This is a genomic window from Brevibacillus borstelensis (assembly GCF_037834415.1).
GTDB lineage: Bacteria > Bacillota > Bacilli > Brevibacillales > Brevibacillaceae > Brevibacillus > Brevibacillus borstelensis_A.
In genome coordinates, this window is sequence record NZ_JAUMSJ010000031.1 from 1 (window position 1) to 57,671 (window position 57,671).

Genomic DNA, 57,671 nt, shown 5'->3' on the forward strand with positions numbered 1-57,671 from the left:
GGCACATCCTGAAACACTCAGGACGTGCCTTTGCTGCTATCTGTCGGTATACGGCTTATCGGGTTAACGGTTCGTCGATGCTGACGTGCCCCATCAGAGAGTCCGTCGGTTTGCCGTCAACCAGTATCACGATTTTCTGTACCTCATCAAACTGGAATAGCGTATCTTTCAAAGCGTCAATCGCCATTCCCTCTCCACTGGAACCCAGATTGTAGACATTTTTGCTGTCTGCATCAATGGTCAGCGTACCTTTGTCAAAGGTGACCGAGTGGTAGTGAAAGTCTTTCCACAAGGGCGCGTGCGCTGCATCCTTCGGCTTTTCCAACAGGGCAATAGCCTGTTTGTACTTGTCCAGATCGTCTACGTATTCAATCTCTTGCTCTTCTTTCTTGATCTCCATCAGATTGTCATCCGTGTAATAAAGAGCAATCGTCTGCTTCGTTTTTTGCTGCTCTGTTTCCGGCTGAGCAGAGGAGCCAGGCGTCTCCGTTTGTTGTGCGGGCGGCTGCGCTTGCGGTGCCTTTCCCTGGCCGCAACCAGTGACCAGAAGGATGGCTGCAGCTGCTGTCACCCAAAACGTCATGCGTCTTTTCATCGGAAACCTCCCTTTCCCATCCATACCATTTGGAAACTCCGTCAGTGGTAGGACTGATAGTATTCACGGATGGCTGCCGCCAGTGCTTCCGCCACCTTTTGCTGGAACTCCGGAGAAGTCAACTTGGCATTTTCCGCCGGATTTGAGAGAAACCCTGTCTCCGTCAAAACAGCAGGCATCGTCGTATGCTTGATGACATAAAAGCCTGTCTTTTTCACGCCGCGATTCTGGAACTGTGTAGCTGCTTGCAGGTGACGGTGAACCACTTCGGCCAGCGACTTGCTGTTGGCATTATAATAGTAGGTTTCCGTCCCTCCGGTGGTCGTTTTCGTAAATGAATTGGCGTGGATCGACAGGAACAGGTCGGCGTTGCGTTCATTGGCAAACGCCACGCGCTCATCGAGTGTCAAATACACATCTGTAGAGCGGGTTGCCTCTACCTGAAACTCCGGATACTGCTTCAAAAGCGGTACCAGCTTGTTGGCGACGGCCAGCGTGAAGTCTTTTTCGATGTTTCCTTTCACGCCCTTGGCGCCTTGATCCTTGCCGCCGTGGCCGGCATCCACCACGATGAGGAATCCCGTCTTTTTCGGAACCGGCGAGAGCTTTACCTCAATGCCGTCTTCCGTATACTCCAGATTATACTTGCTTTTGTTGTTGAGCTCAATGACGACGCGTACAGTTTGCGGCGACGCGCTGTACTGGCTGTAGCGAACGTCCGCTACCAGAGAATCCTGCTTATTTTTCTCCGGATCCTCGCGTTCAGCGGCTGCCGATTGATCGTCTGCATCATCTGAATCTTGGGAAGCATCTGTATGGCGGTTTGCTTTGTCGTCGTCAGCCTGATCGTCATCTGTCTGTTTCTCGTCGACGTCAGCCTCTTGCTCTTCGTCATCGACGCTTGTCTCCCCGCCTTCGTAGATGTCTGACCTGGTTCCTTTCTCCAGCTTGTCCAGCAAGTCCTGATCTACCTCGGTTTGGGGCAGGTCCAGGACAATCCGATGCGGTCCCGTGAGGACAAACGCGTTGGCCGTTACGGGAAGGCTTGTTTGAATGCGGACTACCTGATCGTCATAGTCAACTCCGGTAAAGTGCGCGAGGCGGTCGATCTCGACCCGGTTTTTTTCGGAATTCCAGGTGAAACGGCCTCCCAGTTCAGCTTCCAGCTCTTCCAGCGGCAGAGTCAATTCTCCGTCAATGGTGATTCCCCGGTCCGGATGCTTCCATGCCTGCCCCTTCTTCCCTACCTGTTCGGCAACGGCCTGGGCGGATATGTACAGCTTGTCCCCGCTCTGAAAGGCTTTGAGCGATTGGGCAGGCTTATTGCCGTTGTAGCGTATGTCGGGCGTCTCATTGGCGATGACCGTACGCGAGGCGCTGTCCCAGCCCACCGTCACGCCGAGCGATTCCCCGACGAACCGAAGCGGCAGCAGCATTCGTTGGTTTCGCATGACAGGCGGGGTATCCAGCTGCACCTTTTTCCCGTTCACCAGCGCATTTTTGGATCCGACCGTCAGCTGCAATGCTTGCTGACCTCTTGTTATCTCGGCGGTCCGCGTGTCCGGATTCCAGTCCACCTTGGCTCCGAGCCCTTCCGCAATAACTCTGACCGGCACCAATGCGCGCCCTTTTTCAATCATCGGCGGTACATCGGGCTGGACGGCTTGTCCCCCAATCATCAGGTGAACCGACGGGTCCGCTGAGCTCCCTGCAGCAGACGCCCATCCGGGGATGATGAGCAGGAACAACAATACAAACAGCGGTAACAAACGTGTCTTCATTCTGACCTCCTTCATGTTGTGCTTTCGTTTGGCAAAAGAAGCCGTGCGAATGAATTGCCCCGTAAAGTTAGACGCAGCACTCTCTGCAAAGTTTGTAGTCTTTTGGTACCAAATTCGGTCGAAAACAGAAAAAAAGTGCCGAATTTCGGCACTCGGATACCCGTTTCGCCCTTGAAAATGCTTTTTAGCGGACACACGGAAATAATTTCATGTCGCATCTTCGGTACTTACCAACAGTGTGTTGTCCGCTGTTTACTGTAAAGGGTGCGCTGACGTTTTTGGTCGACCAAGAGATTCGTTCAACTTAATCCAAATTGCGCTTTCAACAGCTCCTTGAATCTCGCGTCGTCAACCTTCTCCTTCGTGACGACTCCATCCACCCATTGTGTAAATGTGGCATCGGTTAAGGTCATGTTTCCGCTGCTTGTCATTCTCGTGATCAACGGACTCTTGTTAAATGGAGATTCCGGGTGTTCGGCGATGATCGACTGGATTTCATTACATTCCGATACGTCGGTGATCGGCTTCCGGGAATCGAAGGCATACCCGATTCTCCACGCGGTATCCTTGTATTTCAATTTCATTTCCAGAATGTAGTCGCCGTGTTCGCTATCCACTTTTTTGACCCGAAATTCTCCATTATCAGAGGTTACGGTTTCTCCGGTCAAAGGCACGGGCTTCAACGGCAAATTTCCTCCGAAGCCCGTATCCATCAAATACGTTTGTTCCTCGTGAACGACAAGAATCGTTACATGCGTCCTTCCGATCGTCTGGTACACTTGTGTCTCATTATTGTAAACAACCCCGCGGGCCAGGACTGCATCAAAACCATTTTCAATCAAGAAGTAGTACAGGATCGAATTCAATTCATAACAAAGGCCGCCTTCTTTTTTTACGAGCATTTTGTTTACCAGATTTTCTTTCGTGATCTCACTTGTTTTATTTTCAATGATACATAAATTTTCAAAGGGAATGCTTTTTGCTGTTTTTTCAAGAACGATCTCCAACCGCTCAAATGTAATCTGTTCGTCTGCCGGTATACCGATTCTTTTACGAAAGAAAGCATTTAGCTTACTCATTGCGTATTCCCCCAATTGTAGTTGTTCCTTGATTACTTTTGCAAGCGAAGAGGATATGCCTGCTTTATTTTGAAATATCCTGCAGTATTCCTTATCATGGGAAAAGAAAAAGAAGGAGATCCGGAGAACACCGGTAGCGACAGATGAACATTTGACCTACGAAATGGACGACCTCGGCTATTCCTAGTAGGTTGCGGAGAAAAACCAATCGGCGACATAACTTTGCAAACTGTTGTTCAAGCTTTCGACTCGAATCATTTGCAATTGGTGCAGTCTGACGATATTGATTATTTTCTTCTTCACAAACAATCGCCAACAAAATATCTCGTAAACAAAAATCTCCTCTATATTTATGTGTTTCCATCAGAGGAAGACGCCAAAAAGGGACTGGAGGATTTTTTTGTCCAAACCCAAAAATTCAACATGGCAGTGCCGCAAATATTTGAAGCAAAAAATGTGTTGCTCTTCTATCTTACTCCCGAGACGAGAACAGATCCTTTTTCGGAAAGGGACGAACAAATCCTCTCCATCGTCAATTCCATCGCTGAACGGTAAAACAAGCTCATTTCGATTCGATGAAACAAGGCTGCCGAAAGATTCCGGCAGCCTGAAGCGACGAGCCATTTCCCTGTTTTCCAAGGCGCGGGGCCTGTTTTGGCAGCGCCTGTTATTCCAGCTCCCTTTCCTCGAAATCATACTCTACCTTTTTCGGAGCAACCCTGGCATTTTTAAGGGCCGGTGTATCAGGGCGGGCGATCTGATAAACGGCCGCACCCACGATTTCCGCCACTTCCTGAAGCTTCTCCTTGCTGATTTTGTCTATGCTGTCCTCTGGCGTATGGTACCACGGCTCAACAGGGGCATGGATGAAGAGCGCCGCAGGGATGCCTGCCTCCGCGAACGGAACATGGTCGCTGCGGCCTTCCCGCCCGTAGTTTACGGTTTCCGACAGTCGCGAGCCGGCGGCCGCCCCCAAGTCGGTGACGATGTTCTTCTCGCCGTCTACTGTGTACATGATCAGCTTGCCGGCGTCGCGGCTGCCGACCATATCCATCTGGAACATGCCCACCGTGCTTTCGATTTCCTCTTCTGACAGAGACTCTACGTAGGCATATGAGCCGAGCAGCCCATTCTCCTCCGCTCCAAATGTGACAAAGCGCAGCTCCGTATCGATCGGCATGTTGGCCATTACTCTGGCAAGCTCCAGCGTAGTCGCTGCGCCGGAGGCGTCGTCATTGGCTCCGGGTGCGCCCTCAACGGAGTCGTGATGAGCCCCGACCACAACGATTTGCCCCGTGGATTTCTTCCTGTCCGGCTTCTTCGTCGCAATCACATTGTAGGAGGTGCTTTCCTTTATATCCGCTCCCTCTACCTCCACTGTGGCGGTCAAGGACTCGCCCGCTTCCAATTTAGCCAGCAGTTCTTCTCCCTGATCCTTGGTCAGAGCCAATACGGGAATGAGATCTTCATTTGGGCCTCCGAGCGTGCCATTGATTGCCCCCGGGCTGTTGTTAAACAGGAGAACGGCCTCTGCTCCCGCGCGGGCTGCATTCAATACTTTGTCTGCGAAACTGATCTCACCGCGCTTGATCAGAGCGATTTTCCCGGTCAAGTCCACTCCTTCCAGATCGCTCTCCCGGCCAGGGCCTGCGTAGGCCAGGTCTCCTGTGGCTTGTCCGCTGACGCCGTACGTCAAGCTGCCCAGCTCCCATTCGGTATCCTCGAAGCCGCTGACCGACAAGGAAATTCTGTCCGGGTGTTTGTAGCTGGTGAACTCGAATGGCTGAAGCTTCGTATCGTAGCCATGCGACTTGAACTGTTTTTCAATGTATCTTGCGGCATCATGCTCCGCTTTGCTACCGGCTACCCGAGGCTGCTTTGCGAGATAGTCGATGGTGTTATAAATGTTGTCGACCTTGATCCGCTTTACAATTTTGTTGTCAAAAGCGCTGTCAGACGGATGCGGCTCTGCGTAAACAGGAAGACTACATGCCAAACTTGCAAGCAAAACAATGGGGATCACCTTGTGTTTCAGCATAATTCTCCTCCTTGCGATATGGAATTCACGAACTATGTCTATTATCTTGGCCTGTACGGAAATTTTGTAGTCTGAATCATCAGACAATTTCACCCAATATCCGACAGATAAAATTCACTTCCTGCCCCAAAAAAAAAGACGTTCTTAGTTCGAACGCCTCATTTGCTATCCCCGTATTCTTCTTTCCCTGCGACTTACGTTCGAAACTGTCCGGCCTTTCAAGCCGCCGTTTGTCAAAAATTGTTGAATCATGGCGATTACAGCCGGATTGGACAGCACCTTGATTGATTCGGTCACCTTCGGATTCTTCAGTTGGGGAATCACGCCCCCCAATTGGGGCAGCAGCGGCAGCAGTTCATCCAAAGGCAGCGGGGATTTTGGCTTTGGCGGTTCCACCTCAACGGGAATGGAACGCCTCCTTCCGAAAAGGACCCCTCTGCGCCTTTGGGAGGGCTGCCGTACTTTTAAACGATCCAGCGTTTCCCTCATTTCCTGAAGGTCCTGACGCACTTGCTGCATTTCACGCATCACTTGTTCGTTGTTCGTGGATTGAATTTCAGCGATGCGATGAATTGCTTCTGCCATTTTGGCTTGAGACGCGCTGTTTTTTGATTTTTGTTTGGCTTTCGTTTTTGCGGCGATTGCACCCACCTCCCCCTACCGTTTCCACCATCGCTACTTCTTAAATCTCTTTTTGATGGCGTTCAGGTCGTTTGGATTGACTCCTTTTTGCGCCAGCTTGTTCATCAGGCTGCCAACGTTCTCCGTTTTGGACATTTTCCTGAATTGGGATACATAGCTGTTCAGCTCCTGCTCAGTAAAACTCTTACCCGATTTTTTCCCCAATTCGCGGATGACTTCCTTTAAACCGGCATCCGTCTTGAGCTTATCTTTTGGAATCGATCTGACAATGCCCAGCAATTTCCCGATATCCACATGCTTTCCCTCCCAAAGTGGCGGTACTCCTTTTTACTCTATGTTCGGGGAACGCTTGGGGTTTGGTCATTTGTCCATAGTTGCAAAAAAAAGAAGAGAGCACGATTGTGCCCTCTTTTTCTTTTTCCGTTTTATTCAATATCTGCCCATTTCCAGTCGACATCGCCGAGACCGCCGATGACTACGCCCTTGACGTTGTCCTTTTGTACCCAGGACTGCGTGTAAAAATAGATCGGCATGATCGGCATTTCGTCCATCAGGATTTTCTCGGCCTCGCCCAGAACTTTCAGACGTTCGTCGCGATTTTTAATCGTAGCTGATTTATTCAGTAGTTCCTTGTAATTCTCATTTTCCCAACGGGTATCGTTGTTGCCGCCATTTTTCTCCTTGTACAGCTCGAGGAAGTTGATCGGGTCGTTGAAGTCGCCATTCCAGCCCATGCGGCCTACCTGGTAGTTTCCTTGGTGCAGGTCTTCAAGGTATACTTTCCACTCTTTGTTTTCCAGTTTTACCTCGATGCCGAGGTGCTTTTTCCATTGATCCTGGATTGCCTCTGCGATCTTTTTGTGGCCTTCAGACGTATTGTACGACAGCGTGATTGGCGGCAGCTTGCTCATGCCAAGCTCTTTCAAGCCTTCCTCAATCAGCTTTTTCGCAGTATCTACATCATTGTCTTTGAAGTAGCCGTCTTTGTTGATAGCCATGGACAACGGCAGAGCGCCCATCGCCGGGAGCTGGCCGGCTTGCAGGATGTTGTCGATCAAGGACTGGCGATCAATCGCGTAAGCAAACGCTTTACGGATTTTTACGTTGTTAAACGGAGGCTTCTCCGTATTGAACTTGTACCAGTACGTACCTGCGATCGGTTGTACTTTCATCTTACCGGACTCTTTCAATGCAGGGATTGCATCTGTTGGCAAGGAACTGAGTGGATGACCTGCCCAATCGATTTCGCCGTTGTCAAACATGGACAGCTCTGTATTCTCGTCCTCTACCATCGCGAATTCGATTTTGTCCAGCTTAACGTTGTCTTTATCCCAGTAGTTTTCGTTTTTCACGAGAACCAGCTTGTTCTTGTGCTCCCATGTTTCCATTTTGAACGGACCGTTGCCCACATGGGTTTTGGCATCTCCAGCCCATTTCGCATCCGCTTCGATTACTTTCTGGTTAACCGGGAAGTAAGTCGGGAATGCAGTCAGCTCCAGGAAGAACGGAGTCGGGTTCTCCAGCTTTACTTCCAGCGTCTTGTCGTCCAGCGCCTTTACGCCTACTTGATCGGCGCCAACTTTGCTTTTGTTGTACGCTTCCCCATTTTTCACATAGTAAAGCTGATATGCGTAGTTGGAAGCGGTCTTCGGATCGAGCGCTCGTTTCCAGGCGTATTCAAAATCCTTCGCGGTCAGCGAGTCGCCATTGCTCCACTTGGAATCGCGAAGCTTGAATGTATAGGTTAATCCATCTTCAGATATTTCAATCTTTTCTGCTACTGATTCATGAGGCTGTCCGTCTGCCCCAACGCGAGTCAGACCGTCAAAGGTCGCGCGGATGATCGCCGCGGAAGTCGTGTCCTCTGAGATGCCAGGGTCAGCTGTAGGCGGTTCGGAATGAAGGTTCAATTTCAGAACTTTCGGACCAGTTTTCTCCGGAGCTGCCGCTTGCGGGTTATCTGCCGGCTTCTGTCCTTCTGCCGGTTGAGTATTTCCGCCGCCGCAGCCTGCAAGTGCAGCGCCAAGCACGAGAATAGAACTCATTGCTACAAAAATATTCTTTTTCATGCCACTTGTCCCCCTTGTCTAAATCTTTACTCAATATACATCCTTTTATATTCTTTTTAAATAAGCTTTAGATTGATTTAATAAAATTTTATTTATTTATAAAGAAATTTATAAATTAATAAAAAAATGTTTACTGATAAAAACGAGTGGGAAGAAAAACGATAATGGAGTGTAGGGAAATTAATGCTTTTCATCCGGAAGCGGACAGACAAAGAAAAAGCAGACTCCCTGTGTTGCGGTCGGTACGCCACAAGAGAGTCTGCTGTCTTTACGCTAGGTCCGTCTTGCCCTGACAAAGCTATCTAAGCAGGGCATTTCCGATAAAAGCGTAGATTTGTTTACTGTCCTTCCCTTCTACTTTGCGAATTTCCAGCTCCAGCGCTTTGACGCCCGCTACATTTACATTGATTAACTGGCTCTGTCCAGCCTTCATTCTCTGGCTGTCGAAAAGCACTTTCCCGTCTCCCTTGATCCTCCAGATGATCAAGTCCGTTTTATTCGGCGAGTTGTCGTCGGCCGCTACGACACCGGACAGCTCTTTGTATTTTCCATTCAACTCGATTTTAAATACTTGCCTGGTCGTGCTGCTGTACTTGTCATTTGCGATCTTATCGACGTCCGAATAACCCAATCCGTGATCGTAAACCGTTCCCCCTGCTGAAAAAACTCCCTTGTCCCAGTTGTCGACATAGGATTTTGTGGTCATGTATCCATACGGCATCGAGTACTTCAGCGAGGACAATCTCGTCTCGCTTCCGACTGCTTCCGTGGGGCCGCCGATCGTCACTGTGCTTGCATTCGCATTCCATGCGACACTCTTCCCAGCCGCTGCTCCTACAAATGCGACCGGCGCGTAGGGAACTCCCTTGTACAAAAACGCGTCATTGGTCTCACGCAGCTTTCCGTCAACCATGAACTTAATCGGCTTGAAATCGACCGGAATGGATTGCGTAGCCGCATAGGTAAGGCTGGAAAAGAAGATAGACCCCAACAGAAATCCCGACAAAAATCCCAACTTCGACTTTTTCTTCACGATGATTCTCCCCCTATATGTTGCCAAATCTCTCCAGATCATATCATTACTCCCTCATTTTGGTGGTGCGCCGATAGATGGATTTTTTCGACATTTTTTTGCATTTTTCCGAGACTATCCTCCTAAATCAGCGGATCGCTACGTTTGGGGAGAGGTGCTGCAGGGGGAAATGCTCAAGGCACAAGCCATCCCGAAATCGCGGATGCTCGCCATTTCGACAATGAAAAAAGAAGGGCGCGCGGCCCTCCTTTTTGCTCCAGACAAACTGTGCTCTGTCGGAGTGATTATTCGATTGTAGCCCACTTGTAGTCGACAAAACCGAGACTGTCGAGGACGACGCCTTTTACCTTGTCGTTTTTCACGTAGGAGTGGGTGTAGTAGTAGATCGGCGCTGCCGGCATTTCGTCCATGAAGAGTTTCTCGGCGTCTGCAAGGATTTGCTTGCGTTTCGCTTCGTCCTTCTCCAGTGCGGATTGGTTCAGCAGCTCCTGGAATTTCGGGTTTTCCCATTTTGTTTGGTTGTTGCCGCCGTTTTTAAACTTGAACAGCTCCAGGAAGTTGACCGGATCGTTGAAGTCTCCGCTCCAGCTGGAACGTCCGATCATGAATTTGCCTTGCTTCAGATCGTCGAGGTATACTTTCCACTCTTTGTTTTCCAGTTTGACGTCGATGTCGAACGCTTTTTTCCATTGGTCCTGGATAGCTTCCGCGATCTTTTTGTGACCTTCGGACGTGTTGTAGGAAAGCGTGATCGGCGGCAGCTTGGTGAGGCCCTCTTCCTTCATGCCTTCTTCCAGCAGTTTTTTCGCGGTTTCGACGTCGTTGTCCTTGAAGTAAGGCTCGGACGATACAGCCATGGTCGGCGGCACGAGGCTCATTGCCGGCGGTTGGCCCGCCTGTGTTACGTTGTCGACGATGGACTGACGGTCGATCGCATAGGCAAACGCCTTACGGATTTTTGCGTTGTTGAACGGAGGCTGCTCCGTATTGAATTTATACAGATAGGTACCGGCGATGGCATGTACCTGCATTTTGCCGGATTCTTTCAGCGCAGGGATCGCGTCTGTCGGAAGCGCGCTCAGCGGTGCGCCGGCCCAGTCGAGATCGCCGTGGTCAAACATGGACAGCTCGGTATTTTCGTCCTCTACCATGGAGAAGTCGATCTTGTCCAGTTTTACGCTGTCTTTATCCCAGTAGTTGTCGTTTTTCGCGAGAACCAGCTTGCTCTTGTGTTCCCATGTTTCCATTTTGAACGGACCGTTGCCCACATGAGTCTTCGCTTCGGTCGCCCATTTCGGATCTGCCTCGGCTACCTTCTTGTTAACCGGGAAGTAGGTGTAGAAAGCGGTCAGCTCGAGGAAGAACGGCGTTGGGTTCTCCAGCTTTACTTCCAGCGTTTTGTCATCCAGAGCTTTTACGCCGACATCATCGGCTTTCGCTTTATTCGTGTTAAATGCTTGTGCATTTTTGACGTAGTACAGTTGGTATGCGTAGTTTGCCGCTACGGAAGGCTCCAGCGCGTGCTTCCAAGCGTATTCGAAGTCGTGAGCGGTAACCGGGTCGCCATTGCTCCACTTGGTGTCCTTTAGGTGGAATGTATAGGTAAGTCCATCTTCGGAAATGTCGATTTTTTCCGCTACGGATTCATGCGGCTTTCCGTCTTCGCCGATACGGGTCAGACCGTCGAAGGTAGCGCGCAGCAGTGCACCGGAGGTAGAATCTTCAGCCAATGCAGGGTCTGCTGTAGGCGGCTCGGAATGCAAGTTCAGACGCAGAACTTTCGGGCCTGTGCTCTCTTCTTTTTTTGCTGTATTTCCTTGCGCACTGTCAGCAGGCTTGTCGCCGCCGCCGCAACCGGCCAGCGCCGCGCTCAGTACGAGAACGGAACTCATTGCTGCAAATACACTTTTCTTCATACTCTTTGTTACCCCCTTATAACCTATAACTCACCTCCATTAATATACCGTACTTTTAGTAATATTGAAGCGATTTTCAGTAAAATTAATTTTACTTTATTTAAACATTTATTTGCGTAAACAAAAATAAAAAACGCCCCATTTTTGGGACGTTTCAGATATTTCACTTAACGATCTCAGCCCATTTCAGATCGATAAAGCCAAGCGGATCAACCTGTACGCCTTTTACCTTATCGTTTTGCACCCAGACATCCACATCCGTAAACATCGGTATGACCGGCATCTCATCCATCATGATTTGTTCAGCCTCAGCAAACATTCGCTTCCGCTTCTCCGGGTCCAGCTCCGCCGCGGCCTTGTTGATCAGCTCTTTATATCTGGCGTTTTCCCAGCCCGTATCGTTGTTCCCGCCGTCCCTGTCGCGGTACATTTCCATGTAGTTGATCGGGTCATTGAAGTCGGCGCTCCAGCCGATCCGCCCGATCTCAAAGTTAAGCTCGTGCAAGTCTTGCTGGTGGACTTTAAACTCCTTGTTCTGCAGCCTGACCTCGATCCCCAGCCCTTTTTTCCACTGATCCTGAAGCGCCTCTGCGATTTTCTTGTGCCGGTCTGCCGTATTGGAGGACAGCGTCAGGACAGGGAGCTTGCTCAGCCCCAGCTCCTGCAGTCCTTCTGCCAACAGCCTTTTGGCCCCTTCCACATCATTGTCCTTGAAGTATCCTTCCGGCTTTAAAACCATCGTCTGGGGCAGTATTCCCATCGTCGGCACCTGTCCTACCTGTGTGACGTTGTCCACGATATCCTGCCGATTCACGGCATAGGCGAGCGCTTTGCGGATTTTGGCGTTGTTCAGCGGCGGCTTGGTCGTATTCAGTTTGTACCAGTACATCGAGGCCTGCGGGTGAATGACCAGCTTTCCGGAAGCCTTCAATGCGGGGATCGCGTCTGTCGGAAGACCGCCGAGCGGCTGCCCCGCCCAATCGAGCTCGCCCTTTTCAAACATCGCCAGCTCCGTATTGTCATCCTCGATCATCGCAAACTCGATGCGGTCCAGCCTCACCGCTTCCCTGTCCCAGTAGTTTTCGTTCTTTTCCAGCACCAGCTTGCTCTTGTGCTCCCAAGCCGTCATTTTAAAAGGCCCGTTTCCAACGTGCGTAGCTGCTTCCAGCGCCCAATTCGGATCGGCTTCTACCACCTTTTGATTGACCGGATAATAGGTATAAAACGCGGTCAGCTCCAGGAAAAAGGGGGTCGGGTTTTCCAGGGTGACCTGCAGCGTCTTGTCGTCCAAAGCTTTGGCCCCCAGCTCATCCGGCGATGCCTGCCCGGCATTTATCCTTTGCGCATTCTTGATGTAATACAACTGATAGGCGTACTCGGAAGCCAGCTTGGGATCGAGCGCCCGCTTCCAGGCAAAGACAAAGTCGCTCGCCTTGACGGGGTCGCCGTTGCTCCATTTGGCATCGCGCAGCGTAAAGGTGTACGTCAGGCCATCCTCCGAGGTCTTCACCTCTTTGGCCATGGAATTCATCGGCTTGGCGTTCTGATCCAGACGGGTCAACCCGTCGAATGTCGCTCGTACCACCGTACCCGATGTTGTATCCTTTGCCAGCCCCGGGTCTGCGGTCGACGGTTCACTGTGCAAATTGGCGCGAAAAACGCTTGGTGAAGCTGATGTGGGTGTACTCTCGTTCGTTTGACCTGCAGACGGATGCTGCTGAGTGCCTGAAGATTGTCCCCCTCCGCCGGAGCAGCCTGCGAGCGCTGTCGTCAAAACAAGGACCATGCCGGCCACAAGAGCGCTTATCCTTTTTTTCATTTTGGATTTCCCCCTTATCGTTATCTGTTGGTTAACGATACGCATGCAATGGCGGAATCGGAACCAGCATCGCATATATTTAATGAATGTTTAGAATAGTTTATATAAAATGGAAGTACAAAGGGACTTCCCCTACTATTTGGAGGTTGATGGACATGCTGGAGAAAGAAGAGCTGCTCTCCCATTTTGAAGGGGTGCGTAAGCGGACGTTGAAGTACCTGGGGCAACTGCCTGAAGGTGTAATCGACTGGCGTCCCGGTGAAGGCAAGTTTTCGATCGGCGACATCATTCGGCATTTGGGCTCAACCGAGCTCATGTTTTACCGTGCGATCACCCAAAACGAATGGAAGTACGATGGGCATGGGCCAGAGAAAGGCAAAACATTGGAGGAGGCCATCCATTATTTGGAGCAGTGTCATGCTACCGCCCTTGCCGGCCTTCGCCAGTCAGACCCTGCACAGCTGAAGGCGAAAGTGAAAAACATACTCGGCTATGAAGTTAGCGCATGGCGAATCATCATGGCCATGACAGAGCACGAGATCCATCACCGGGGCCAGCTTTCCGCCTACATGCAAGCCAATCGTATTGACCCTCCGCAAATCTTCGGCTTGAAAATTGAGCAAATCCCGAGCGACTAGAGCTACCGGCTCAGGGAAAATCCGGAGAATGCAGCCATCGATCCGGGGGACTCCTATCAGGAAAGTTTGTGATCGGTGGTGAGAATGGCAGTCTGGAACGCGCTTTTCCTGTCCCGGACTGCCATCCTGCATTTGCTGGTCACGCTAGTTTGGCAAGCAAGACGCCCTTGCTCTATTCGCGAATCTCAGCCCACTTCAGGTCGACAAACCCGAGACCATCCACCTGCACGCCCTTCACCTTGTCTTTTTGCACCCAGACGTCTACGTCCGTGAACAGCGGAATGATGGGCATTTCGTCCATAAAGATCTGCTCTGCTTCGGCGAACATTTTGTTGCGGGTCTCCGCGTCCTTCGCCGCAGCCGACTGGATCAGCAGCTCCTTGTAGCGGCTGTTTTCCCAGCCTGTGTCGTTGTTTCCGGTATCTTTCTCGCGGAACATCTCCAGGTAGTTGATCGGATCGTTGAAGTCGGCGTTCCAGCCCATGCGGCCGATCTCGTAATTGAGCTCATGCAAGTCTTGCAGATAGACCTTGAACTCCTTGTTCAACAGCTTCACATCGATGCCCAGTGCCTGTTTCCACTGATCCTGGATGGCCTCGGCGATTTTTTTGTGGCGGTCAGACGTGTTGTAAGAAAGCGTGATCGCGGGCAGCTTCGTCACACCCAGCTCCTTCATGCCTTCTTCCAGCAGCTTTTTCGCGGTTTCCACATCGTTGTCTTTGAAATAGCCATCCGGCTTCAAAATCATCGACTGCGGCAGCATGCCCATGGTCGGCACCTGGCCAACCTGTGTCACGTTGTCCACGATGGCCTGCCTGTTGACGGCGAGGGCCAGGGCTTTGCGGATCTTCGCGTTGTTAAGCGGCGGTTTCGTGGTGTTGATCTTGTACCAGTACATGGTCGCTTTCGGATGGACGACCAGCTTGCCCGCTTCCTTCAGTGCCGGTATGGCATCTGTCGGCAGTCCGTTGAACGGCTGGCCCGCCCAATCCAGTTCACCGTTGTCGAACATGGAGAGCGCCGTATTGTCGTCTTCGATCATGAAAAACTCGATTTTATCCAGCTTGACGACGTCCTTCTCCCAGTAGTTTTCGTTCTTCTCCAGCACAATTTTGGCCTTGTGCTCCCAGGCGGTCATTTTGAACGGTCCGTTCCCCACATGCGTCGCCGCTTCCATCGCCCATTTCGGATTCGCTTCCACCACCTTTTTATTGACCGGGTAGTAGGTGTAAAAAGCGGTCAGCTCCAGGAAGTACGGAGTCGGGTTCTCCAGCGTCACTTCGAGCGTTTTGTCATCCAGGGCTTTTACACCCAATTGGTCAGGGCTTACTTTGTTGCTGTGTACTTTTTCCGCATTTTTGATGTAGTAGAGCTGGTAGGCATACTCCGCTGCCAGCTTGGGGTCGAGAACGCGCTTCCAGGCGAACTCAAAGTCGTGGGCGGTGACCGGGTCGCCATTGCTCCATTTGGCCTCGCGCAGAGTAAACGTATACGTCAGCCTGTCGTCGGAGATTTTTACATCCGCTGCCATCGAATTCATCGGCTTGGAGTCTTTGTCCAGGCGGGTCAAGCCGTCAAAGGTAGCGCGAACAATCGCCCCGGAAGTAGCGTCCTTGGCCAGGCCAGGATCGGCAGTGGACGGCTCGCTGGTCAAATTTGCCCGAAACAGTTGCGGTCCTGCTTTGGGCGCTGGGGCCGCCCCCTGGGAGGCATCGGACGCCGGCTCAGTCCCTGCTGCTGACGGACCGCCGCCTGTCGCGCATCCGGCAAGAGCCGCGCTGATTGCAAGCGACAGCCCGAGCGCCAATATGGAAATTTGCTTTTTCATCTGAAAATTCCCCCTTTTCTATCAATGACAGTGCAACCAAAATATACCTGTAAAACGACAGGTTGGGAATGGGCTTTGTTTAGATTTAATTAAATTTTAGAAATATTTTATCTATTTGTGAAAAAGTATAAAAACCGCTTGGAAGACAGAAAAGCAGGAAATCTTGCATCTATGTAAAGAGACATGCAAACGAAAAATACCGGTTACCCTTGAGCGAAGCAAGGATACCGGTATCGCTAGCACGGAACATTTGGCCATTGCCGGATCATCGCCCCGCTGGCAGCGTATCGCTCTCGTCAAAGAATTCCGCGGCAGCGCCAGTCGGCTCCTAAACAGGAATGGCTTGTTCAAACGAAAGGCAGGTGTACGCTCGTGTCCGTTTTTACCAGTGCGGCGGGCGTGTGACTGTCAGCGGCAGCTTGGTGTCGGCATCGCCCTTCGCCGCGTTGACCTGGGCTTGGGTGAGAAAAATGCTTTCCGTAAGGTTGGCTCCCCTGATGTCCGCGTCTCGAAAATCAGCCCCGATGAGATCGGCTCCTCTCAGGTCGGCTCCCCTCAGATCAGCGGCGATCAGGTAGGAGCCCCGCAAGTTGGCGGCTCTCAGGTCAGCTCCTCTCAGTTTTGCACCGATCAGATCCGCCCCTCGGCTAAACGTCTTGCGCTTTCCTGCGGGCACCTTGTGCGAGCGCAGGAAAGCGGCACGCACAAGCTCGCTGGTTCGCAGCAGCAACTGATTGACATCGGCTCGATGTGCTGCCACGTCCAGCTTCACGATCGCGTCGGGAGCGAGGTTCGTGAGGTGCTCTGTCTTTTCCAGCGCCAGGCTGAGCTCGCCTCGGATCGGACGGGCAGGCCCAAGCGTCAGCGCCTCGTTCAAATACCAGAGCAGCTCATGGAGCTGCCGCATGATCGGAAACACTTCAAACATTTGCTTCGCGAACTCCGGGGCTTTTCGCCAATCGAGTCCGCCGTAGGTAACCCGGGACACCTTTTGCCCCGCCCCAAAGCAGTCAAAAACCGTGCAGCCCCGGTAGCCCAGCTGTCTAAGGCTGTCGTGAACGCCGCAGCGGAAGTCGTCTTGCAGGTTTTTGCAGGGCTGTCCGGCATTCTTGTCTGCCGCAAAATCCGCCGAGGCAGCGAAGGGCAGCGCGACACAGCACAAGCCGAAGCAGCTCTCGCAGTCAGCTTGCAGACTGAGGCGACTATTGTCGGGGGTCGCTTTTGAATATTCGAGATCCTCGGACATTGCGTTGTCTCCTTCCGCTTCTTCGTATTTCCAAGCTTGCCTCGTCCACGCTGCGGACAAGGCTGTGGTAATGATAGTACTGAAATATCCCCTCCGTCAATCCTCGTTTGAGCTGGAAAGAAAGTCCGGGAAGGAGTGGAACCGGTTGTTGGCAAAAGAACACGCATCGCATCGGTTATGTCTTTTTTAGGCTGAAGGGTTGGCATAAATGAAACGTTTTTGTGCGCGTTTTCTTTGAAACCAAAAAGAAGGTGCCCCCATGTCTCCATAAAGACTGTGGGGCACCCTCCCGCTATCGCGTTACTAGTCTTTTTTCGTCAGAAGCCCGGCATTAGAATGCAGGAATAATCGCACCTTTGTACGTATCTTCGATGAACTTCTTCACTTCAGGCGTATTCAGCTCTTTCGCCAGCTTTTGAATCGCTTCGGAATCCTTGTTGTCCGGACGAGCTACCAGGTAGTTTGCATATGGAGAATCCTTGTCTTCGAGGAACAGGGCGTCTTTGGTCGGAACCAGCTTCGCTTCCAAAGCATAGTTGGTGTTGATCAGAGCCAGGTCCACTTCATCCAGTACGCGCGGCAGCATCGCAGCTTCGACTTCTTTGAATTGCAGGTTTTTCTTGTTTTCTACGATGTCTTTTACAGTACCGCTGATGCCTACGCCGTCTTTCAGCTTGATCAGGCCTTGTTTTTCGAGCAGAGCCAGTGCACGGCCGTTGTTCGTTGCATCGTTTGGCAGAGCAACGCTTGCACCGTCAGCGATTTCATCCACGCTTTTTACTTTTTTGGAATATGCGCCAAATGGCTCGATATGAACAGGCACTACTTCTACCAGGTTCATGTTTTGTCCTTTGTTGAAATCATCGAGGTACGGCTTGTGCTGGAAAAAATTGGCATCCAGCTGTTTTTCATTTACTTGCACGTTTGGCTGAACGTAATCGGTAAATTCTTTGACTTCCAGAATTACACCCTGCTCTTTCAGCTTCGGCGCGACGAACTTCAAAATCTCAGCCTGCGGGACCGGCGTTGCGCCCACTTTCAGCGTTACTTCTTTTTGCTCGCCTTGGGAACCGCCAGCAGAAGGTGCAGGAGCCGATTCTTTTTGGCTGCCGCAAGCAGCCAGAGACAGTGCCAGTACAGTGGACAGTACAGATACGACCAATTTCTTCACAGATGATTTCCCCTTTCTATTTTGAACATTCTCTATGGACAAGACCCTACTTCCGGCTGAACTTGATGACGAGCCTGTCGCCCACCATCTGCAGGATCTGAACCAACACAAGCAAAATACATACCGTCACGCCCATGACGTCCGTCTGGAAGCGCTGATACCCGTAGCGAATCGCCAGGTCTCCCAAGCCTCCGCCGCCGATGACGCCGGACATGGCCGTGTAGGAAACGAGCGACACTGTGGTAATCGTAATCCCGGCGATCAGCCCCGAACGGGATTCCGGCAAGAGCACGCTGCGGATAATTTGCCAGTTGGAAGCACCCATCGATTGCGCCGCTTCAATCACGCCGCGGTCAACCTCGCGCAGGGAGGTCTCCACCAGTCTGGCGAAAAAAGGAGCTGCACCGATCACTAGCGGAGGAATCGAGCCCTTTACACCGAGTGAGGTGCCGACGAGCATTTTGGTAACAGGAATCAGCAGGATCATCAGGATGATGAATGGCACCGAACGCAAAACGTTTACGACAAAGGATGAGATCGAATAAAACCAGCGATTCTCCAAAAGCTGGCCTCTGGATGTGAGAAACAGCAAAATCCCCAGCGGCAGTCCGATAACGACGGTAAACAAGGTGGAAAAGCCAAGCATCGTGAGTGTATCCTGCGTTCCCTTCCAAATTTCCGCCCAGTCTATATTTTGAAGCGTGAATCCCATTTTAAATCACCTCCACTTCCAGGCCGCGCTGACGAAGCGTATCGACCGCTTTCCTGTTCTGCTGCGCATCCCCACCCAATTCGATCACGAGCTGACCATATGGGGTGTCTTTCATACGCGAAATGGTTCCTTGCAGGATACTGAACACCGTACCCGTTTCCTGCATCGTTTGGAACAGAATCGGCTGGTAGGTCTGTTCTCCGAGGAACGTGACACGCAGGATCGTTCGCTCGCCTGACGCCTTTTCATGAGCGATGGCAGCCCGCAGCTCGCTGGAGTCTGCTACTTGTTCCACGAACTCCTGTGTAGTCGGGTGCTGCGGCTTTAAGAACACATCCAGAACATTGCCCATTTCCACAATGTGCCCCCCGTCAATGACACCGACCCGATCGCAAATGGAGCGGATGACATGCATTTCGTGGGTAATGAGGACGATCGTCAAGCCCAGCTTTCGGTTGATGTCCAAAAGCAGCGCAAGGATGGAGTTGGTTGTCTGCGGGTCCAAAGCGGATGTCGCTTCGTCGCACAGCAGCACCTTGGGGTCGCTCGCCAGCGCCCGGGCAATGCCGACACGCTGCTTTTGTCCGCCTGACAATTGTGACGGATACTTGTCGCGGTGCTGTTCCAGCCCTACCAACGCCAGCATTTCCCGCACCTTTTTGTCGATCTCCGCCTTGGGCCGCTTGGCCAGCTTCAGCGGAAACGCGACGTTTTCCCCGACCGTAGCCGACGAGAGCAGGTTGAAGTGCTGAAAAATCATTCCGATATGCCGCCGCTGTTCCTGGAGCCTGCCTTCATCCAGCTTGGTCAGATCGACCCCGTCTACAATGACGCTGCCCGCTGTCGGACGTTCCAACAGGTTGATGCAGCGAATCAGCGTACTTTTGCCGGCACCGGAATGTCCGATGATGCCGAAAATTTCCCCCTTCTCGATCGAGAGGTCAATTCCGCGAAGCGCCGGTGTTTTATGGCCTTTAACAATGTAGTCTTTTTTCAAATTCTGCAACCGAATCATCCGGTTCACCTCCCATTACAATAAACAACCCCTTTTTCATCAGGCGAAAAAGGGGCTGCACCGCATTATACGATCGCATTCACCCTTCTCATCTGTCAAGATTCTACAATCTTGTAGGAATTGGCACCGCGCCACCCATCAGAATCGATGAGCCGGTTGCCGGGCTTCATAGGGCCTGTCCCTCCGCCGCTCTGGATAAGAAGAATTCTACGTATATTTTGTTGGAGAACTTTATTTCTTTTTATGATACAAAACGGATTATATGCTATACCAAAATAGAAAGTCAATGGGGAATTAATCCAATACGCCATTGCGGACAATTTGTACATCGATGTTGTACTCGAAGCGGGACTTCTTGTACATCTCATGCCATTGATCGTGTGACAAATTCCGCGCCCCGCGGAATTTTGCCCGGTAAATTTCCCCGAACCCAAACGGGTCTACCTCCCATTTTTGCATTTTGGCGACAACCTTGGCCAAGTCCTCTTTCATATTTTCGGACAACGTGCGCTCCATTTTTCTGAGTACCTCCGGCCGTTCGATTTTTAACGGTACTGACATTTCCAGAATGTATTTGCATCGACATGACAATGAAGCCGGTCATGTAAGGAGCTATGGTCGTCGTCGGCTTGGGCTGAACATTGATCTTCATGGCTCCTCCCTACTCGTCCTCATCAAAATTATGGATTTGCCGTGCACGTTGTTTGCCGTAGCGATAAGGCTTGCCGTTTTGAAAAAACTCGAGACGTTTGGCAAGGAACGCAAGGGGAGCCCGGATGAAGCTGTTTTTCCAGTCGATCAGGCGCACCGGATAGAGCGGCGAGAGTATGGTCTGCCCAAGCTCGTCAGCCGCAAGAGATGGCTGATGAGGAAACTGACCGACACGATAAACGATGACAAGGCTCCGAGCGCAACAATGATAATCAAAATGTTGCTGGTAAAGCCCGCCTGCACGGATGCCTGCACGGATGCCTGCCCGATCACGATACCGCCCACGATGCCGATTGTTTGCCCTACTTTGGTGGGGAATCTTGCCCCTGCTTCCCTCAAGAGTTCGATTATGATCTCCATCATCAAAGCCTCAAACAGCGGCGGAAATGGGACTCTGGCCCGAGACTGGCGAGTGACAGAAGGAGGTCGGCCGGAATCATTTCGTAGTGAAAAGTCAGCGCCGCCACGTAAAGCGGCGTAAAGAGCAGGGACGCAATCATCGCGGAAACGCGGAGGACGCGGTTAAACGTGCCGATGCTCCAGCGGAAGTAATAGTCATCCGGCGACTCAAAAAAATGGATCAACGCAGTCGGTCCAAGCAGCACAAATGGACTCCCCTGCATCAATATGGCGACCTGGCCCTTCCGCAAGGAGCTTGAGACGCGGTCCGGCCGCTCCGTTTGCAGCAATGTGGGGAAAACAGACATTCCATTGTCCGTTATGAACTGAGCCAAAATGTTGACTTCAACAAGTCCATCTACTTCCAAATCCCGTATGCGCTGACGGATCGTTTGAACATTCTCCGGATTCGCCGTCCCTCCATATACAGTTGTGTAGACAATCTTAAGGTCAGCCATGCTGGACAAAAAATAAATGCGCACACGGCCATCTGGTTCATCTACATGCTCGACGACCAGATCCGCTGTATGCGAAAACCAGTCACGGATGACATCGGATATGGCTAGTTTTCCCCAATCTCGCTTAAAGATGGCAAAAAAAGACACGCCTCCTCATTGCGTGTCGTTGCTTGCTTCCTGTGGAATTGCGGACGTTTCTTTTTCTTTCTGGAGCGGCGGCTCCAGAGCTTCCTGAATATAGGATTGCACTTTGTCAACGTCAGGAATCAATACAGAGCCGGCCCGGTGAGATTCCCGGAAAGTCCCCATCGGAGGCAGCTGATGCTGTCCAGGCTGCTGCGTCTCGAGCGAAAGCCCCAATCCGGCCAGCTTCAGCATATCCATGGAGCTGATGTTGGTCTGCACGTAAGGGGTTATTTGTTTTAAAATAGAAGGCAGCTGAATCAGGGTCGTGCCGTTCTTCATCTGGTTGGCAAGAGCCGCCATCAGCTTGCGCTGCCGCTCTGTCCGGGTATAGTCGGAAGTGGCGTCATGGCGGAAACGAACGTATTGCAGCGCTTTGGTTCCATCCAGCCGCTGAAGTCCTTTTTTCAGGTCAATGTCATACACGCCTTTGTCAGTGGGATCGCGGTAACGCATATTTTTTTCAACATCGATCTCCACTCCGCCGACAGCATCGATCAGATGCCTGAAGCCTTCAAAATCAGTGATGACATATCTGTCGACGGAAAGACCAGTCAGCTGGCTGACCGTCTTCATAGCCAATTCCGGTCCGCCTTCGACGATAGCGGAATTGATGCGTGAACTGCCGTGACCGGGTATCTCTACATACGTGTCGCGCAAAATGGAAAACAGGTCGTACCGTTTGGTGACCGGGTCAACGCTCACCAGCATCATGGAGTCCGAACGCGGCAGTCCGTTGTTCTTCATACCGCGCCGGTCCACGCCCATGAGCAGAATATTGACCCGTTCCTTTCCATCCCACACGGGCATCTCCGCCGCCTTGGTCGTCGCACCCGGCTCCTGTCGATGATCGATGACATTGGGCGCCTGGATGTCTTCGGCAAATTGGTAAAATGCGTATCCATAATAGCCTCCTGCCGCAATGACGACGAGGAGGAGCATGAACAACAGTCGTTTTAATTTACGAATCAAGCATAACTCCACCTTTATTTCTGTCTGGATGCGGACAACTCCCACTTTGTCTAGTATACTCGAATCACGTCGATATGGGGCAGCCTTTATTTGGCTGATTGCGGCTACTTAATAAATATTTTAGTTTACAATATCTGATAAAAGAGGTATACTACTCCCAAAACCTACCGCAAAGGGGGAAGCCTTGCATGATCTCACCAAGGGCATGGCTCCACCGCTATCCCCGGGAAGCATGGCTGTTTCTTGCCGCCAGCTTTCTCAATTCTTCCGGCAGCGCCTTTATGTGGCCGTTGACGACCCTCTACGTCCACACCCAGCTGCACCGTTCGATGACCGAGGCCGGTTTTGTGCTCATGCTGCAATCCATGGCAGGGATTGTCGGCCAATTTGCCGGAGGCACCCTGTTTCATCGAATCGGAGCCAAGCGATTGATCGTGGGTTCGCTCCTGCTCCAGGCTGCTTGCATGTTGGGTATCCTGTTTACCGACAGCTGGTATGTATACATCGGATTTATGATCGGTCTTGGCTTTTTGTTTAATGTGTCCAATCCTGCGATTCAGGCGTTTATCGGCTTTCGCTGGAAGGAGCAGCGGCGTGAATTGTTCAACATCGTGTATGTGGGCAACAACCTGGGCATGGCCGTAGGTACGGCGCTGGCTGGGGTGATTGCGGCCATTTCCTTTCAGTTCACGTTTTTGTTCAACAGCGTAAGCACGTTTCTGTTTGCCGGCTTTTTCTTTTATTTCATGCGGCACATGTCGCACGATGAACTGGTCGGCAGTATGGACGAAAAAACAGCAAAACGGAATCAAAGCTCCATGCACCTGCTTCTGCGCTATCAGCTTTACCTGTTCATGGCGCTTGGTTCGGCCTTCATCTTTTTCTCTACGACTGTCTGGAACACGGGCGTCGCACCCTACCTCACTTCCACGGGCATGCCGCTCGCTGCCTACAGCTGGCTATGGACGATCAACGGCATCGTGATATTTACCGGTCAGCCCGTCACTTCCTGGGTAAAACGGCTGGTCAAGCAAAATTTGTCGTCCCAGCTTGTCGCCAGTGCCGTCGCTTACGGCGGAGGATTCGGGTTTATGCTGTTCTTTCATGACAATTATGCGGCGCTTATCATCGGTATGATGATTACGACCTTCGGAGAAATGCTGATCGCTCCTACTGTTCCGACTTTTATCAGCGAAAAAGCCGGGGAATCGGCCCCGTTTTATCTCGGGGCTGTGGGGGCGGTCACATCGGGAGGCCGCCTGCTGGGACCGCTTTTCTTCGGACAGATGTACGACGCGGGAGGGATTGTTCCGGCGCTGACGCTGGCGACCGCTGTTTCGTCGGCTGCGGTCGTGCTTTGCCTAATTCACGCGTCGTTTCACCGGGAGCGGAAAGAACGGGCGGGGGGTGCGGTTTAACCATGCAAAAACGGACAAAAGAACGCGAGACGATGATCCCGCGTTCTTTTGTCCGTTTATGATCAGGGTTGTCCTTCCCATGCCAGCTTCGGCAGCTTGTACCACTCTCCGGACATCCATTCGCTTGCTTTCCAGCGCAGCACATCCGCCCGGACCAACGGCATGATCTGTTGATAAAAATCGACCCGTTCGATGTCGGTCATGGGGACAAAACGATTGGCGGCGGCTGCGTCCGCTTCCAGCTCGCTCATTTTGCTGACGCCGAGCACGGCTGTCGACACCGGCAAGCTCCACGTATAGCGCAGCGCCTGCTCCGTCCAGGGAGTCAGTTGCCCCAGCGCCATCACCTTCATGCCGATCACGGCCACCCCTTTTTCCACTGCCAGCGGCACGAACTCATGGGCAAAGCTGTAAATGAAATGATCCAGCGCGGACAGGGCGACCAAAGCGCTGTCAAACGGGAACCTGCGGATCGCTTCAGCAAGCAGCCGGGGGTCCGTATGTCCGCTGATGCTGAGCTTTCTGACCAGTCCCTGCTCCCGCGCCTCGATCAGCGCTTCCAGCGCCCCGCCTTTGGCAAAAATGGCTTCCAGATCATGCGGCTGCATGACGTTATGTACCCGCCATTCATCCACGCAGTCTGTTCCGAGCCGCTTCAGACTGCCTTCCAGGTCTCTCAAAGCCAGATCCCTTGTGCGGCCTCCGGTTTTTGTGGCGATCCACACCTTGTCCCGCAATCCGCGCAAGCCCAGTCCTACCCTCGATTCGGACTGTCCGTCGCTGTAGCTGGGTGCTGTATCAAAGTAATTGACCCCGAGCTCTACAGCGCGCCGGATGATCGCAATCGCCTGTTCCTCCGTGCAATCATGCTCGTCTACAATCCGCTGGGCACCAAATCCAAGCAAAGAAACCTGGTGAGGGTCTCGTCCAAACGAACGGGTACGCATTTTCCTCTCATCCTTTCTGCGTGAAAAAAGGGCTAAGATTTAACAAGACGCCCCCTTCGGAGCGTCTTGTTCACAGTCTGTTATGATGAGCTGCGCGTTATCCGCAGTATTTGTCGTATGCGTCGGTCAGCAGCTTGGCGATGGTCGGCAAATCATTGTTTTCGATCTGATGGCGCTCAATCATGGTCATGATTTTGCCGTCTTTCATCAAGGCAAAAGACGGAGAGGATGGCGGGTAGCCTTCGAAGTACTCGCGTGCTTTTGCCGTCGCTTCTTTATCTTGACCAGCAAAAACGGTGTACAGGTGGTCTGGCTTTTTCTCGTGGTTGATGGAATAAGCTACAGCCGGACGAGCAAGACCAGCCGCGCAGCCGCATACGGAGTTGACGACGACAAGAGCCGTCCCCTTCATTTCCGAAAACGTTTTTTCAACTTCTTCCGCCGTTTTCAATTCGGTAAAACCTACACGTGTCAGCTCGTCACGCATCGGTTGAATGACTTGGCTCATATATGCCTCATAGGACATCATTTGGCATTCTCTCCTTTGTGGATCACGATTCACTTATCCCTATTATACCCTCTCCGCGGCCCAAGGAGAATGTCGGAAGTGCAAAAACACAAAAACACCTTGATCAGGTGTTTTTGTCCAGGCTTTGCTGTTCGTTTTTCATCCGGCTGAAGATTGTCGCCACGATCGGGCCGGAGATATTGTGCCAAACGCTGAAGATCGCGCTCGGAACTGCGGCCAGCGGAGAAAAATGGGCAGTGGCGATCGCTACGCCCAAGCCGGAGTTTTGCATGCCGACCTCGATGGAGATCGCTTTTTGTTTCGCTCTGTTCATGCCGAACAGTTTTCCAAACAAGTAGCCGAGCAGAAGTCCGAGACCGTTGTGCAGAATGACGACGCCGAAAATAGCAAGACCGGTCGTCGCGATTTTTTGCTGGCTTCCGGCTACGACAGCTGCCACGATCGCAACGATGGCGATGGTGGAGACCAGCGGCAGTGCCTTTGCTCCCGCTTCTGCCGGTTTTTTGAACAGCGTTTTGACGATAAATCCAAGAACGATCGGAATGATGACAATTTGCAGAATGGACCAGAGCAGGGACATCGCATCCACTGGTACCCATTGGCTTGCAAACAGCAGGATGAGCGCAGGCGTTACGATTGGCGCCAGCAGTGTGGTGACGGAAGTAACCGCTACAGACAACGGGACATCCCCTTTTGCCAGATACGTCATGACGTTGGAGGCAGTACCGCCCGGACAGCAGCCGACGAGGATGACGCCGACAGCGATCTCAGGAGGAAGCTGCAATCCCTTCGCCAAGCCGAAAGCGAGCAGCGGCATGATCAGGAACTGTCCGAGTACGCCGACCGCTACGTCCTTGGGACGGCGGAACACTTCCCGGAAGTCGGACGGCGATACGGTTAACCCCATGCCGAACATGATGATGCCGAGCAAAGGCGTAATGTACTTTCCGATCCATTTGAAAGAGTCGGGCGCCATAAAGGCCAGGGCCGCAAACAGCAATACCCAGATGGCAAATGTCTTGCCCACGAAATTGCTTAACTTTTCTAACGATTTCACTTACAGCACTCCTTAGTTTATGTATAATAAAAAAATTTATAGTTATTATAATTGACTGAATTTAAAATTACCATAAGAAATGGCTCACAGGTAAAAACCTTTTTTTCAACAGAAGCGATAAAACGGAACATTTCCGCTTCCTGATATCTCCAACAAAAACAAGCCGGAAAAAATACAACGGCTGTAGAGATGAAACAGGAGAAAAATGCGAAGGTCTTTGGGACGCCACCCCAGGCTCAACTCCAAAAGCGGAACACGCTTTTAGCGTCCAACCTCTGAGACGCTCCCAGATTTGCTGCTTTTGGACGCGTTCCGCTTTTGGAGTTGAGCCGGCCAGGGATGACCCGCGCAAGGCGTCCCACCGAACCTGGAGCATTTTTCTCCTGTTTCATCTCCTCCACCAAAGCCTGTCCAAAGTTTTTTGGTTTCCACGCATGATACGACGATTTCTAGCATATAGGCTTATACGGTTGTACACCGCATGGTTCATGCCGTGTTCTGGCCGCAGGTTGAGAAAGCCATTGTCAGGTTGAGATGACAATGGCTTTTCTATCGAACCGTTTTTCTTGTACTTGAACATTACACTTCCATGAGAATGGTCAGGATCATTGGGTTGCGTCCGGTTTTTTCGTAAATGTACGGCTTGATCACTTCATTGATCTGAGCCTTGAGCTCGGACCATTCCTTGATCTTCTTGTCCAGCGCTTCCTGCAGCCTCTGCCGGACGAGGACGGTCGCCTCCTGGATCAACGACTCTGATCCGCGCACGTAGACGAAGCCGCGGCTGACGATGTCGGGTCCGGTGAGAATCTTGAAGTTTTTCATATCCAGGCTGACTACGACGACCATCAAGCCATCCTCGGCCAGATGCTTGCGGTCCCTGAGCACGATGTTGCCCACGTCGCCCACTCCGCTGCCGTCGATCAGGACGATGCCGGCCGGAACCTTGCTCAGCCATGCCTTCTCGCGGGTGCAGTTCAGCACATCGCCGTTGTCCATGATAAAGATGTTGCTTTCCTCGATGCCGACCTGCTGAGCCAGCTTGGAGTGCGTTTTCAGCATTCTGTACTCCCCGTGAATCGGGATGAAGTACTTCGGCCGGATAAAGTTGAGCATCAGCTTCAGCTCTTCGCTGCTTCCGTGACCCGATGCGTGAATGTCGAAGGCCGAGTTGAGAACGACATTGGCTCCCGCCCGATACAGCTTGTCTATCGTGCGGCTCACGTTAACCGTATTGCCGGGAATCGGCGACGCGGAAATGATCACCGTATCCTCCGGGTAAATCGTAACGCTGCGATGAGAGCCGGACGCGATCCGGGTCAGGGCTGCCATCGGCTCGCCCTGGCTGCCTGTGCAAATAATCAGCACCTGGTTGTCCGCGTAGTTGTCGATGTGCTTGATGTCGATCAGCATGCCCTCCGGCATGGTGATGTAGCCCAGCTCTTGTCCGATCACAAACACCTTTTCCATGCTTCGCCCGATCACCGCCACTTTGCGGTTGCACTCGGCGGCCGCATCCACAACTTGCTGCAGACGATGGACATTTGACGCAAACGTCGCCAAAATGATGCGCCCCCGCGCCTTTCTCACCACATCCAGAATGCCTTCGCCCACAGTCCGCTCGGACATCGTAAAGCCGTAGCGTTCACTGTTCGTACTGTCGGAGAGCAGCGCCAGCACATTTCCCGAGCTGCCGATCCGGGCAATTTTGCCGTACTCGGTCGTTTTTCCGACCGGGGTCATGTCGAATTTGAAGTCACCCGTGTGAATGACCATGCCCTCCGGCGTCTCCAACGCGATCCCTAGCGAGTCCGGAATGCTGTGGTTGGTTCTGAAGAATGTCGCCTTCATGTTTTGGAACGGAATCTCGGTATCCTCCGAGATCGGGATCAATTGAACCTCATTCTGCATGCGATGCTCTTCCAGCTTTGCCTTGACCAAGCCCAGGGTAAGGCGTCCGCCGTAGATCGGCATCTTGATCTGCTTCAGAATGTACGGGATGGCGCCGATGTGATCCTCATGCCCGTGCGTCAACAAGAGCGCCTTGATTTTGTGCTGATTGCTGATCAAGTAAGAAACGTCCGGAATGACCAGGTCAATCCCAAACATCTCATTCTCGGGGAATTTCACCCCACAGTCGATGATCACGATCTCGTCTTCGTACTCGACACAGTACATATTTTTTCCGATTTCGCCGAGACCGCCCATCGCGAAAATCTTAACGTCGCTCAACTTCTTTCCTCCTACCTCAACGTGCATGTTTTGTTGGGAACCCGAACCAATGCATGCCATATTTATTGTATCACAACCCAGGGTGTTCTTTTCATCCAGTCTACTCAAATTTGCCGTCGTCAAGCAAATGACGCTCTGCCAGAGGACAAGCCAACCGCTTGAAGTGATTGATCTGCCTAAGGCTGTTCCTGCTGTACGTGTAGCGACTGGCGACGAGAGCAGCATGACTGCAAAAATTGCCGACGGACGTACGAATTGAATGGGCAGAATGCAAAAAAGGTCCGTATTGACACATAATCAATCAGTGATATATTACATGTGAGATATATTTTTAAACACGTAACGAGGTGCTAAAATTGAAAATGCCTGAGAATGCCACCAGATTACAGCGTACGTTCATGCGGGACGAGGTATACAACATTCTTCGGGAATGGATCATGATTGGAAAGCTTGAGCCTGGTACAAAATTAAGAGATAAAGACTTGTCAGAAACACTTGGGATCAGCCGAACTCCTATTCGCGAGGCTTTAATCAGATTGGAGGATGAAGGGCTCGTCGTTACGAAAGCGAATCGATGGACAATGGTTTCCCCTATTGATTTTGACGGTGCGGAAAATATTTATTCGATTGTATGGACACTGGAGTGTTTGGCCCTAACCCAAGGTTTTCACAACATCTCTCCCAAAGATACGGAAGAAATGGAGAAAATGAATGAAAACCTAAAACAAGCCATGGAAAATGGCGACCGGCTTGCAGCACTTGAAGCGGATAACCTATTTCATAAGCGGATCATTGATCTTTCGCAAAATCACGAATTAGCCAAGCTGCTTCCAGGTCTGAAGGTAAAAATTCAGCGTTTGGAGCTTCATTATTTCAAGCGGATCAATGACGGCCACTTGTCATACCTTGAGCATCAAAAGATCATTGATGCATTCAAAAATAAAAATTTGCCTCAGGCATTAGAAGCGTTGGAAGAGAACTGGAAAAAAACCCTGGGACGTGTTCGACAAAATTAACAGAAGATACTATGGAACCCTCCTCCCGAATCGTAAATGTTCATGCGATTAGCCGGAGGATTTTTTTTTGTTGCGTCACGGCTCAGCCAAAAAGCTTGGCGCAACCGGGTCCTTCGCTGGAGAAAACGTTCATCACGCAGCTTTTGATGCATAAGGTCACCACTTGTAAAAACCTCATTTTCGATTCTTCTTAGAATAGCATTGACTCAATTGTGAAGTGTGGTATATTACATATTACAAGACGAAGAAGCAGCTCTCTACTAAACAGGTGGTACTATATTTTCATTTGACTGAATTATTTAACCTTTTTGGCGGTAGGGGGTGTTTTTGCGTAACTAGATTAGCAGGCGCAAAACAAAAATGTACGTGATGGAGGAAAAATGATGATGAAAACAGTAAGTACAGAAAAAGCACCGCAAGCGATCGGTCCATACTCTCAAGCAGTTCGAGTCTACGACTTCTTATTTTTGTCCGGACAAATTCCCATCGATCCGGAGACTAGCGAACTTGTAGCTGACGATATCGCTCTTCAAACCAGACAAGTCATGAAGAATATCCAGGCTATCTTGGAAAAAGAAGGGCTAACGCTCGATCATGTTGTGAAAACTACGATTTTTCTTCAGGATATCAGTCAATTCAGCATCGTAAATGAAGAGTACAGCAAATTTTTGGGTTCCCATCGGCCAGCTCGTTCAACGATAGAGGTAAGCCGGTTGCCTAAAAATGTGTTAATAGAAATTGAAGCTATCGCTTATGTAGTTTCATAACCAAAAGGCACGAGGAAAACAATAACGAGGTGAACGAATATGCAAGCGATCACAAATGCAGCAATCTTACAATTGTTACGTGAACTGATACGAATTCCTTCGGTTAATCCAAGCCTCGCTCCTGAAGAAGGTCACAATGAAGTGGAGATTGCCACATTTATTGTCGATTGGCTGCAAGCGCATCATGTACCTGCAAAATTAGAATATGTTGAACCCAATCGGCCAAATGTGATTGCTGAAATAGGCGCGGGTGACGGACCTACTTTATGTTTGTGTGCACATCTTGACACGGTGGGCACGAAAGGTATGGAAATCGCTCCCTTCGAACCAAAAGTGGAGGGAAATCGGGTTTACGGACGTGGAAGCTGTGATATGAAAGCCGGAGTTGCGGCTATCCTGTGTACAGCAGCCACCCTGGCTGCCGAAGGAACACATAAGGGTAAACTGAAGCTGGCTCTTGTATGCGATGAAGAATATGCCAGTATTGGCGCTGACCACTATGTACAGCACCATAAAGCCGATGCTTGTATTTTAACGGAACCGAGTGATTTGAAGCTGGTTGTGAAACATAAAGGATTTTTATGGGGGAAAGTGACAACAGTCGGAAGAAGCGCACATGGCAGCCGGTGGGATCTTGGTGAAAGCGCTATCTCTACGATGGGAAAAGTACTTGTCCGTTTAGATGATCTGGATCTGAATATTTTGCGCAATCGAATAGAAGATTTGGTGGGACCCGCATCCATGCATGTAAGTCTCGTTAATGGAGGGGTTGGGGTTTCGACATATGCACCTGATTGTGAAATTCATCTCGAAAGACGTACACTGCCTTCAGAGAATATGGACGAGATTACATTAGAGCTGGAGAAAGCGATACATGAGGTTGCCCAAAATGCACAGATTGATTGGTACTTTAGCAGACCTCCGTTTTCATGCGATCCCAAGGAATCGATTGTCCAGCATGTAATAAAATCATGTGAAAGCACGTTACGTCTACAGCCTCAACTTATTGGCTGGGGTGTTTGGACCGATGCTGCCATTTTTAGCGCGGCAAATATTCCAACGGTCAACATTGGTCCAACCGGATTCGGGCTTCATGAAGCAGTGGAGTGGGTTGATTTTGATTCTGTCATAAACAACACCAATATCCTCATAAACGCTGCAAAAACATATCTCCAAGAAGCATAAAACGTTTTTTGCTTCTACCAAAAAACGATGAGAACGATAGGATAAGCTCCTTGGAATTCAGGTAACAAAAGACAGCAAAGAAGTTGAATTTTATTGGAAATACATTTTTTTGCAAACAGTAATATATCACACACTACTTGGGGTCATATTAGGAGGACGCCTGATGGATAAAATAAAGTGGACGAATAATCGCTTTAAGCAAGAAACGGGTTCTTTCCACCTATCTGAGCATTTTACCACAAGAGAGATGAAGAAATCGGCGCTGTTTCATGCTGATATTCCAGAATATCAGCCCACTCCGCTTCATTCTCTTCGAGAGTTATCGAAACTTCTCGGAGTAAACAGCATTTATGTGAAAGATGAATCAAAACGGTTTGGACTAAACGCATTTAAGGGATTGGGCGCATCCTACGCTATGGCCTCCTACTTTGCAAGAAATAGTCTTGATGGGTCGGGAACGTTTACTTTCAGCAAGCTGCAAGAAGAAATAGCAACACTTCCCGGTTTAACATTCGCAACAGCTACTGACGGGAATCATGGAAAAGGCGTAGCTTGGGCTGCAGGTCTGTTTGGCCAAAAAGCAAAGGTTTATATGCCAAAGGGTTCATCTCAATGGAGACTGGATGCGATTAGAGATCTCGGAGCCGATGCATACCTCACTGATGTAAACTATGACGATACTGTTCAGATGGTATCCCGATTGTCATCGGAAAATAATTGGATTCTCATTCAGGATACAGCTTGGGACGGATATGAAGATATTCCCTTAACAATTATGAAGGGATATTTAACGATCGTTGCTGAAGTTGCAGAACAATTAGCAAAACAGGATTCCAATGAAATAACCCATGTATTTCTTCAAGCTGGCGTCGGTTCTTTTGCGGCTTCGGTTGCAGCGGCTTTACATCACTTATATCCAGATTCTCCACCGATCACTGTGATTGTTGAACCGTCCAATGCCGATTGTCTTTTCCAATCCGCTCTTGACCCAAGTGGTCTGCCCCAGCGAGTTTATGGAGATCTGTCAACGATGATGGCAGGACTCGCTTGTGGGGAACCTAACCCCGTTGCCTGGAAAATACTAAAATCAATGAGTGATTATTTCTTCTCTTGTCCTGATTCTACAAGTTCGAAAGGAATGAAACTGTTAGCCAATCCATTGAGAAAAGACACGAAAATCGTATCCGGTGAATCCGGTGCCGTTACGATTGGGCTGCTGTATGAGCTGCTGACGAATAATGAATTAGGGGAAGTGAAAGAAAAATTAAAATTAGATAAACACTCAAGAGTTTTGATTATCAATACAGAAGGCGATACAGATCCTGTAAACTATCGCAATGTAGTTTGGGATGGAAATTAACTGCTGTCCACGACTGGGGAAGGACTTGTTTCTCAATCTGTCCTTCCCAACCAACCTCTCATCATCATAAATCCAGGATGGAACGGCAGTTCTCGAAATAGCACAAATGAAAGCGCTTTCTATCGTCGTTTGTTCCGTTTGGCTTTGTACTGCCTGGAAGCTTCTGTGGTGGCCGGCCCTGTATTTCTAGCCGCCATTTTCGCTCACGGATGGTGGGAAGCGCGTTCTTCTATCGACGAGATGGAGAGAAAGCTCAAAGAGCAAAGGCAAACAAGAAGCAAGAGAATCGATTTCATCATTGCTTTTCTTACAAAAGGAGTGATTTTCATGCCATCCAAAATCGGAGAGATCCAAAAGAAAAACGGATTTAAGATGCCCCATGCGTTTGTGATCCTAACCTTTTGCATTATGATCATGAGTATTGTCACGCATTTTATTCCGGCTGGCATATATGATCGAATTGAGAATGCTGACGGTATCATGGTTGTTAATCCGGACACCTTCCACGTAATTGAAAGCACTCCCGTTACGTTTATGCAATTCTTCACATCGATCCCTCGAGGGTTCGTAGACGCTGGCTGGGTTGTTGCCCTCACTCTATTTGTAGGCTCCGGATTTGCGGTTGTCCAAAAAATTAACGTAATTCCAGCTGGTATCAATTACCTTGCCAAGAAGTATGAAAAGAAAGGAATATGGGTAATCCCTGTTTTAATGTTTATATTCGCTCTAACCGATGCTTTTATCGGGACACCCGAGCTTTGTATCGTATATGTACCCATCATTTTGCCCCTGATGCTGCGTCTCGGCTTTGACTCTATTACTGCATGCGCTGTTGCCCTTTGCGGTTCGGCCGCCGGTTTCTCCGCCGCGCTGACAAACCCTTTTACCATCGCCATTGGACAAAAAATCAGCGGTCTTCCCCTTTATTCCGGGTGGCAGTTTAGGATCATCACCTTTGTCGTCACTTTGACAATCGCCATTATTTACGTGATGCGTTATGCGCGAAAAGTACAAAAGTCTCCCGAAACGAGCAGTATGTATCATGACGATATTGAAAAGCGCAACAGGTATATACAAGAGGCAAACTTGGTTAGCGACGACTTGCAGCTTAGTTTTCGCCAGAAGTTAGCCGGCATCTATTCAATTATTATGCTGGGGATTATGCTTGCCGGGATTATCCTGCTTAAATGGGACGTACCTGAAATGTGTGCTATGTTTCTCGCGATCGGGGTAGGTGCAGGTTTGATTGCAGGCTTAAAAATGGACGAGCTATGCGACACATTAATCGTTGGCTGCCAGAGTATGATGATTGGCGCCTTAATCATTGGTGTTGCCCGTGGTATCTCTGTCGTAATGAATGATGGTCAGATTATTGATACTGTTGTTCATAGTATGGCCACCGTGCTGACTGATATCCCGTCATCTTTTACTGTTCTAGGGATTTTGGTTGCTGTTACACTCCTGAACTTTCTGGTGCCGTCCGGAAGCGGAAAGGCTGTTGTGCTCTTCCCGATTTTAGCTCCGTTGTCTGACATTCTTGGGCTGACAAGACAAACTTCTGTTTTGGCATATCAGTTTGGCGATGGATTCACGAACTACTTCTGGCCCACATCCGGATATTTTATGGCAGCTATTTTAATTGCAGGTGTATCTTGGAGCAAATGGATAAGATTTTACACTCCTCTCCTTTGTTTTTGGCTCTGTTCTTCTATTGTTTTCTTATTAATAGCGCAATTTATTAAATTCGGCCCCTTCTGACTGAATATCGTTTCCAACATGCCTGAAAACATCTGGACAAACCGGATACGACGAATCAAGCAATAAGAAGGTTGGCAGAGTGAATGCCACGCTAGCGATGTGAAATACATTTGCATCTATCCCCAAGCATTTATCGCTGCACGCTGCATACCTATATAAGGAAACCGCGCATGACGAGAGCTTTCAAGTCGGCTTAAAATGGGAAAAATTCACATATAAACGGTGCTGTGGTATACTGGAGGATGCTCTTTCTTCCTTGTCAACTGCGCGGAAGCATAACCACAATACCGATTAAAAAAGCAGGTGGTAGCGTGATGAAAAGGATTGCCGCGGCAGGAACATGTGCCCTGTTGGTCGCCGGATCACTCGGCTGGAATTACTCGACAACAAGCGCTGCAGAAGAAGAATTTACCGGAGAGCTGCCGTTGGAACGGTTTGCCTACGAAAAGAGCAAGCAATCTGACTCCCAGCCCGTCAGCCCCAATTTCCTGAATTACGATGCGATTCCCGTTCGAGTCATTATGGGAAATGACAAAACGGAAGCGTACGAAGACGCTGTCCGCTCCGTCGTCGCAAACAAACAGAAAAATAGCGTGATTACCTCGCTCTATTTGAACGATGACGAAGATCAGGGGTATGTGCTGGAGACGACGGAGGACGGTATTTCCTACGTTCATGTGCTGGAAAAGAACGGCGGAGACTGGGCGGTCGCCAAGGTGGAAAAAATGGAATGGAAGAAAAAGAAGCGTGGGGAATAGCGATCATTGGCGAGCCTGTTGGCGCAAGCAGACGGGCTCTTTTCATTTTGCGGCGGAAGGTGAAAGATGGTCAGCATTAGCGGGCGGGTGCCGGATGTGCCTGACGGGGTTTATGATAAATAGGTCGGGGCTTTGGGGGGAGGAGATGAAACAGGAGAAAAAAGCTCCAGGTTCGGTGGGACACTTGCTGGGGGTTGTTCTGGCCGGCCCTATTCCAAAAGCGGAAGCCGCGTCCAAAAGCAGCCTGTTCGGGAAGAAATTCAGAGTTGGACGCTAAAAGCAGCTTCCGCTTTTGGAATAGAGCCTGGGTAGTGTCCCAAAGACCTTCGCTTTTTTCGCCTGTTTCATCTCCACAAGCTTTTGACTTGGTCCTGCCTTTCTTTCGCCATCTCAAAAGAAGAAGAAAGGAATACGAAAGTCTAGCAAGTTCTCGTAAACTGAATTACTTTTTCATATAGAAACAATCCCTCCCATGCAAGCGTACGGCACACAGCCTCGACTTGTACAAGAAGGATTGTTGTTTTGTAAGGACGTTGCTTCCCTGACAAATGCGATGTTTATCAGTCAGCGAGTTGAATCATTTCATTCAGGATCTGGTCCATGTCCATATCGGACGCCATTCCGTAAGCGCGGCGCATCTGTCCGTCCTGGTCGAGCAGGAAGATGCGGGCGGTGTGGACGTAGGAGCCGTCCGGCTGTTTCAAGGTAGCCATCCCGAAGTCTTTTGTCACCTTGTCGATATCGGCCTGCTCTCCTCTGAGGAATTGCCAGCCGCTGAAATCGACGTTGAATTGCTCGGCGTATTTTTTCAGCACGTCCGCCGTATCGCGCTCGGGGTCAAACGTAATGGTGACGAATTCCACCTTGTTCCCGAAGCTTCCCTTTTCCTTCAGCTGCTCCTGCAGCTTGGACATATTGAACGTGGTCGCGGGACAAATATCCGGGCAGTGGGTAAACATGAACTCCACCAGCCGCACCTTGCCGTTGTGCTCCGACAGCGAGTACTTCGTGCCGTCGATGTTGTCCAGGGAAAAGTCATTTACTTGCTTCAACACAGGCAGCTGGTTTTTTTGCCAGTATTGGTAGCCAAACACAGCAGCGATCAGCAGGACCAGCACTGCAGCTACCAGCGTAAACCAGTGCCGCTGCAAAAAGGTCGCCTGCTCCCGTTTTCCTTCACTCACGACAATCCTCTCCCTATCAAATCTACCTTAACAACTCTTTACTGCTCTGTCTCTCCCGGCCAGGCAAGCATTCCGCCCACCATATTGGCCGCGTCGAACCCGAGATTGGTCAAGTACTCGGTCGCCATGTGGCTGCGGGCTCCGCTCCGGCAGACGAGCACGACTGGCACTTCCTTGTCCAGTTCGTCTACCCGGTGGGGCAAAAAGCCGAGCGGAATCAGCTTGGCCTCCTTGATATGGCCGGCATTCCATTCTTCTACTTCACGCACATCCACGACTTGCAGCTCTTCTTTCGCCGCCAGCTTCTCCATCAGCTCCTGCGGGGTCATTTCCTTTACGCCTTGATCGCTCATCTGCAAACAGCCTCCTGTATGTTCAGGTTTTCACCTTGCTTTCACTGTCTCCCATCATACCATATACGGACGCTATTTTTGAATCGGACGGCCCTGCACGTATTTGGCGTCAAAAAGGAACAGCTTGAGCAGCAGTAGTAGCGACGGAATCAGCAGGAAAAGACCGGCGATCAGTCCGATCACCAGCGCCTTGCCCATCGCGGGGCTGTTGATGCTGTCCGTGATCGTAATGTACGGGTAGAGCAGGTACGGCAGATGGGCAGTGCCGTAGCCAAAGAACGCGAAGGCAAACTGCAGCATCACGAGAACGAAGGCCCAGCCGTAGCTGCGCTTCTTCAATTGCAGAGCCAGCGCTCCGCAAAAGCAGGCAAAGGACAAAAGGAACAGCCAGCTTACATCCATCATCTTGTCAAAGTGCTCCGGATTGTGCCGGTGAATGGAAAGGAACACCAGGAAGCTGGCGAAAATCGTCGGCAGGCTCCAGGCGACCGCAAAGGAACGAAGCAGCTTGACCGCGGCTGTGTCTTTCGCCCGGTCCGCGTAAAAGGTCAGAAAGCTCGCGCTGATGTACAGCACGCTCACCAGCGCAAGGGCCACGACCGACCACGAGTACGAGCTGGTCAAAAGCTTCTCCATGTTCAGGATGATCTCCCCGCCAGCCGTTTGCTCGATATATCCCCCTTCGGAAATCGTCAGGATGGTGGATAGCGAAGCCGGGATAAACAGCCCGGTCACCCCGTAGACGAACAGGTAAGCCGTGCTGTTGCGGGCCCCGTAATGGGCAAAGGCGTAGAACGAGCCCCGGAGCGACTGCAGGACGAGAAAGACGCTGCCCGGCACGAGCAGGGCTGTCCCGTAGTAATACGCGGTATCCGGGAAAAACCCGATCAGCCCGACCATGAAGAAGATCAAAAAGACGTTCGTGACCTCCCACACAGGCGACAAATACCGCTCGATGATCGCGTTGACGATATGGTCCCGCCGCGTCACTTTGCAGAAAAACGAGAAGAACCCCGCGCCGAAGTCAATCGACGCGACGATGATATACCCGTACAGAAATATCCACAGCACCGCAATGGCCAATGTTTCCAGAGACATGTCGCATGCCCTCCCTTCCCGTTACTTCAGCTCGGCTTCGATCGGCTTGTTTGTAAACATCCGCTTTAACACAAGTGAGCAAACGATGGCCAGAAACGCGTACAACAGACTGAACATCACCAGCATTTCCCCGACATTGTCCGCCGTCGTAGCCGCGTGCTGTGTCTTCATGTAGCCGACGAGAATCCACGGCTGCCGCCCGATCTCGGAAAAAATCCAACCCAGCTCGATCGCCAGGATCGAGAGCGGCGCTCCCCAGAAAATCGTATGCAGGAGCGGCCTTGGGACATGCCCCTGTTTCCAGCGGCGTACGGCAAAATAGAGGATCGGCACAGCCAGCATGTACATCCCGATGACCACCATGCCGTCAAAGAAATAGTGGATAATCAGCGGCGGCCACAGCTCGCGGGGGATTTGATCCAGTCCCATCACTTCGCCGTTTGGCGATCCCGTCGCGAGGATGCTGAGCGCGTAGGGCAGCTTCACGGCTCCCTTCACTTCCAGCGTCTCCCGGTCCAGAACGCCGCCGAAGATCAGCTCGGACTGCGGCTTCGTCTCAAAGTGCCACTCCGCCGCCGCCAGCTTGGCCGGCTGGTATTTGGCCAGATACTTTCCGGCGAAATCGCCATACAAGGCCGTCCCGAAGGAAAAGACCAAGGCCAGAGCCACGGTGAAATGAAGCGCTTTGCGGTAGTACTCGTGATTGTTTCCTTTGAGCAGCTTCCATGCAGCGATGGCGGCAAGGATAAATGCGGAAGTCGCGTACGAGGACAGAATCATGTGACCCGCTTTGGTCGGTGTAGCCGGGTTGAACATGGCCGTGAGCGGCTGCACGTCGACGATGGCGCCATCTACGAGCGTGAAGCCCTGCGGCGCGTTCATAAACGCATTTACAGTCATGATGAAGAAGGCAGAGGCGGTCGAGCCAATCACGACCGGAATCGAGAATAACCAGTGGATGTACGGATTTTTAAAGCGGTCCCAGGTGTACAGATAAATCCCCAGGAAAATCGCTTCAAAGAAAAAGGCAAACGTCTCCAAAAACAGCGGCAGCGCAATCGCCTCGCCAGCCACCTTCATGAAGCTTGGCCACAGCAGGCTTAGCTGGAGTCCAATACAGGTTCCTGTCACGACGCCGACCGCAACGGTAACCGTGAAGCCCTTTACCCAGCGGCGCGCCATCAGCGTGTACATCGGGTCTTTGCGCCGGATGCCCAGCCACTCCGCAATCGAAATGAGGATGGGAATGCCGACGCCCATGGCCGCAAAAATGATGTGAAACCCCAGCGTCAATGAAGTCAAGATACGAGCCAGCATGGTGTTGTCCAGTTCCATACGTTGTCTCCCCTCCCGAAAACAACTTTTGCACAGTGCTTATATGTGAATGTTATCACAATCCCCTTTATCATATGGCTTCCGAAAGCGTTATGTTGTGAACAACGAGGGACGAATTGGTTACGGAAAAACGTCGAATTCGTTACGGAAATAAGGCGGAGCGATCATCGGCCAAAACAGCCCTGCTATGGTATGCTTTGCATTAAGGACAAACAGGAGGGTTCAATCATGAACATGGAGGTTTTCTTCGACATTCACAGCAATTTACCCCGGGAAGGTCCCGGAAATCATGCTTCGACCCGAAAAGCTCTTTCGTTTGTCAAAAATATTCCAAGCGATGCTCGCACCCTCGATGTTTGCCTTGCCCAAAACCTCAGGAAATCGCCGAGGCTGGCTACGCCTTGCGAGGTCATTTTGTCCTGTCTGAATCGGCCTGGTGGGATGACTACTATGAACCGATGGGCGAGCGGATCAGTCAGCTGCAGGAACAGTACAAAAACGACCGGAACGCGCTCGCGGCGCTGGAAGAAGCCAGCCGGGAAATCGAGCTGTACCGGAAGTATTCCAGCTATTACGGATACGTGTTTTATGTGATGCAAAAGAGCGATTCAGTCGATTAAGACACGTCTTTAGCAACAGGCAAAGGGAGAGCTCCTCATGCTCCCCCTTTGCTCGTGCTTTGTTTCTATTTTTGATGGGTCCCGGCTATCGCTCGTTCTATGCTCGTTAAACCACACTGGCTCCAATAACCCGGTTCACTCTCTTGCCCTAACTCTCCTCTTTTTTCTCAGGCAGCTTGTCCCAGACGACGATAATCAGCGTTGCGACTGGGCCTAGGAAAAGCGACAACAAAAACCAGTTGAGTCCGCTCCGATTCTTCCCTTGCGCCAGTCCCGCATTGATCAAGGCCAAAGTTCCCAAGCCTATTGCAAACTCGTTCTCCATGGATCTTTCCCTCCCTCCTTTTGTTTCTGTGTGGCGATACCAATCATCCAGCCGCATACAGCAGCCAGAATACAGTGGTTGCTTCAGTCGCTACTCCTCTCCATGGCTCGGTGTCACCGTACCCGAGCCTCTGCGTCGAGGCTGGCCAAATCACAGCTCTTTCCCCATCCTTCAGATGAAGTGGAAAGCTTATGCGATAGCCGCGTTTGGAAATCACAGAAAAACCTCCCCACTTAGTCGGAAATTTGATTGACCTTCAGCAATTGTCCCCTTATAATACCAGATAAGCACTATAAGAAAATTGCAAACATTTCATCACGAGCGGTGGAGGGACAGGCCCGATGAAACCCGGCAACCTGCGGCATGGACGCATGGTGCCAAATCCTGCAGAATCGCTGATTCTGAGAGATGAAACCGCCCGGCATGTCCGAAGCCTTCCCCTCTCAGGAGAAGGCTTCGTTTTCTTTTATTTTGAAGGAGAGGAAGAGATGCCCATGTCAGAGAAGCAACAGTGGAAACCGGAAACCCTTGCCCTGCACGGCGGCCAATCGGTCGATCCTGTGACGGGATCGCGAGCGGTGCCGATCTATCAAACGACCTCGTATGTGTTCCGGGACACGGAGCACGCGGCCAACCTGTTTGGCCTCAAGGAGCCAGGCAACATTTACACGCGGATCATGAATCCCACGCAGGATGTATTTGAACAGCGCGTCGCCCTCCTGGAGGGCGGAGTCGGGGCACTCGCCACGTCGTCCGGTCAGGCCGCGATTACCTTTGCCATCCTGAACATCGCGCAGGCGGGCGATGAGATCGTCTCCTCCAGCAATCTGTACGGCGGCACCTACAATCTGTTTGCCCATACGCTGGGCAGGCTGGGAATCAAGGTTCATTTCGTCGATCCGTCCGATCCGGAGAATTTCCGCGCCAAGATCAACGAAAATACGAAAGCCCTTTTCACCGAAACGATCGGGAATCCGCGGATTGACGTCGCCGATATCGAAGCGATTGCGGCAATCGCCCATGAAAACGGGGTTCCGCTGATTGTCGACAATACCTTCGCCACGCCTCTGCTCTGCCGTCCGTTTGATCACGGCGCGGATATCGTGGTTCACTCCACGACCAAATTTATCGGCGGGCACGGCACCGCGATCGGCGGAATCATCGTCGATTCCGGCAAATTTGACTGGAACAACGGAAAGTTCCCCGGCCTGACCACGCCTGACCCGAGCTACCACGGCGTCGTCTATACGGAGGCTGTCGGGCCGGTTGCCTACATTATCAAAGCTCGCGTGCAGCTGCAGCGCGATATCGGCGCGGCCGTGGCTCCTTTCAACTCCTTTTTGTTCCTGCAAGGGCTGGAGACGCTGCATCTGCGCATGGAGCGCCACAGCCAAAATGCCTTGGCGGTGGCCCGCTATCTCCAGCAGCATCCGGCGGTCGAGTGGGTCAACTACCCTGGTCTGGAGGAAAGTCCTTACCACAGTCTGGCGAAGAAGTACCTGCCGAAAGGAGCGGGAGCCATCCTCACCTTTGGCATTCGCGGCGGCGTTGCGGAGGGCCAAAAGCTGATCGAATCGGTAAAGCTGTTCTCTCATTTGGCAAACGTCGGCGATTCCAAGTCGCTGATCATCCACCCGGCAAGCACTACTCACCAGCAGATGAACGAATCCGAGCAGCTCGCTGCCGGCGTAACCCCTGGCATGATCCGCATCTCCGTCGGCACGGAGTCTATCCACGACATCATCGCTGATCTGGAGCAGGCCCTACATGCGGCGGCAGCAGTCGGCAAGGCGTAGCCGCTCATACTGAGAAACGGGAACTGTCATCGCCTGAACGCGCCCCTGAACCCGCCATAACAAAAGGAAGGCCTTCGCAGCGGAAGGTCTTCCTTTTATTTTTCCGTTTGAACCGGCTCCTTACGCCTTGCTAGGGCCGTTTTTGCTTTGCCCCCTGCTTAGAAAGGAGCGCTTCTTACAACAAGCTAATTGCTGTTTTCGAAAGGCAATTCCGGAAGCTTGCTTGCAATGCTCCCGGAGCTTGTGGTACATTATTATTGTTTCCTGGGAAACAATAGCCAAAAGGAGGGTGCTTGCGATTGGATGTAAAAGAACGCATCTTTCAGCAAATTCTCGTTCTGTCCCACAAACAGGAGGAGCAAAGAAAGCGCAGACACGACCAATTGCTCGCTGAGATCAGCCAACTGGCCCCTGGCTGCGAGTCGTGCAAAAACTTGAGCCTCACGGAGCTGCACGTGATTCAAAGCATCGGCCAGGGCGGCCATCTGAACGTTACAGCGATCTCTCAAAAAATCGGGGTAACGAAAAGCGCTATTTCGAAAATTACGACAAAGCTGATGCAAAAAGGACTTATTGAGCGTTACCAGCTTCACGACAATCAGAAGGAAGTCTATTTTCGGCTTTCCGGCCAGGGAGAAACAGTCTTCTCTATCCATGAGCGGCACCACCGGAAGATCGGCGACGAATGGAAGTCATTTCTGGGGCGTTATGCAGAAGAGGAGCTTGGCTTTTTGCACCGCTTGCTGCAGGATGCGCTGGAAATGGCTGATCAAAAACAACGCGATGAATAACCATTTTGGTTCGTCGCTTTATTTTTCGTCACATTGTTTCCTCAGAAACAAAAAGGAGGAGAAATCTATGACACAAAAACAAAAGGCAGGAGCGTCAGCCATTTTATATCTGCTTGGGATCACCATTTTAATTGGCAGCTTTTCACAAAATCTGTTCTTGCCGATACTCCCGGACATGCAGCAAACGTTCCACGCCTCGACCTTTACGATCAATTTGACCGTTTCCGTATTTACCCTGATGCTGGCTGCGATGCAGCTCGTGTACGGCCCTCTGGTTGACCGCATCGGCCGTCGGAAAGTCCTGCTCCCCGCCTTGCTCCTGTTTGTGGCCGCTTCCGTCGGCTGCGCTTACGCCCCCTCCATTTATCCGCTGCTGTTCTTCCGGGCGCTGCAGGGCATCGGCTTCGCTGCGATTCCGATCGTGGCTGCGACCGTTATCGGAGACTTGTTTGAAGGCGCCAAAAGAGCGGATGCGATGGGTACGTATCAAATGATGCTCGGACTGGGGCCGGCGCTCGGCCCTCTCCTGGGCGGCTGGCTGGGAGCGGTCGGGGGACATTCGCTTATCTTTCTGTTTCTCGCGGCAAGCTCCCTTCTGCTCCTCGGCGCCAACGGCTGGCTGCTCCCGGAAACCAGGCCGGCCGGTTTGACGCCGCCCAAAAAAGGATGGGAACAGATGGTCGGCATTCTGCCTCATCCGGTGGGTGGATCTGTGATCTTTATCGCTTTTGCCCAAATGTTCACCTATTACAGCTTTCTCGTGTTCCTGCCGGCGCACGCCGCCCATTCCTATGGATTGACCCCGGGCGAAATCGGCGTATTGTTTCTGTCCGTTTCGCTCGTCTTCATTGCGAGCAGCAAAATGAGCCGCTTTCTGCTGCGCTTCCTCAGGATTGAACGGGCGCTCCTGATGGCCGCAATCGCGAATGCTGTCGGGACCCTCCTCTTCATGATCACGGCCAATTTGTCGCTGACCGCCATGATTGCAAGCAGCATGGTCTACATTTTGACGCTTGGGATCGGCATGCCCTTGCATACGGCTGTCCTGTCGGAAGCGTTTATGAACGAACGGGCGACAGCCATTGGCATGTACAATTTTGTCCGCTACGTGGGGATGGCTGCTGGACCCATTATCGGCGCCTTCCTGTTCAAGCTGGGGGACAGCTGGCTGCAATTTGGCTTTGCCGGCTTGTTTATCGCCGTTTCTGCGTGGGTCGGCTTCGTTCGCTTTCGCAAATCTGCAGCTGCTGTCCGCTCCGGCAGCTAAAACATTCGCACCGCAAAAATCCCCACTCGTCTGTGAGTGAGGATTTTTTTGCTGCAGCTGATCGATCCGTTTATTTCGGCTCGCCGGCTGTTTGCTTGCCTTCCAGCTTCAGCGTCAAGTTTACGCTGTCTTCCTGGAAGCGGTTTTGATCGTTCCCGTCATCCGCGAATTCAATTCCGAGGTAAATGCGGTCTGTCGTTTCAGGCGGCAGCGTGAGGAGCTTGGTAGCCCAGCTGCCGATGTCCAGTTGGCCTCCGTCCTTGAGTTCCTTCAGCGATTGTCCGTTCAGCGGATGGACGATGACGCGCTCAGAGATCGGGATGTTTGGATCCGCACTGGAGAGCCAGTATACTTTCAGGTGGTTGTCGAGATCGTCGGAGCCGTTGTCTCCGTTTTTGTCGGCTACGGAGTAGTCGACGCTCATCAGCAGTTGATTGATATCGATCGTCCCTGTATTGGTGATGTCAAACGTTCTTTCAAACCAGTCACCCGGCTTCATGTTTTCTACTTGGAATACGGACTCGGCCGGTGTTGCTCCGATTTCCATTTTACCGGCGGCAAACGTGTTGTCCTTGATTTCGCTGGTGGCATTGAACCATGCGAATGTTCCCCCGCCGATCAAGGCTGCACCCAGTCCAACGGATGCCAAGGTCACTGCAAATTGCTTTTTCAAGCTCATGTTTTCCTTCCTCCCACGGATTCATAATATTTATGATGGCTTGAAGCCTGATACCAGAAAGAACTGCTATCAGCCCCCAAGGTATCACCGCGAAGATGATTTACGGCTGGGGCTTCGCTGCCGCTTTCGCTTCTTCTTCCTTAATCATCCGCAGCAGCTTCCAGACCGAGCTGACGATCAGGTACAGTCCGGGGACACCCAGCATCAAGAGCATGCCGAGTCCCGATCGGGCAAACTCGATAAAGTAACCGATGAGTGGAACGGAGTACTGTACTTTGCCGATGAGCCTCTCTGGCGTGACCGGAGCTGTGTCTTTTCCGTCGTTGGCATCGCCCTTGGTAATCAGCTCGCCGTCGCGTTTCTCGACGACGCGGTGTGTAATCGTCAGGCCGTCCGGGTCCTTGAAGGTAATGATGTCGTTTTCTTTGACATCCTTGAAGTCGACCGGCTTTACGGCGACGATGCTTCCCGTATCGAAGGCAGGAGCCATCGACCCGCTGAGTACGACCATGATCTGATTGCCGAACAGGACTGTTTTCCCCCCGTTTATCTTGCCGACGAAGAGAAAACCCGTGATGGCGATGACCGCGATCAAAAACAGACTCGTCAGAATGGATATGCACTTTTTCAAAAGGACCACTGGATGATCTCCCCGCTTTCCTTGGCGCTCGGCTGCATGCCGTTCACAGTTTCCATCTTACGGATTTTGCCTTTCCCCATCTTCCTGCGTCAGGGTGAACTTCCCGACTGTCCGGGATGATCCGCAGCTTCGGCGAGTATGGGTGCATTTTCATACTCAGGGATGACCTCATCTCAGCTTTTCATACGAGGGGGATGCGGCGGTTGGCTGGGAACAAAAAAACCAGCGGGCAGAAATTCGCTGGTTTGGCAGGATTCGATTTGTTTGTTCGGATGTATCCCGGAGAAGACTTAATCCGCTCGGACAGATGAGTTTGCCTCCCGGGTGCTTGGTGGCGACGAGGGCGCTTCGCCTGAAACCGGAGGCGGAGACTCCCCTCCTGAACCTGGCGACGGCGGAGGCTCCCCTCCTGAGCCCGGCGGCGGAGTTTCCCCTCCTGAGCCCGGCGGCGGCGGAGTCTCGCCTCCCGTTCCCGGCGGTTGGGGCGCCCCCCCTCCTGTACCCGGCGGCGGGTTTTCCGTCCCCGGCAGAGGAGCTCCCGGAGCGCCAGACCCTGCCCCGGGCTGAGCCGGCGTGCTTGGGGGACTCGCCTCCACGACGCTCGTGCTTTCCTTGTACTCGGTAACGATAGTTAGCGGAATCGTGTGTTGATAAAAACCATCCAATGCTGTGATGTGCAATTCCCCTTCCAGCGTTTCATTGCCGCGTCCGACCTGGTCTCGTATATGGCCGATGCGGAACTCGATCGCGTTTTCGCCGCCCACCCGGCTTATCTCGACGCGCCCCTCCGGTTCCCCCGTCACCTTCAGATTTTCCACATCCAGCTCGAGATGCGGACGCTGCGGCTGGAATACAAGCGTAAACGCTCCCTCGTCGATGCTGGTCTCCACATCGCGTTCCTCCGAGCTTCCGCCTTCCTCCGTCTTTACTCTTGTAATCGTCACGTGCCTTGTTACCTCTGTCACGAGGCGAATCGATTCTGTTTCTGTCGTAAACACGTCTTCATTTGTTCCCAGACTGACAGGGACCGTCTGCTTTTGCTCGCTGGTCAAAAAGGCAACCGTACCTTCCAGGGGGAGAAGCACACTGAGCAGCGCGATGCCCATCAAGCCCAAAACCAGCTTATTCACCATACTTCCCCCTATTCCGAAAAGATGGCGTCAGGCGTAGCCTGCTTGGCCAGGAAGCGTATTTCCAGGTTTCCGGCAAGCGCTTGAAAGCTGTGGTCTACGCCTTCCTTCGGCAAATAGACAGTGATGGCAAACGTTTTGCTCTGCTGGCTGAGGGGGAAGCGATCTTCCGTCCCATTCACATGCTGCAGCCCGGGCTGCTCCTGATGAAGCCCTCGGACCAGTCCGTCGTAAACGATGCTTCCGCCGGTTTCAATCCGGACCCGCAGCACTTCCTCCAGCTTCGGCACGTCTTCGGGCTTGCCCGCCTCCGTCACTCTCGCCACAATTTTGTAGACAAACTCCAGATCGCTTTCTCCGCTTGAAAGCGTTGCTTCCAATTGACGGGCGTCACCCGGTATCATCCGGGATAAGTCGACTGCGTGGCTGCCCCCTTCGATCACCCGCCATTTATCGCCGAACACGCTCTCGGTAATATCCAGAATCCCGACGGCAAACCGGTGTCCGCTGTCTTTTGCCCCGTCCCACAGCCAACTGTAGGTTCCCGCCGGCTGCATCCAAAGCGAGGCTGTCAGCCCCAGCAGAAACATGCCGCCCGCCCACTGCTCCGCCAGTCCCAAACGCGGCTTCCTGGATTTCTGTCTGGCTCGGCGCTCAATCATATTTGTTGTCTTCCAGGTAGATGTCTGCCTTGAACAGGTGGAGGGCAAGTTTCTTCGTATCTCCGTTCTCCCCGCTTGTCTCCTTGAATCCTTCAATGCCGTCGCCTACTTGGACGCCGCCGCTGTCCACCGCGTATTTATTTACTTTGGTAAAGTCATTGTCGACGATCTGCACTTCGGTCTCCCGTTTGTTTGCCACCACCACAGCGTGCTGGACGCCGGTAAACGTGTTGCTGGCGATCAGCACCCCTTTGATCGTCTGATCCAGCACAATCGCTTCCTTCGCTCCGGCAAAGGTGCTGTCTTTTACCGTCAGCCCCTCCAGCGTCTTCTCTTTGCCCAGATCGGACATCGTCCGGATTGCCGCGTCAAACCCGCCGTCAAACGTGCAGCCCTGGAAGCTGACGTTGGAGCCGACGTACAAGCCTGTCCCGTTGCCCTGAAAGCGAATGCCTTCAAAGGAAGCGTTGCTCACCTGCAGCTCATCGGCCCGGACCACGACCTTGCCCTCCTTGCCGGGAGCCGCTTTCCACGTGACCTTTTCCGGCAGCTTCATGTCGGACAGATCGTAGCTTCCTTCCTCGAGGACAAAGGTCAAGCCCTTCACGTTGTCTTTTTCCGCTTCCTTGCTGGCCAGCCGCAGCGTCTCCACCAGCTTGGCGCCGTTCAAATCCTGCGGAGTAAAAGTCAGAACAGGGCCCCCCTGGGCAAAATACTGACCGTTCTCCTGCTGGGTAGCCAGGAAACCGAAGGTCACATCGGCCGACTTTTGCTGCACCTCATTTCCCGTACTTTCCGGGAGGTAGACGGAAAAGTACAGCTCGTCGCTCTCATCCTTGGGCAGCTCTGGAATGATCACGTTGGCCTGGGTGAGCTGGCTGACCCGCCCGTGGTAAAGCAGCTCTCCGTCCCGGTTTTCCCTTCGCACTTCCACCACCAGCTGATCGTACACGATGTCGTCTCCGCCTTCCTTCTCAGCCAGAAGCGCGTACTTCACCGGGACGTCACTCTGGTTGTGGACCGTCAATGTCTTGGCAAACCGGACTCCCGGCAAAAACGGCATATCGTCGACAGCTTGAAACCTGGCTTTGGTCTCGCCGAGGGAGATTTCCAGCCTGCCTGCCGCAAATGTACTGGAGTCCTCTACTTGGCTCGTAAAGTAGGCGTACGTCCCAAAGCTCGTACTGGCTACGATGGACGTCAGAACAGCCGTCCCCAGCGCGATTCGCTTCCACGGCCAATTTTTGACCTGTTCCCGCTTCATGAAAGTTCCCCCTCAACGGTTTCAGATTGCAGACGCTTCGACTGGTTTCGCCCCCGGCGATGCGAATACGCCAGAAACGCGATAAAGGCAGCGAGCAGGGTCAACAGGACAGGAGGCTTCTGAAGCCCCTCCTGGACCGCAGCCGCATACGGAATCGCTATGACCACCTTGCCGACGACGCGGTCCGGATCGGTCCACCCTCCATCCTCGCCTTGATTGGCATCCCCTTTCGTCTGGAGGTAGCCGTTTTCCAGTCGATGCACGATGCGATGGGTGGTAAGCGAAAGTCCGTTTTGCTCCTGCCAGTAGGTAATAATATCGCCCACGCGCGGCTCTTTGTCTCCGTACCTGCGAACAATGACCATATCGCCGGCGTTTATCGCGGGAGACATGCTTCCGGTAAGCACGGAAAGCACCCGCCAGCCGCCGATCCCCGGCATGCGGTCATCGTTTAAGCGGCTTGTTGCGTACAAAAAAAGATTGATCATGACAAAAACGACAAGGATCAAAATACCGCTTCGCTTGCACCAGCGAACTGCCACGCCGATCACCTCTTTTTTCCATTGTACGCAGAAGTCAGAGGTCCATCTTCCACCGCCGGAAGGACTGCGCATGCACATCGGGAGGAAGATTTTTATTCGCGGGGATGAGGCGATCTCATACTGAAGGATGAGGGAAACAAAAAAGCTTGCAGGCCTCACCTTTCGGCAGGCGTTCTGCAAGCTGACAGTTCCACTGCTTTTTTCGGGGGCGAGTGCAGGTGATACGGCTGCACGGGCCGGATGGGAACAAATCGAAGGCTGGCCGGAGCGGCGCGGATGCGGGAAAGATTTTTGCCGCAATAGGGACAGACCCATTCGTGCCTTTCTGCGCTGCTGTAAGACCGCTTTTGGCACTGCCCGCATTTTTTCTGCCACACAAGCCTTCCCTCCCGATCGACAAGTCACACCTCGTGTATACCATTTTTTACCACGCGCTGCATCAGGCTTCAGTCTGTATCGTCCCATCCTTCAGGCGGATATTTAGCCTACCATTGGCGAGGCATCCGATGCACGGACAGGCGAAGGCATCTGAATCGAACGCGCAAAAGCACGGACTACACGCTCTTCATATGCCGTTCCCGCCATCTGGCTAATTTGCCGGCAGGCTTCGTCAACGGTCAGCGGCTCGCGATACGATCGGGCTGCCGTCATAGCCAGGTAGCACTCCGCGATCCCCAATACCTGGGCGAGCAGAGGAATTTCATCCGCCTTCAATTGCATGGGGTAACCGGTGCCATCGCAGCGCTCGTGATGGGAACGCAGCGCCGCTACCACACGCTGGCAGGCCGGGTCGTCCTTGAACAGCTCCCCTCCGGTGAAGCAGTGCTCCTGAATCACCTGATATTCGTAGGTCGTCAGCTTTCCTTCCTTTTCAAATACGTAATCCGGCCATTTGACCCGGCTGACGTAATGCAGAAGGGAAAGCAAATTCACTTCCCAATCGCTCACCCGCTCCTCCGGCAGCTCGCGAAGCATGCGCTTGATCAGCCTGCCCATCTCCTCGATTTCCCTGCTGCTGATGCGGGTTTTTCGCTCGACCGTAGGCACCAGCTCATTTAACAGACTCATCGCGTATTCGCGGCTTCTCTCATCTGCCGCCTGTCTGGCGCCGCCAACCCACCTGCTCAAGGAGTAGAATCCGAGCCAAGCGCAGATGCCGCTCCCAGCCGCGAGCGAGAGGTGGATAAACACATCCATGGCGGCAGCCTGCTCCAGTTGTAAACCGATGGAAAAAGCGTTGATCAAACAGCTCACGGAGCCCCATATGAACAGCAGCAGCCGGTTGTGAAAGAAGGTGAGATACAGCGGATAGATCAGGAAGATATGCCACAGCCCCGTATCATAGTGCGGGTTGGACAGGCAAAGAAACAACAGCAGGGCGATTCCGAGAAAAGCGGACACATGCGGCGAATTGGTTTCCGGCAGCACATAGCGCTTATGCAGGACGTAGACAGTCCAGGATACCGCTCCGCCCATGACATGTACCCAGGGAGAAGAGATGGCTTTTGCTGCTGTCAAAAGCACGGCGATCAACGCGTCGGCAGTGACCAGCACAGCCAGCCAGTAAAACATGCTGTCCGCCAGAAATTCGGTGTGATTTCCCTTCCTCTTTTTCAGTTCCATGAAAGACCCTCTTTACCGTTTTTGCCATCGACTCATGCGCCAACATTAACGCGGCACTCTGACCATACCCTTTTTCAAGCCGTACAAGACTGCTTGCGATCGATTTGTCTGGCCCGTCTTTCTGAGGATGCTGCTCACGTGAGTTTTGACGGTCGCCTCTGATATGTACAGCCGCCTGGCGATTTCCTGATTGCTGAGATTCTCGACAATCAATTCGAAAATCTCTTGCTCCCGCTCCGTAAATACGATGTCCGCCTCTTCCTTTCGTCTTCGCTGGAGCTTGGACTGGAAGCAGGAATAGCCCATCATGACCATGTCCATGGTGTGAAGGATTTGCTCTGGCACCGTATCCTTCATGACGTACCCGTCTACATGAGAGTCCAGCGCGCGAAAAACGTCCTCGCTCTCATCGTAGGCGGTCAAAATCATCACCTTCAGCTCGGGAAGCTGCTCTTTCATCCATTTGCAGCTGTCGATAATGGAAGCGCCCGGCATTTTCAGATCGGATACGATCAAGTCCGCCTTGCAGCTCAATGCCTTTGCTACCAGTTCGTCTCCGTTGCCGGCCTCCTCGACTACGGTATATCGGGGGGAACTGTCCAGGATCATCTTCAGCCCTTCCCGAACGATGCGGTGGTCATCCGCCAGCAGCAATCTCACTTTATCCATACATTTCCACTCCCCTTTTCGGCACAATCGCCACAATCTCCGTTCCTTCATCTGGTCTGGATCGAATGTGCAAGGTTCCTCCCACATCACGAATCCGCTCTCGCATCCCCAAAAGCCCGTAGCTGTTTTCCAGATCTGTCTTTTTCTCCGGCAGAAAACCGATCCCGTCGTCCTTGATGCGCACCGTAATTTGCAGGGAGGACGCTTCCACGCTTACCTCAAGGCGGGAGGCAGCGGCATGCTTTACGACATTGGCCGACGCCTCTTCCACCAACCGGTAAATCGCATCGAGGATCGGCAGCGGTTCTTCCCCCAGCCTGCCGCGCGTCACAAAATCGACGGTAAGGCCGGTGCCCACCGTAATTCTACCCAGCAATTGCTGCACCGCCTCGGCGATTCTCTGCGTCGGCCTCACATCCCGCAGGTGCGTGATGTACTCGCGGACCTCGCTATGGCACCACTGGATTCTCTCCTCCATCTGCTGCAGCTTCTCCAGTGAGCTCGCCTGTACCTCAGGAGGCAGTGTCTGCTTGATCTGAAACAATTGGGCGGATAAGAAAAACAACTGCTGAGCCAGCCCGTCATGCATATCTTGGGCCAGCTTTCGCCGCATTTCCCGATGGAGGGAACGCGCCATTTCGTAACGGATGCGATTTTGCTTCACATGTTGGCAAATGACGACAGCTGTCATTCGGAGCAGCAGCCGTTCATACCGGCTTAGCTGCCGCTTGGGCGAAAGCACGAACAACAGGCATCCCAACGAACGGCCATCCTGCCTGAGCGGCAAACAAGCATAAGTGTCCTCCCTGCCAGTAAAGTCGTGCAACGGCAAAAGCGTCAAATGCTCCCAGCCCTCCGCTCCCAGATCGAGCAGACGCTGAACAAAGTAGTCTCTCCGCCAGTTCCCCTCTCCTTCCCGCTCCTCGAACAGACACAGATAGGCGTTTTCGGCATGAAACATCCGTTTGACAGCCTTTTCCGACTCAATAGTAAGATAGATATTCTGCTCTTTCTCCGACATCCGTCTCATAAACCGATATATTTGCAAACATTTGGCATAGGCTCCTTTCAATTGTTTGATCATCGTAAAGACCCAGTAAGACAAACTGGTCCACAGCAGTATATCGAGCAGCAGGCGCAGGTGATTGAGATAGGGTTGCGGAAGCGGCAAATCGTGAGGGATCCATGCTTGAAGAACAAAATAAGCGAGGAGAAAAAGAGCGGCGACCAGAAGAAACCGCTCCAATCGCAAAACAGCCGTCAGCCAGAGCAGCGTCGTATAGGCATACAGCATGAACGGGCTGTTCGACTTTCCCGTCAGGACGATAAAAACAAGGGCGACTCCCAGATCGACTACTCCCAGAGTGAACCACGACTTTCGCGGGAGCGCGTACCAGAGCACCCCGGCGTAGACGACAATCACCCCCAACAGGAGTGCATAAAACGAGTCGTGATTGGCTGACGACTGCAGGTAGAAGGAAAAAAAGGAGAGAAACAGGACCCATTGCAAAAGGTACAGCATCAGGCGAATTTCCGTTAACAATTGGCTCATACCAATACCCTCAAAAGCTATTTCAGAGTAACAACGACCAGGTTATGCTACAGACGACCTAATCGTACTGCAGTTTCCAATGTTTTACAATAAGTGTAAAATGTCGAACAGCTGCTGAATTTTCCAGCCGTTTCGACGGAACCTTACAGAATCCAAGAAAGAAATAGCAAATTTCACAGTTCGATTTTTGTTGAATAAAACATTCCATAAATATAGAATGTAGAAAACAACCATATCGGAAAGGATGCCCATTGGATGAAACTATTGGATATGAGCTACGGCCGCACCACCTACCAGGTGACGCTGCATTCCTCGCCCTTGTTTGAAGCAGCCTTGGGGATCGCGGCAGCTACTTATGATAAAATCCATCCCACTCTGGAAAAACCGAGGGAGTATTGGCTGGCGATGATCGACGCACTGCCGCCGGACGTCAAAACAGAGTTGGATTACGCGAAGCGGCATAATACATGGAAAACGCTTTTGCAGCTGCTGCACAATGGTCCCTTTCCCGATCCCGATGCCTTCCTTTCCTATCTGGAAGGGCTGTCCGAGCAGCAGCTCCGCCTGGAAGCGCTGCCCTATCTCGGGAGCGAGCGCCAGGAAGCGCGCCATCGGTCGTCAACAGGCGACCGCCAGGCTGTGGAAGAGCTCCTGCAAGCTTGTGCGGGCCACAATTTTTTCCCCGCGTACATCACCCATGTCTCCGAGGTGGATGCAAGCGACTTGCGGCGCCATTTGCTTACGCTTTTCCAAGGCTGGTACGGCATTCACGTACGCCCGCGGGAGGCAGAGCTGCGCAGCCTGCTTGCGCGCGACTGCGATCAGAAGCGCGCCATGCTGCAAAAGCTCTCCCCGGAAGCGCTGGTCGAATGGGCAACCGGAAGGAAATACCCGCCTGAGCCTTCCGTCGGGCGCGTCCTGCTTGTTCCCCATACGCTGTACCGTCCGTGGACGATCCAGGCGGACGCTCCTGGCACCAAGGTGTTTTATTACCCGGTCGCAGACGAGAACATGGCAGAGCAAATCGACCCGTACCGCCCGCCGCAGCTGCTCGTGCAGGCGTACAAGGCATTGGGCGATGAACACCGCCTGCGCATCGCAAGGCTTCTGGCAGAGCGCGCCCACAGCCTGCAAGAGCTGACAGAGCGGATGGACATGGCGAAGTCGACGCTCCACCACCATCTCTCCATGCTCCGCTCCGCCCGACTGATCGAAATGGAGGCCTCCAAGTATCAGCTTCGGCGGACCAGTGTCGACCAGCTCTCCCTTTTCCTGTCGGAGTACCTGGACAAGGACTGCTGCCGATGAAGCGATGGAAAGCGAGCGCGAACCCTTCGTTCTGGTTGATTGTGTCGGGACAAGCCGTCTCCGAAATGGGGGCGAGCCTGGGGACTCTGGCAAACAGCTGGCTGCTGCTGGAGGCGACCGGCTCCCCTGCAGCTGTGGGCAGCATGTGGCTTTTGTACTTTCTCCCTTCGCTCGCCGTACAGCTGTTCATCGGTCCCTATCTGGACCGCTGGGACCCGAAGCGCGTCATGATCGCCTCCCAATTGACCAGAGGCGCCGCCTTTGCCTGCAGCTTCGCGGCCACACTGACAGGCTGGGGCGGAGTTTGGCCTGTGTATCTCACTTCACTCGCAAATGGCCTGATTCAGCCCTTGTACGTCCCAGCCAGCCTGGCGCTCCTGCCCTCCGTAGTGAAGCCGGAGGCGTTGACCCGGGCCAACGCCGCTCTCGACGGCACCTTGCGCCTGGCGATGGTCGCCGGTCCGTCTCTCGGCGGCCTTTTGATCGGCGTTTTCGGCGGCACCGCGGCACTCGCTCTGACGGCAGCGGCCTTTGCCGCAAGCGGCTCTCTTTTAGCTTTTTGCCAGGGCAAACCTGACAGTGAACGGGCGAAGCGAGAGGCCTGGATCTCGATGTTTACCGAAGGGCTTCGCGTCTTTCGAAAAGAGCCCTTGCTTTTGCGTCTCGGAGTGCTGCTCTCATTTGTCCAGTTCGCGGTAGGTGTCCAGATGGTGCTGACCTTGCCCTATGTGGTCGACGAGCTGCATGGCACAGCTTCGTACGCCGGCCTGTTATTGGCAGGATTTCCTCTGGGCTACGCCTTCGGTTCGCTGCTTGTTCCGCCCTTGTCCAAACGATGGCCGCGCTCTGTAGTGATGATGCTCTCTCTGCTTTTAGGCGGTCTCAGCTTTGTCGCGCTGGCACTGGTCCAGTCGATCTGGCTCGCCGTATTGATCGAAATCATGGCCGGCATGACGGCTCCCTTTTTTCACGTGCACAACACCAGCCTGTACCAGACGCGGGTTCCCCGGCAGCTGCTGGGACGTGTGCTCTCCGTCCGCCTGCTGATCATACGCGTCACGATGCCGCTCGGTGTCTGGCTGGGCGGGCTGTTGGGGGAGCAGGCGGGGATTCGCTTTGTCTACGCGGGGATGGGGCTTCTGATCGTAGCTGCGACTTTACTCCTTCCTTTGCCCGCCCGCTTGCTCGAAGCGGGGCAAGGCGAGGAAACCGTCAACGCTCCTTGACCAATCTATAAAATTTTATGAAAATTTGGCAATGTCAGGATAAGAGACTGTATAATGGATGACAAGTTGTTTTCATTCCAAACACATCTGTTAAAAGGGGTATATACGCGGATGACACATCCAAAGCTGCATTCTTTACTGGATACGATTAACCGGGTCATTGTCGGCAAGGAAGATCAGGTTCGCCTTCTTTTGACGGCTATGCTCGCACGCGGCCACGTCCTGCTGGAAGATTTGCCCGGAATGGGCAAGACGGTCCTGGCCAAAACATTGGCGCAAGCGATTGGCGGCACTTACAACCGCGTACAGTTTACCGCTGACCTCCTCCCTTCGGATGTCGTGGGTCTGCACGTGTTCAACCCCCGCACCAATGAATTCGAGCTGCGGCGCGGGCCTGTTTTTGCCGACGTGCTGTTGGCGGACGAAATCAACCGGGCGACGCCCCGTACGCAGTCAGGCCTTTTGGAATGCATGGAAGAGCGGCAAGTGACCATCGAGGGGGTGACCCTGCCGCTGCCGTCATCGCTATTGGTTATCGCCACGCAAAACCCGATCGAATCCGAGGGTACGTATCCGCTTCCGGAGGCGCAGCTGGACCGCTTTTTGTTCCGTCTGGCGCTCGGCTACGGAAGCAGGGAGGATGCGCGTGAAATCCTGCGGCGTTTTCGCGGGCAGTCTCCGCTGGAACAGGTGCACGCGGTCGTCAGCCCCGACGAGATCGCGGCCTTGCAAAAGGAAACGACCGCCGTCCACGTCAGTCCCGCTGTCGAAGAGTACGTGATCGACCTGACCGAAACGACCCGGAATCACCGTTCGGTGGAAGTAGGGCTCAGTCCGCGAGCCATGCTCGCGCTCCTGCGCTCCTCCCAGGCCGCTGCCCTGCTGGACGGCCGCAGCTATGTCCTGCCGGATGACGTCAAAGAGGTATTTCCCCCGCTGGCGGTACACCGCATCCGTCTGTCGATGGAGGCGGAGCTGCACGTCACGGAACAGGAAGTCATCCAGGAAATTCTCCGGGAAGTTCCGGCGCCGGTCGAAGAGGGCGTCTGACACATGAGCACGCGACAGACGTACCACGGTTTAGGCTTTCTCATCCTGGTCTTTGCCCTGTTTTCAGGCAATGGGTTTCTCTGGCTGTTCGGCGGTTTTTTCTTTTTTATGGCCGCCCTCGCCCGCTGGTGGTCGCGGAATATGACGCGGTGGGTACAGGTGGAATGGTCGGCTGATCAAAGCAGGGTCATGCCCGGCACTCCGATCACCGTCACGCTCCGCCTGCGCAACCGCTCCTGGCTTCCGCTCCCGGGCACGCTGGTCCAGTTTTCCCTGCCCGACCATGTTGTCGCTGAGCAGGCAGACGAGGTTGTGGAGCGAAATCAGCGCATCTGGGTGCGTTTTCGCTTCCACCTGCCGATGCGAAAAACCGCGGAGCGGACGTTTGTGATCACTCCGCACAAACGGGGCGTGCTCTGGCTCAGCGAAGCGCAGTTTGAAACCATTCCGCTGTTTGGCGAAGAAGCTGATCCCCTGCCGCTTCCCTTTTCCTTCTCGGTGCTCGTGTATCCGCTTCCGCTGCCGATTCCCGCGCTGGATACGGGGGCGAGCGAGCCGGAGGGCAGCCGTGTCACTCGAAGCCACCCGATGGAGGACGTCACCTTTTTACGGGGGGTCAGGGCGTACACGCCCGGCGATCGCCTCAAACACATTCACTGGAAGGCGAGCGCCAAAACCGGCTTGCTCCAGACGAGGCTGTTCGAACCGACGGCAAGTCCCAAGTGGGTCGTCATCGGCCACATCCTGCCCTCCTACGAGCCGATCCTGCAAAAACACAACGATGCTGTCAACGAACGGACCATCTCCGGACTGGCGGCTCTGTCCGTCCTTTGCCGCCGGCAATCGCTGAGCTACGAGCTTATGCTGACAGTCCGGCAGCGCGGGCGGGAGCATTACCACCAGACTGCCGGCAGCGGCAAGGCGCACCACGTCCAGATCATGACTCATCTGGCCAAGCTCCACCAATACGGGCCGACGTCGCTCGCAGCTGTCTTGCACCGGCTGGAGCAGCAAAGCGCGACGGGCGAGCGGATCGTCATCGTGACGCCCCGGCTGGATGAACCGGCTTTGGAAATGATCGGGCGGCTGACCCGGCGCGGCCACTTCATCACTGTACTTGACGTGTCGGAAGACCAGCCTGTCATCCGTCGCTACGGACCGGGCCCCGCCAAGCAAAGGAGGGTGAGCTGCCGATGAGCCGATCCTTCCTGATCCGCCAGTCTTT

54 protein-coding genes, 1 pseudogene and 2 riboswitches (1 of these 57 running past the window's edge) are annotated in these 57,671 nt (G+C 52.5%); of the genes and pseudogenes, 18 read left to right on the forward strand and 37 right to left on the reverse strand.

Translation table 11 applies throughout. The features are described from left to right. Positions 1-55: 55 nt before the first annotated feature. The 10 genes from Q3F21_RS20135 to Q3F21_RS20180 form a co-directional block, all read right to left on the reverse strand. Entirely contained in the window at positions 56-595 is a 540-nt protein-coding gene (locus Q3F21_RS20135; RefSeq protein WP_340257098.1) for a GerMN domain-containing protein, read from the reverse strand. A 41-nt stretch (positions 596-636) separates the two neighbouring features. Continuing rightward, the gene (locus Q3F21_RS20140; RefSeq protein ID WP_340257100.1) at positions 637-2,376 is read right to left on the reverse strand and encodes an N-acetylmuramoyl-L-alanine amidase; all 1,740 of its coding nucleotides are present in this window, start codon (positions 2,374-2,376) and stop codon (positions 637-639) included. 299 nt (positions 2,377-2,675) lie between these two features. Then, positions 2,676-3,455 (reverse strand): arylamine N-acetyltransferase family protein, encoded by a 780-nt coding sequence (locus tag Q3F21_RS20145; RefSeq protein ID WP_340257102.1) that lies wholly within the window; start codon positions 3,453-3,455, stop codon positions 2,676-2,678. Between the two features lie 667 nt (positions 3,456-4,122). Further along, positions 4,123-5,493, reverse strand: a complete 1,371-nt coding sequence (locus tag Q3F21_RS20150; RefSeq protein WP_340257103.1) for a M28 family peptidase — start codon at positions 5,491-5,493, stop codon at positions 4,123-4,125. Between the two features lie 165 nt (positions 5,494-5,658). Beyond that, the gene (locus Q3F21_RS20155) at positions 5,659-6,144 is read right to left on the reverse strand and encodes a hypothetical protein (RefSeq protein WP_340257105.1); all 486 of its coding nucleotides are present in this window, start codon (positions 6,142-6,144) and stop codon (positions 5,659-5,661) included. A gap of 24 nt (positions 6,145-6,168) precedes the next feature. Next, the gene (locus Q3F21_RS20160; RefSeq protein WP_340257108.1) at positions 6,169-6,429 is read right to left on the reverse strand and encodes a hypothetical protein; all 261 of its coding nucleotides are present in this window, start codon (positions 6,427-6,429) and stop codon (positions 6,169-6,171) included. Positions 6,430-6,560: 131 nt separating this feature from the next. Then, a complete protein-coding gene (locus tag Q3F21_RS20165; protein ID WP_340257110.1) occupies positions 6,561-8,204 on the reverse strand; it encodes a peptide ABC transporter substrate-binding protein in 1,644 nt (547 codons plus the stop codon). A 298-nt stretch (positions 8,205-8,502) separates the two neighbouring features. Beyond that, positions 8,503-9,237 carry an NPCBM/NEW2 domain-containing protein gene (locus Q3F21_RS20170; protein WP_340257112.1) on the reverse strand — a complete coding sequence of 245 codons (735 nt, stop codon included), beginning with the start codon at positions 9,235-9,237 and terminating at the stop codon, positions 8,503-8,505. Between the two features lie 284 nt (positions 9,238-9,521). Continuing rightward, complete coding sequence (locus tag Q3F21_RS20175) at positions 9,522-11,153, reverse strand: peptide ABC transporter substrate-binding protein (protein ID WP_340257114.1); 1,632 nt, start codon at positions 11,151-11,153, stop codon at positions 9,522-9,524. A 163-nt stretch (positions 11,154-11,316) separates the two neighbouring features. Then, positions 11,317-12,972 (reverse strand): peptide ABC transporter substrate-binding protein, encoded by a 1,656-nt coding sequence (locus tag Q3F21_RS20180; protein ID WP_340257116.1) that lies wholly within the window; start codon positions 12,970-12,972, stop codon positions 11,317-11,319. 155 nt (positions 12,973-13,127) lie between these two features. Here Q3F21_RS20180 and Q3F21_RS20185 point away from each other — a divergent pair, with 155 nt between their 5' ends. Next, a complete protein-coding gene (locus Q3F21_RS20185) occupies positions 13,128-13,610 on the forward strand; it encodes a DinB family protein (protein WP_340257118.1) in 483 nt (160 codons plus the stop codon). A gap of 172 nt (positions 13,611-13,782) precedes the next feature. Here Q3F21_RS20185 and Q3F21_RS20190 read toward each other — a convergent pair whose 3' ends face one another. The 8 genes and pseudogenes from Q3F21_RS20190 to Q3F21_RS20230 all read right to left on the reverse strand — a co-directional run bounded on the left by Q3F21_RS20190 (position 13,783) and on the right by Q3F21_RS20230 (position 22,275). Then, complete coding sequence (locus tag Q3F21_RS20190; RefSeq protein WP_340257120.1) at positions 13,783-15,438, reverse strand: peptide ABC transporter substrate-binding protein; 1,656 nt, start codon at positions 15,436-15,438, stop codon at positions 13,783-13,785. 382 nt (positions 15,439-15,820) lie between these two features. Next, positions 15,821-16,684 carry a pentapeptide repeat-containing protein gene (locus Q3F21_RS20195; protein ID WP_340257122.1) on the reverse strand — a complete coding sequence of 288 codons (864 nt, stop codon included), beginning with the start codon at positions 16,682-16,684 and terminating at the stop codon, positions 15,821-15,823. 331 nt (positions 16,685-17,015) lie between these two features. Continuing rightward, complete coding sequence (locus tag Q3F21_RS20200; protein WP_340257124.1) at positions 17,016-17,855, reverse strand: MetQ/NlpA family ABC transporter substrate-binding protein; 840 nt, start codon at positions 17,853-17,855, stop codon at positions 17,016-17,018. Positions 17,856-17,901: 46 nt separating this feature from the next. Beyond that, complete coding sequence (locus Q3F21_RS20205; protein WP_340257126.1) at positions 17,902-18,567, reverse strand: methionine ABC transporter permease MetI; 666 nt, start codon at positions 18,565-18,567, stop codon at positions 17,902-17,904. A gap of 1 nt (position 18,568) precedes the next feature. Then, the gene (locus tag Q3F21_RS20210) at positions 18,569-19,582 is read right to left on the reverse strand and encodes a methionine ABC transporter ATP-binding protein (RefSeq protein WP_340257128.1); all 1,014 of its coding nucleotides are present in this window, start codon (positions 19,580-19,582) and stop codon (positions 18,569-18,571) included. Between the two features lie 85 nt (positions 19,583-19,667). Continuing rightward, positions 19,668-19,784, reverse strand: a riboswitch (SAM riboswitch). A gap of 92 nt (positions 19,785-19,876) precedes the next feature. Further along, a complete protein-coding gene (locus tag Q3F21_RS20215) occupies positions 19,877-20,098 on the reverse strand; it encodes a Ger(x)C family spore germination C-terminal domain-containing protein (protein ID WP_425341285.1) in 222 nt (73 codons plus the stop codon). 282 nt (positions 20,099-20,380) lie between these two features. After that, a pseudogene (locus Q3F21_RS27505) lies at positions 20,381-21,150 on the reverse strand (spore germination protein). Positions 21,151-21,303: 153 nt separating this feature from the next. Beyond that, a complete protein-coding gene (locus tag Q3F21_RS20230) occupies positions 21,304-22,275 on the reverse strand; it encodes an LCP family protein (protein ID WP_425341286.1) in 972 nt (323 codons plus the stop codon). Between the two features lie 218 nt (positions 22,276-22,493). Between Q3F21_RS20230 and Q3F21_RS20235 the strand changes: the two genes are divergently transcribed. Next, entirely contained in the window at positions 22,494-23,723 is a 1,230-nt protein-coding gene (locus Q3F21_RS20235) for an MFS transporter (RefSeq protein ID WP_340257136.1), read from the forward strand. A gap of 62 nt (positions 23,724-23,785) precedes the next feature. Here the strand turns inward: Q3F21_RS20235 and Q3F21_RS20240 are convergent, their stop codons facing one another. From Q3F21_RS20240 to rnjA, 4 genes are all read right to left on the reverse strand, one after another. Then, positions 23,786-24,670, reverse strand: a complete 885-nt coding sequence (locus tag Q3F21_RS20240; RefSeq protein WP_340257138.1) for an aldo/keto reductase — start codon at positions 24,668-24,670, stop codon at positions 23,786-23,788. Positions 24,671-24,767: 97 nt separating this feature from the next. After that, positions 24,768-25,199 carry a BrxA/BrxB family bacilliredoxin gene (locus Q3F21_RS20245; protein ID WP_340257140.1) on the reverse strand — a complete coding sequence of 144 codons (432 nt, stop codon included), beginning with the start codon at positions 25,197-25,199 and terminating at the stop codon, positions 24,768-24,770. A 103-nt stretch (positions 25,200-25,302) separates the two neighbouring features. Then, positions 25,303-26,256: a bile acid:sodium symporter family protein gene (locus Q3F21_RS20250; protein WP_340257142.1), complete on the reverse strand. Its 954-nt coding sequence runs from the start codon at positions 26,254-26,256 to the stop codon at positions 25,303-25,305. 579 nt (positions 26,257-26,835) lie between these two features. Continuing rightward, entirely contained in the window at positions 26,836-28,515 is a 1,680-nt protein-coding gene (rnjA, locus tag Q3F21_RS20255) for a ribonuclease J1 (protein WP_340257144.1), read from the reverse strand. A 335-nt stretch (positions 28,516-28,850) separates the two neighbouring features. Between rnjA and Q3F21_RS20260 the strand changes: the two genes are divergently transcribed. From Q3F21_RS20260 to Q3F21_RS20290, 7 genes are all read left to right on the forward strand, one after another. Further along, positions 28,851-29,504, forward strand: a complete 654-nt coding sequence (locus tag Q3F21_RS20260; protein ID WP_340257222.1) for a GntR family transcriptional regulator — start codon at positions 28,851-28,853, stop codon at positions 29,502-29,504. A 383-nt stretch (positions 29,505-29,887) separates the two neighbouring features. Further along, complete coding sequence (locus tag Q3F21_RS20265) at positions 29,888-30,271, forward strand: Rid family detoxifying hydrolase (RefSeq protein WP_340257146.1); 384 nt, start codon at positions 29,888-29,890, stop codon at positions 30,269-30,271. A gap of 39 nt (positions 30,272-30,310) precedes the next feature. Further along, positions 30,311-31,456 (forward strand): M20 family metallopeptidase, encoded by a 1,146-nt coding sequence (locus Q3F21_RS20270; protein WP_340257148.1) that lies wholly within the window; start codon positions 30,311-30,313, stop codon positions 31,454-31,456. A 163-nt stretch (positions 31,457-31,619) separates the two neighbouring features. Next, positions 31,620-32,816 carry a diaminopropionate ammonia-lyase gene (locus Q3F21_RS20275; RefSeq protein ID WP_340257151.1) on the forward strand — a complete coding sequence of 399 codons (1,197 nt, stop codon included), beginning with the start codon at positions 31,620-31,622 and terminating at the stop codon, positions 32,814-32,816. A 168-nt stretch (positions 32,817-32,984) separates the two neighbouring features. Beyond that, complete coding sequence (locus Q3F21_RS20280) at positions 32,985-34,574, forward strand: YfcC family protein (RefSeq protein WP_340257153.1); 1,590 nt, start codon at positions 32,985-32,987, stop codon at positions 34,572-34,574. A gap of 314 nt (positions 34,575-34,888) precedes the next feature. Continuing rightward, a complete protein-coding gene (locus Q3F21_RS20285; protein WP_340257155.1) occupies positions 34,889-35,332 on the forward strand; it encodes a hypothetical protein in 444 nt (147 codons plus the stop codon). Between the two features lie 145 nt (positions 35,333-35,477). Continuing rightward, entirely contained in the window at positions 35,478-35,609 is a 132-nt protein-coding gene (locus Q3F21_RS20290; protein WP_340257157.1) for a hypothetical protein, read from the forward strand. A gap of 283 nt (positions 35,610-35,892) precedes the next feature. On the opposite strand, the gene Q3F21_RS20295 is transcribed toward Q3F21_RS20290, so the two are convergent. The 4 genes from Q3F21_RS20295 to Q3F21_RS20310 all read right to left on the reverse strand — a co-directional run bounded on the left by Q3F21_RS20295 (position 35,893) and on the right by Q3F21_RS20310 (position 39,302). Beyond that, positions 35,893-36,516, reverse strand: a complete 624-nt coding sequence (locus Q3F21_RS20295; RefSeq protein WP_340257159.1) for an SCO family protein — start codon at positions 36,514-36,516, stop codon at positions 35,893-35,895. Between the two features lie 38 nt (positions 36,517-36,554). Further along, positions 36,555-36,869, reverse strand: a complete 315-nt coding sequence (locus Q3F21_RS20300; RefSeq protein WP_340257161.1) for a rhodanese-like domain-containing protein — start codon at positions 36,867-36,869, stop codon at positions 36,555-36,557. Positions 36,870-36,941: 72 nt separating this feature from the next. Beyond that, the gene (locus tag Q3F21_RS20305) at positions 36,942-37,967 is read right to left on the reverse strand and encodes a cytochrome d ubiquinol oxidase subunit II (protein WP_340257163.1); all 1,026 of its coding nucleotides are present in this window, start codon (positions 37,965-37,967) and stop codon (positions 36,942-36,944) included. Between the two features lie 21 nt (positions 37,968-37,988). Continuing rightward, entirely contained in the window at positions 37,989-39,302 is a 1,314-nt protein-coding gene (locus Q3F21_RS20310) for a cytochrome ubiquinol oxidase subunit I (RefSeq protein ID WP_340257165.1), read from the reverse strand. Positions 39,303-39,703: 401 nt separating this feature from the next. Between Q3F21_RS20310 and Q3F21_RS20315 the strand changes: the two genes are divergently transcribed. Then, positions 39,704-39,922, forward strand: coding sequence for a hypothetical protein (locus tag Q3F21_RS20315; protein WP_340257167.1), 219 nt, complete (start codon positions 39,704-39,706; stop codon positions 39,920-39,922). Positions 39,923-40,070: 148 nt separating this feature from the next. Here the strand turns inward: Q3F21_RS20315 and Q3F21_RS20320 are convergent, their stop codons facing one another. Then, positions 40,071-40,247, reverse strand: coding sequence for a hypothetical protein (locus tag Q3F21_RS20320; protein ID WP_340257169.1), 177 nt, complete (start codon positions 40,245-40,247; stop codon positions 40,071-40,073). 43 nt (positions 40,248-40,290) lie between these two features. Next, positions 40,291-40,464 carry a hypothetical protein gene (locus Q3F21_RS20325; protein ID WP_340257171.1) on the reverse strand — a complete coding sequence of 58 codons (174 nt, stop codon included), beginning with the start codon at positions 40,462-40,464 and terminating at the stop codon, positions 40,291-40,293. A gap of 92 nt (positions 40,465-40,556) precedes the next feature. Continuing rightward, a riboswitch (SAM riboswitch) is annotated at positions 40,557-40,662 on the forward strand. Positions 40,663-40,741: 79 nt separating this feature from the next. Between Q3F21_RS20325 and Q3F21_RS20330 the strand changes: the two genes are divergently transcribed. The 3 genes from Q3F21_RS20330 (at position 40,742) to Q3F21_RS20340 (ending at position 44,101) form a co-directional block, all read left to right on the forward strand. Further along, on the forward strand, positions 40,742-42,043 hold the full coding sequence (locus tag Q3F21_RS20330; RefSeq protein ID WP_340257173.1) for a homocysteine synthase: 1,302 nt from the start codon (positions 40,742-40,744) through the stop codon (positions 42,041-42,043). A 299-nt stretch (positions 42,044-42,342) separates the two neighbouring features. Further along, the gene (locus Q3F21_RS20335) at positions 42,343-42,834 is read left to right on the forward strand and encodes a MarR family transcriptional regulator (protein ID WP_340257175.1); all 492 of its coding nucleotides are present in this window, start codon (positions 42,343-42,345) and stop codon (positions 42,832-42,834) included. Then, the gene (locus Q3F21_RS20340) at positions 42,827-44,101 is read left to right on the forward strand and encodes an MFS transporter (protein ID WP_340257224.1); all 1,275 of its coding nucleotides are present in this window, start codon (positions 42,827-42,829) and stop codon (positions 44,099-44,101) included. Before Q3F21_RS20335 ends, Q3F21_RS20340 begins: the two co-directional genes overlap by 8 nt. 70 nt (positions 44,102-44,171) lie before the next feature. Here the strand turns inward: Q3F21_RS20340 and Q3F21_RS20345 are convergent, their stop codons facing one another. From Q3F21_RS20345 to Q3F21_RS20385, 9 genes are all read right to left on the reverse strand, one after another. Beyond that, positions 44,172-44,780, reverse strand: coding sequence for a TasA family protein (locus Q3F21_RS20345; protein WP_340257178.1), 609 nt, complete (start codon positions 44,778-44,780; stop codon positions 44,172-44,174). A 100-nt stretch (positions 44,781-44,880) separates the two neighbouring features. Then, positions 44,881-45,420: a signal peptidase I gene (locus tag Q3F21_RS20350; protein WP_340257181.1), complete on the reverse strand. Its 540-nt coding sequence runs from the start codon at positions 45,418-45,420 to the stop codon at positions 44,881-44,883. 290 nt (positions 45,421-45,710) lie between these two features. Further along, positions 45,711-46,550: a hypothetical protein gene (locus Q3F21_RS20355; RefSeq protein ID WP_340257183.1), complete on the reverse strand. Its 840-nt coding sequence runs from the start codon at positions 46,548-46,550 to the stop codon at positions 45,711-45,713. A gap of 11 nt (positions 46,551-46,561) precedes the next feature. Continuing rightward, positions 46,562-47,212 carry a hypothetical protein gene (locus tag Q3F21_RS20360; protein WP_340257185.1) on the reverse strand — a complete coding sequence of 217 codons (651 nt, stop codon included), beginning with the start codon at positions 47,210-47,212 and terminating at the stop codon, positions 46,562-46,564. After that, entirely contained in the window at positions 47,205-48,476 is a 1,272-nt protein-coding gene (locus Q3F21_RS20365) for a TasA family protein (RefSeq protein ID WP_340257187.1), read from the reverse strand. The genes Q3F21_RS20360 and Q3F21_RS20365 overlap by 8 nt, the downstream gene beginning before the upstream one ends. Then, positions 48,473-49,393 carry a signal peptidase I gene (locus Q3F21_RS20370; RefSeq protein WP_340257190.1) on the reverse strand — a complete coding sequence of 307 codons (921 nt, stop codon included), beginning with the start codon at positions 49,391-49,393 and terminating at the stop codon, positions 48,473-48,475. The genes Q3F21_RS20365 and Q3F21_RS20370 overlap by 4 nt, the downstream gene beginning before the upstream one ends. Before the next feature lie 105 nt (positions 49,394-49,498). After that, positions 49,499-50,641 carry an HD-GYP domain-containing protein gene (locus tag Q3F21_RS20375; protein ID WP_340257192.1) on the reverse strand — a complete coding sequence of 381 codons (1,143 nt, stop codon included), beginning with the start codon at positions 50,639-50,641 and terminating at the stop codon, positions 49,499-49,501. 45 nt (positions 50,642-50,686) lie between these two features. Continuing rightward, entirely contained in the window at positions 50,687-51,310 is a 624-nt protein-coding gene (locus tag Q3F21_RS20380; RefSeq protein ID WP_340257194.1) for a response regulator, read from the reverse strand. Then, complete coding sequence (locus Q3F21_RS20385) at positions 51,303-52,862, reverse strand: sensor histidine kinase (RefSeq protein ID WP_340257197.1); 1,560 nt, start codon at positions 52,860-52,862, stop codon at positions 51,303-51,305. The genes Q3F21_RS20380 and Q3F21_RS20385 overlap by 8 nt, the downstream gene beginning before the upstream one ends. A gap of 255 nt (positions 52,863-53,117) precedes the next feature. On the opposite strand from Q3F21_RS20385, the gene Q3F21_RS20390 reads away from it, so the two are divergent. The 5 genes from Q3F21_RS20390 to Q3F21_RS20410 all read left to right on the forward strand — a co-directional run. Beyond that, positions 53,118-54,170, forward strand: coding sequence for an ArsR/SmtB family transcription factor (locus tag Q3F21_RS20390; protein ID WP_340257199.1), 1,053 nt, complete (start codon positions 53,118-53,120; stop codon positions 54,168-54,170). After that, positions 54,167-55,396, forward strand: coding sequence for an MFS transporter (locus tag Q3F21_RS20395; protein ID WP_340257202.1), 1,230 nt, complete (start codon positions 54,167-54,169; stop codon positions 55,394-55,396). Before Q3F21_RS20390 ends, Q3F21_RS20395 begins: the two co-directional genes overlap by 4 nt. 111 nt (positions 55,397-55,507) lie before the next feature. Further along, the gene (locus Q3F21_RS20400) at positions 55,508-56,446 is read left to right on the forward strand and encodes an AAA family ATPase (RefSeq protein WP_340257205.1); all 939 of its coding nucleotides are present in this window, start codon (positions 55,508-55,510) and stop codon (positions 56,444-56,446) included. Between the two features lie 3 nt (positions 56,447-56,449). Beyond that, complete coding sequence (locus Q3F21_RS20405; RefSeq protein WP_340257207.1) at positions 56,450-57,643, forward strand: DUF58 domain-containing protein; 1,194 nt, start codon at positions 56,450-56,452, stop codon at positions 57,641-57,643. After that, positions 57,640-57,671: the start of a DUF4129 domain-containing protein gene (locus Q3F21_RS20410; protein WP_340257209.1), read on the forward strand. Its footprint extends 1,294 nt past the window's final position; only the first 32 of its 1,326 coding nucleotides appear in the window; the start codon lies at positions 57,640-57,642; its stop codon lies off the right edge, out of view. Before Q3F21_RS20405 ends, Q3F21_RS20410 begins: the two co-directional genes overlap by 4 nt.

Excerpts from the sequence above, each read along its gene's own strand:
- Q3F21_RS20135 (WP_340257098.1), bottom strand. The coding sequence starts at position 595 with ATGAAAAGACGCATGACGTTTTGGGTGACAGCAGCTGCAGCCATCCTT.
- Q3F21_RS20140 (WP_340257100.1), bottom strand. The coding sequence starts at position 2,376 with ATGAAGACACGTTTGTTACCGCTGTTTGTATTGTTGTTCCTGCTCATC.
- Q3F21_RS20145 (WP_340257102.1), bottom strand. The coding sequence starts at position 3,455 with ATGAGTAAGCTAAATGCTTTCTTTCGTAAAAGAATCGGTATACCGGCA.
- Q3F21_RS20150 (WP_340257103.1), bottom strand. The coding sequence starts at position 5,493 with ATGCTGAAACACAAGGTGATCCCCATTGTTTTGCTTGCAAGTTTGGCA.
- Q3F21_RS20165 (WP_340257110.1), bottom strand. The coding sequence starts at position 8,204 with ATGAAAAAGAATATTTTTGTAGCAATGAGTTCTATTCTCGTGCTTGGC.
- Q3F21_RS20175 (WP_340257114.1), bottom strand. The coding sequence starts at position 11,153 with ATGAAGAAAAGTGTATTTGCAGCAATGAGTTCCGTTCTCGTACTGAGC.
- Q3F21_RS20180 (WP_340257116.1), bottom strand. The coding sequence starts at position 12,972 with ATGAAAAAAAGGATAAGCGCTCTTGTGGCCGGCATGGTCCTTGTTTTG.
- Q3F21_RS20185 (WP_340257118.1), top strand. The coding sequence starts at position 13,128 with ATGCTGGAGAAAGAAGAGCTGCTCTCCCATTTTGAAGGGGTGCGTAAG.
- Q3F21_RS20190 (WP_340257120.1), bottom strand. The coding sequence starts at position 15,438 with ATGAAAAAGCAAATTTCCATATTGGCGCTCGGGCTGTCGCTTGCAATC.
- Q3F21_RS20195 (WP_340257122.1), bottom strand. The coding sequence starts at position 16,684 with ATGTCCGAGGATCTCGAATATTCAAAAGCGACCCCCGACAATAGTCGC.
- Q3F21_RS20205 (WP_340257126.1), bottom strand. The coding sequence starts at position 18,567 with ATGGGATTCACGCTTCAAAATATAGACTGGGCGGAAATTTGGAAGGGA.
- Q3F21_RS20210 (WP_340257128.1), bottom strand. The coding sequence starts at position 19,582 with ATGATTCGGTTGCAGAATTTGAAAAAAGACTACATTGTTAAAGGCCAT.
- Q3F21_RS20215 (WP_425341285.1), bottom strand. The coding sequence starts at position 20,098 with ATGGAGCGCACGTTGTCCGAAAATATGAAAGAGGACTTGGCCAAGGTT.
- Q3F21_RS20230 (WP_425341286.1), bottom strand. The coding sequence starts at position 22,275 with ATGCTCCTCCTCGTCGTCATTGCGGCAGGAGGCTATTATGGATACGCA.
- Q3F21_RS20235 (WP_340257136.1), top strand. The coding sequence starts at position 22,494 with ATGATCTCACCAAGGGCATGGCTCCACCGCTATCCCCGGGAAGCATGG.
- Q3F21_RS20240 (WP_340257138.1), bottom strand. The coding sequence starts at position 24,670 with ATGCGTACCCGTTCGTTTGGACGAGACCCTCACCAGGTTTCTTTGCTT.
- Q3F21_RS20245 (WP_340257140.1), bottom strand. The coding sequence starts at position 25,199 with ATGATGTCCTATGAGGCATATATGAGCCAAGTCATTCAACCGATGCGT.
- rnjA (WP_340257144.1), bottom strand. The coding sequence starts at position 28,515 with ATGCACGTTGAGGTAGGAGGAAAGAAGTTGAGCGACGTTAAGATTTTC.
- Q3F21_RS20260 (WP_340257222.1), top strand. The coding sequence starts at position 28,851 with ATGCCTGAGAATGCCACCAGATTACAGCGTACGTTCATGCGGGACGAG.
- Q3F21_RS20265 (WP_340257146.1), top strand. The coding sequence starts at position 29,888 with ATGATGAAAACAGTAAGTACAGAAAAAGCACCGCAAGCGATCGGTCCA.
- Q3F21_RS20270 (WP_340257148.1), top strand. The coding sequence starts at position 30,311 with ATGCAAGCGATCACAAATGCAGCAATCTTACAATTGTTACGTGAACTG.
- Q3F21_RS20275 (WP_340257151.1), top strand. The coding sequence starts at position 31,620 with ATGGATAAAATAAAGTGGACGAATAATCGCTTTAAGCAAGAAACGGGT.
- Q3F21_RS20285 (WP_340257155.1), top strand. The coding sequence starts at position 34,889 with ATGAAAAGGATTGCCGCGGCAGGAACATGTGCCCTGTTGGTCGCCGGA.
- Q3F21_RS20290 (WP_340257157.1), top strand. The coding sequence starts at position 35,478 with ATGAAACAGGAGAAAAAAGCTCCAGGTTCGGTGGGACACTTGCTGGGG.
- Q3F21_RS20300 (WP_340257161.1), bottom strand. The coding sequence starts at position 36,869 with ATGAGCGATCAAGGCGTAAAGGAAATGACCCCGCAGGAGCTGATGGAG.
- Q3F21_RS20305 (WP_340257163.1), bottom strand. The coding sequence starts at position 37,967 with ATGTCTCTGGAAACATTGGCCATTGCGGTGCTGTGGATATTTCTGTAC.
- Q3F21_RS20310 (WP_340257165.1), bottom strand. The coding sequence starts at position 39,302 with ATGGAACTGGACAACACCATGCTGGCTCGTATCTTGACTTCATTGACG.
- Q3F21_RS20320 (WP_340257169.1), bottom strand. The coding sequence starts at position 40,247 with ATGGAGAACGAGTTTGCAATAGGCTTGGGAACTTTGGCCTTGATCAAT.
- Q3F21_RS20330 (WP_340257173.1), top strand. The coding sequence starts at position 40,742 with ATGTCAGAGAAGCAACAGTGGAAACCGGAAACCCTTGCCCTGCACGGC.
- Q3F21_RS20340 (WP_340257224.1), top strand. The coding sequence starts at position 42,827 with ATGAATAACCATTTTGGTTCGTCGCTTTATTTTTCGTCACATTGTTTC.
- Q3F21_RS20345 (WP_340257178.1), bottom strand. The coding sequence starts at position 44,780 with ATGAGCTTGAAAAAGCAATTTGCAGTGACCTTGGCATCCGTTGGACTG.
- Q3F21_RS20360 (WP_340257185.1), bottom strand. The coding sequence starts at position 47,212 with ATGATTGAGCGCCGAGCCAGACAGAAATCCAGGAAGCCGCGTTTGGGA.
- Q3F21_RS20365 (WP_340257187.1), bottom strand. The coding sequence starts at position 48,476 with ATGAAGCGGGAACAGGTCAAAAATTGGCCGTGGAAGCGAATCGCGCTG.
- Q3F21_RS20375 (WP_340257192.1), bottom strand. The coding sequence starts at position 50,641 with ATGGAACTGAAAAAGAGGAAGGGAAATCACACCGAATTTCTGGCGGAC.
- Q3F21_RS20380 (WP_340257194.1), bottom strand. The coding sequence starts at position 51,310 with ATGGATAAAGTGAGATTGCTGCTGGCGGATGACCACCGCATCGTTCGG.
- Q3F21_RS20385 (WP_340257197.1), bottom strand. The coding sequence starts at position 52,862 with ATGAGCCAATTGTTAACGGAAATTCGCCTGATGCTGTACCTTTTGCAA.
- Q3F21_RS20390 (WP_340257199.1), top strand. The coding sequence starts at position 53,118 with ATGAAACTATTGGATATGAGCTACGGCCGCACCACCTACCAGGTGACG.
- Q3F21_RS20395 (WP_340257202.1), top strand. The coding sequence starts at position 54,167 with ATGAAGCGATGGAAAGCGAGCGCGAACCCTTCGTTCTGGTTGATTGTG.
- Q3F21_RS20400 (WP_340257205.1), top strand. The coding sequence starts at position 55,508 with ATGACACATCCAAAGCTGCATTCTTTACTGGATACGATTAACCGGGTC.
- Q3F21_RS20405 (WP_340257207.1), top strand. The coding sequence starts at position 56,450 with ATGAGCACGCGACAGACGTACCACGGTTTAGGCTTTCTCATCCTGGTC.